Annotated in this window: 40 protein-coding genes and 1 pseudogene; 22 read left to right on the top strand and 19 right to left on the bottom strand. The window is 64.2% G+C overall.

Annotated features, from left to right (window positions below):
* Window positions 1-113: 113 nt before the first annotated feature.
* The 12 genes from Q376_RS0108865 to Q376_RS0108810 form a co-directional block, all read right to left on the bottom strand.
* Complete coding sequence (locus Q376_RS0108865) at window positions 114-2,657, bottom strand: heavy metal translocating P-type ATPase (RefSeq protein WP_043446997.1); 2,544 nt, start codon at window positions 2,655-2,657, stop codon at window positions 114-116.
* A 44-nt stretch (window positions 2,658-2,701) separates the two neighbouring features.
* Window positions 2,702-3,166, bottom strand: a complete 465-nt coding sequence (locus Q376_RS21965) for a MerR family transcriptional regulator (protein WP_043446994.1) — start codon at window positions 3,164-3,166, stop codon at window positions 2,702-2,704.
* A gap of 206 nt (window positions 3,167-3,372) precedes the next feature.
* Window positions 3,373-4,569, bottom strand: coding sequence for a porin (locus Q376_RS0108855; RefSeq protein ID WP_027350020.1), 1,197 nt, complete (start codon window positions 4,567-4,569; stop codon window positions 3,373-3,375).
* A 539-nt stretch (window positions 4,570-5,108) separates the two neighbouring features.
* A complete protein-coding gene (locus Q376_RS25525; RefSeq protein ID WP_281173354.1) occupies window positions 5,109-5,237 on the bottom strand; it encodes a hypothetical protein in 129 nt (42 codons plus the stop codon).
* The gene (locus Q376_RS0108845; protein WP_027350019.1) at window positions 5,221-6,279 is read right to left on the bottom strand and encodes a porin; all 1,059 of its coding nucleotides are present in this window, start codon (window positions 6,277-6,279) and stop codon (window positions 5,221-5,223) included. Before Q376_RS0108845 ends, Q376_RS25525 begins: the two co-directional genes overlap by 17 nt.
* A gap of 472 nt (window positions 6,280-6,751) precedes the next feature.
* Window positions 6,752-8,416 carry an ABC transporter ATP-binding protein gene (locus tag Q376_RS21960; RefSeq protein WP_052365092.1) on the bottom strand — a complete coding sequence of 555 codons (1,665 nt, stop codon included), beginning with the start codon at window positions 8,414-8,416 and terminating at the stop codon, window positions 6,752-6,754.
* Between the two features lie 34 nt (window positions 8,417-8,450).
* Window positions 8,451-9,359, bottom strand: coding sequence for an ABC transporter permease (locus tag Q376_RS0108835; RefSeq protein WP_027350018.1), 909 nt, complete (start codon window positions 9,357-9,359; stop codon window positions 8,451-8,453).
* Window positions 9,360-9,393: 34 nt separating this feature from the next.
* Window positions 9,394-10,320: an oligopeptide ABC transporter permease OppB gene (gene oppB / locus Q376_RS0108830; RefSeq protein WP_027350017.1), complete on the bottom strand. Its 927-nt coding sequence runs from the start codon at window positions 10,318-10,320 to the stop codon at window positions 9,394-9,396.
* A gap of 55 nt (window positions 10,321-10,375) precedes the next feature.
* Window positions 10,376-12,001 (bottom strand): peptide ABC transporter substrate-binding protein, encoded by a 1,626-nt coding sequence (locus Q376_RS0108825; RefSeq protein ID WP_052365091.1) that lies wholly within the window; start codon window positions 11,999-12,001, stop codon window positions 10,376-10,378.
* Between the two features lie 179 nt (window positions 12,002-12,180).
* Entirely contained in the window at window positions 12,181-13,794 is a 1,614-nt protein-coding gene (locus Q376_RS0108820) for a peptide ABC transporter substrate-binding protein (protein ID WP_052365090.1), read from the bottom strand.
* Window positions 13,795-13,880: 86 nt separating this feature from the next.
* Window positions 13,881-15,479 carry a peptide ABC transporter substrate-binding protein gene (locus Q376_RS0108815; protein WP_052365089.1) on the bottom strand — a complete coding sequence of 533 codons (1,599 nt, stop codon included), beginning with the start codon at window positions 15,477-15,479 and terminating at the stop codon, window positions 13,881-13,883.
* Window positions 15,480-15,690: 211 nt separating this feature from the next.
* A complete protein-coding gene (locus tag Q376_RS0108810) occupies window positions 15,691-17,268 on the bottom strand; it encodes a peptide ABC transporter substrate-binding protein (protein ID WP_027350013.1) in 1,578 nt (525 codons plus the stop codon).
* 341 nt (window positions 17,269-17,609) lie between these two features.
* On the opposite strand from Q376_RS0108810, the gene prfB reads away from it, so the two are divergent.
* The 7 genes from prfB to Q376_RS0108775 all read left to right on the top strand — a co-directional run bounded on the left by prfB (window position 17,610) and on the right by Q376_RS0108775 (window position 23,975).
* A protein-coding gene (gene prfB, locus Q376_RS0108805) for a peptide chain release factor 2 (protein ID WP_155834236.1) occupies window positions 17,610-18,708 on the top strand; the annotation gives its coding sequence in 2 pieces (ribosomal slippage) (window positions 17,610-17,684 and window positions 17,686-18,708; 1,098 coding nt in all).
* A 100-nt stretch (window positions 18,709-18,808) separates the two neighbouring features.
* Window positions 18,809-20,350: a lysine--tRNA ligase gene (gene lysS, locus Q376_RS0108800; protein ID WP_027350011.1), complete on the top strand. Its 1,542-nt coding sequence runs from the start codon at window positions 18,809-18,811 to the stop codon at window positions 20,348-20,350.
* A gap of 51 nt (window positions 20,351-20,401) precedes the next feature.
* Complete coding sequence (locus Q376_RS0108795) at window positions 20,402-20,770, top strand: hypothetical protein (protein WP_027350010.1); 369 nt, start codon at window positions 20,402-20,404, stop codon at window positions 20,768-20,770.
* A gap of 47 nt (window positions 20,771-20,817) precedes the next feature.
* Window positions 20,818-22,233: a DHA2 family efflux MFS transporter permease subunit gene (locus Q376_RS0108790; protein ID WP_027350009.1), complete on the top strand. Its 1,416-nt coding sequence runs from the start codon at window positions 20,818-20,820 to the stop codon at window positions 22,231-22,233.
* Window positions 22,234-22,315: 82 nt separating this feature from the next.
* On the top strand, window positions 22,316-22,630 hold the full coding sequence (locus tag Q376_RS0108785; protein ID WP_027350008.1) for a BolA family protein: 315 nt from the start codon (window positions 22,316-22,318) through the stop codon (window positions 22,628-22,630).
* A gap of 46 nt (window positions 22,631-22,676) precedes the next feature.
* Entirely contained in the window at window positions 22,677-23,501 is an 825-nt protein-coding gene (locus Q376_RS0108780; RefSeq protein ID WP_052365088.1) for a hypothetical protein, read from the top strand.
* Between the two features lie 3 nt (window positions 23,502-23,504).
* Complete coding sequence (locus Q376_RS0108775) at window positions 23,505-23,975, top strand: GNAT family N-acetyltransferase (protein ID WP_027350006.1); 471 nt, start codon at window positions 23,505-23,507, stop codon at window positions 23,973-23,975.
* Window positions 23,976-24,017: 42 nt separating this feature from the next.
* Here the strand turns inward: Q376_RS0108775 and Q376_RS21955 are convergent, their stop codons facing one another.
* On the bottom strand, window positions 24,018-24,284 hold the full coding sequence (locus Q376_RS21955; RefSeq protein WP_081803459.1) for a cell division protein ZapB: 267 nt from the start codon (window positions 24,282-24,284) through the stop codon (window positions 24,018-24,020).
* Window positions 24,285-24,405: 121 nt separating this feature from the next.
* Window positions 24,406-25,008, bottom strand: a complete 603-nt coding sequence (rsmD, locus tag Q376_RS0108765; protein ID WP_211266631.1) for a 16S rRNA (guanine(966)-N(2))-methyltransferase RsmD — start codon at window positions 25,006-25,008, stop codon at window positions 24,406-24,408.
* Between the two features lie 158 nt (window positions 25,009-25,166).
* Between rsmD and ftsY the strand changes: the two genes are divergently transcribed.
* The 7 genes and pseudogenes from ftsY to Q376_RS24270 all read left to right on the top strand — a co-directional run.
* On the top strand, window positions 25,167-26,474 hold the full coding sequence (gene ftsY, locus Q376_RS0108760; RefSeq protein ID WP_027350004.1) for a signal recognition particle-docking protein FtsY: 1,308 nt from the start codon (window positions 25,167-25,169) through the stop codon (window positions 26,472-26,474).
* A gap of 9 nt (window positions 26,475-26,483) precedes the next feature.
* Complete coding sequence (ftsE, locus tag Q376_RS0108755) at window positions 26,484-27,152, top strand: cell division ATP-binding protein FtsE (RefSeq protein ID WP_027350003.1); 669 nt, start codon at window positions 26,484-26,486, stop codon at window positions 27,150-27,152.
* Window positions 27,149-28,141, top strand: coding sequence for a permease-like cell division protein FtsX (gene ftsX, locus Q376_RS0108750; protein WP_027350002.1), 993 nt, complete (start codon window positions 27,149-27,151; stop codon window positions 28,139-28,141). Before ftsE ends, ftsX begins: the two co-directional genes overlap by 4 nt.
* A gap of 145 nt (window positions 28,142-28,286) precedes the next feature.
* Window positions 28,287-29,159: an RNA polymerase sigma factor RpoH gene (gene rpoH / locus Q376_RS0108745; protein WP_027350001.1), complete on the top strand. Its 873-nt coding sequence runs from the start codon at window positions 28,287-28,289 to the stop codon at window positions 29,157-29,159.
* A 265-nt stretch (window positions 29,160-29,424) separates the two neighbouring features.
* Window positions 29,425-30,240 (top strand): AraC family transcriptional regulator, encoded by an 816-nt coding sequence (locus Q376_RS0108740; protein WP_027350000.1) that lies wholly within the window; start codon window positions 29,425-29,427, stop codon window positions 30,238-30,240.
* Between the two features lie 89 nt (window positions 30,241-30,329).
* A complete protein-coding gene (locus Q376_RS0108735; RefSeq protein ID WP_052365087.1) occupies window positions 30,330-30,716 on the top strand; it encodes a cupin domain-containing protein in 387 nt (128 codons plus the stop codon).
* A 46-nt stretch (window positions 30,717-30,762) separates the two neighbouring features.
* Window positions 30,763-31,001 (top strand): annotated as a pseudogene (locus Q376_RS24270) (transposase); the annotation flags it as partial.
* A 74-nt stretch (window positions 31,002-31,075) separates the two neighbouring features.
* Here Q376_RS24270 and slmA read toward each other — a convergent pair.
* From slmA to gpmA, 5 genes are read right to left on the bottom strand one after another with little or no spacing between them, the layout of a single operon-like run.
* Window positions 31,076-31,699 carry a nucleoid occlusion factor SlmA gene (slmA, locus tag Q376_RS0108730; RefSeq protein WP_027349998.1) on the bottom strand — a complete coding sequence of 208 codons (624 nt, stop codon included), beginning with the start codon at window positions 31,697-31,699 and terminating at the stop codon, window positions 31,076-31,078.
* Between the two features lie 35 nt (window positions 31,700-31,734).
* Window positions 31,735-32,640 carry an acetylglutamate kinase gene (gene argB, locus Q376_RS0108725; protein WP_027349997.1) on the bottom strand — a complete coding sequence of 302 codons (906 nt, stop codon included), beginning with the start codon at window positions 32,638-32,640 and terminating at the stop codon, window positions 31,735-31,737.
* 29 nt (window positions 32,641-32,669) lie between these two features.
* Window positions 32,670-33,122, bottom strand: a complete 453-nt coding sequence (gene dut, locus Q376_RS0108720; RefSeq protein ID WP_027349996.1) for a dUTP diphosphatase — start codon at window positions 33,120-33,122, stop codon at window positions 32,670-32,672.
* Window positions 33,123-33,152: 30 nt separating this feature from the next.
* On the bottom strand, window positions 33,153-34,394 hold the full coding sequence (coaBC, locus tag Q376_RS0108715) for a bifunctional phosphopantothenoylcysteine decarboxylase/phosphopantothenate--cysteine ligase CoaBC (RefSeq protein WP_043446985.1): 1,242 nt from the start codon (window positions 34,392-34,394) through the stop codon (window positions 33,153-33,155).
* Between the two features lie 42 nt (window positions 34,395-34,436).
* A complete protein-coding gene (gpmA, locus tag Q376_RS0108710; protein ID WP_027349994.1) occupies window positions 34,437-35,132 on the bottom strand; it encodes a 2,3-diphosphoglycerate-dependent phosphoglycerate mutase in 696 nt (231 codons plus the stop codon).
* 194 nt (window positions 35,133-35,326) lie between these two features.
* Between gpmA and radC the strand changes: the two genes are divergently transcribed.
* From radC to pssA, 8 genes are all read left to right on the top strand, one after another.
* Entirely contained in the window at window positions 35,327-36,001 is a 675-nt protein-coding gene (gene radC / locus Q376_RS0108705) for a RadC family protein (protein WP_027349993.1), read from the top strand.
* A gap of 347 nt (window positions 36,002-36,348) precedes the next feature.
* Window positions 36,349-36,585 (top strand): 50S ribosomal protein L28, encoded by a 237-nt coding sequence (rpmB, locus tag Q376_RS0108700; RefSeq protein WP_027349992.1) that lies wholly within the window; start codon window positions 36,349-36,351, stop codon window positions 36,583-36,585.
* A gap of 105 nt (window positions 36,586-36,690) precedes the next feature.
* Complete coding sequence (gene rpmG / locus Q376_RS0108695) at window positions 36,691-36,846, top strand: 50S ribosomal protein L33 (RefSeq protein ID WP_027349991.1); 156 nt, start codon at window positions 36,691-36,693, stop codon at window positions 36,844-36,846.
* A 134-nt stretch (window positions 36,847-36,980) separates the two neighbouring features.
* The gene (gene mutM, locus Q376_RS0108690) at window positions 36,981-37,796 is read left to right on the top strand and encodes a bifunctional DNA-formamidopyrimidine glycosylase/DNA-(apurinic or apyrimidinic site) lyase (protein ID WP_027349990.1); all 816 of its coding nucleotides are present in this window, start codon (window positions 36,981-36,983) and stop codon (window positions 37,794-37,796) included.
* Between the two features lie 33 nt (window positions 37,797-37,829).
* The gene (locus tag Q376_RS0108685) at window positions 37,830-39,020 is read left to right on the top strand and encodes a class I SAM-dependent rRNA methyltransferase (protein ID WP_027349989.1); all 1,191 of its coding nucleotides are present in this window, start codon (window positions 37,830-37,832) and stop codon (window positions 39,018-39,020) included.
* Window positions 39,021-39,202: 182 nt separating this feature from the next.
* Window positions 39,203-40,216, top strand: a complete 1,014-nt coding sequence (gene trpS, locus Q376_RS0108680) for a tryptophan--tRNA ligase (RefSeq protein WP_027349988.1) — start codon at window positions 39,203-39,205, stop codon at window positions 40,214-40,216.
* Window positions 40,217-40,283: 67 nt separating this feature from the next.
* Window positions 40,284-41,498 carry a YeeE/YedE family protein gene (locus Q376_RS0108675; RefSeq protein ID WP_027349987.1) on the top strand — a complete coding sequence of 405 codons (1,215 nt, stop codon included), beginning with the start codon at window positions 40,284-40,286 and terminating at the stop codon, window positions 41,496-41,498.
* Window positions 41,499-41,710: 212 nt separating this feature from the next.
* Window positions 41,711-42,574 (top strand): CDP-diacylglycerol--serine O-phosphatidyltransferase, encoded by an 864-nt coding sequence (pssA, locus tag Q376_RS0108670; protein WP_027349986.1) that lies wholly within the window; start codon window positions 41,711-41,713, stop codon window positions 42,572-42,574.
* The last annotated feature ends 316 nt before the right edge of the window (window positions 42,575-42,890 follow it).

The raw sequence follows: 42,890 nt of genomic DNA, 5'->3' as shown, positions 1-42,890 counted from the left end.
CCAGCGCGCTCTCGGAGGCGGCTGGAAGCCATCGTGGCATCTTCAAATACTTTGTCAGCAGCCTGCGAAACGGGCCGCCGGTGAAAACCGGCGGCCCGTTTCTTGCGCCACGTTCAAGCGGCGGCGCGGCGCAGGCGCAGGGCGTTGGCGAGCACGAACACGCTGGATAGCGCCATTGCCCCGGCGGCGAGCTCCGGTGACAGCAGCGGCCCGCCGAACAGGGTCAGCACGCCCGCGGCGACCGGAATCAGCGCGACGTTGTAGGCGAAGGCCCAGAACAGGTTCTGTCCGATGTTGCGCATCACCGCCCGCGATATCTCGATCGCCCGTAGCACCCCTCGTGGCTGGCCGTTGACCAGTACCACATCGGCTGATTCGATCGCGATGTCGGTACCTGAGCCCATCGCCACGCCGACGTCGGCGCTGGCCAGGGCTGGAGCGTCGTTGATGCCATCGCCGACGAAGGCGATCGAGCCCATGCGCTGGCGAAGCCGCTCTACCGCCGCCACCTTGCCACCGGGCAGCACTTCGGCGATCACCTCATCGATGCCGAGCTGAGCGGCGATCGCTTCACAGGTGCGGCGGTTGTCACCGCTGACCAGCGCGACCTTGATACCGTGGGCATGGAGGCCATCGATCGTCTCCCGGCTGCTCGGCTTGAGCGGATCGCTGACCGCCAGTACGCCGGCGAGCCGACCGTCGACCGCCGCGAACAGCGGCGTTTTCCCCATCTCGGCCAGCTCGGTGGCGCGCGCACTCAGGGCCGCTGGGTCGATGCCCAGTTTGGCCATTAAACTTCCAGTACCGATGGCGATCTCGCGACCGTCGACCTGTGCGGTCACACCGAGTCCGGTGAGCGATTCGAATCTTTCCAGCGTTCCACGGCGCAGGCCACGCGCATCGGCGGCGGTGACGATCGCTTGGGCGATCGGATGCTCCGAGCGCACCTCCACCGTGGCGAGATCGGCGAGCAGCTGCGCTTCGTCGATGCCTTCGATGCACTCCAGTTCGGTCAGGGCAGGCCGGCCTTCGGTCAAGGTGCCGGTCTTGTCGAGTGCCACCACCCGAACGTTCCTGAGGCGTTGCAGCGCCTCGCCCTTGCGCAGCAGCACCCCGAGCTGGGCGGCGCGGCCGGTGCCGACCATGATCGAAGTCGGCGTCGCCAGTCCCATCGCGCAAGGACAAGCGATGATCAGCACCGCCACCGCATTGACCACCGCAAGACCCAGCGACGGTGCTGGTGCCAGCAGCAGCCAGGCGAGGAAGGTGATCAGCGCCACGCCCATTACCGCAGGTACGAACCATAGCGTCACTCTGTCGACCAGTGCCTGCACCGGCAGCCTGGCGCCTTGGGCCTCTTCCACCATGCGCACGATCTGGGCCAGGAGGGTGCCTTCGCCTACCTCTGTAGCGCGGAGGATCAACGCGCCGCGCTGGTTGAGGGTACCGGCGGCAAGCCGGTCGCCTGGGCGCTTGTCGATCGGCATCGGCTCGCCGCTGAGCATCGACTCATCGACGAAGCTCTCGCCCTCGAGCACCACACCATCCACCGGGATCCGCTCGCCGGGATGGACCAGCACCCGCATGCCGGTCTCGATTTGGTCGATGGGCAGCATGGTGACGACTCCGTCGCGTTCGATGCGTCCTTGCCGTGGACGCAGGCCGATCAATTGGCGAATCGCGCTGGAGGTGCGCCCACGTGCGCGTATTTCCAGATAGCGTCCGAGCAGGATCAGCGTGACGATCACCGCGGCCGCTTCGAAGTAGACGTTGGCGGTTCCCGCTGGCAGCCAGCCTGGCTGCAGGGTGCTGATCAGCGAGTAGAGATAGGCCGCGCCGGTGCCGACGGCGACCAGCGAGTGCATGTCCGGCGCTGCGCGCAGCAGTGCGGGTATGCCCTGGCGGAAGAAGCGCCTGCCGGGCCCGGCCAGTACCAGGGTGGCGAGTATTGCCTGGAGCAGCCAGAGATTGCGCTGCCCGACGGTGGAGACCAGCAGGGCGTCGAGGCCCGGTATCAGGTGCCCGCCCATCTCCACAACGACGATCGGCAGGCTGAGCACGGTTGCCACCAGCAGCGCCCGATGCAGCGATCGCTGCTCTTCGCGCTGGCGTGCCTCCTGGTGTTCGCTCGCGTTGGCCGTGAGTGGCTTGGCCGAGTAGCCCGCATCTTGCACTGCGCGTATCAGGCTGGCGTCATCGACCTTGGCATCGAGCTCGACGGTCGCTCGCTCGCTGGCGAGGTTGACGTAGGCGTGTTTCACGCCGCTGACGCGGCCAAGCGCTCTTTCTACGCGGGATACGCAGGAGGCGCAGGTCATCCCTTCGATCTCGAATTCACGTCGCGTCGAAGAATGCCCGTCGCCCTCCGTCATTCCACCATGGTCGCCCGCCGGTTGCGCAGGCGTGGCCGGCTGCTTGGCGAGTTCGTCATCGTGCAGCGGGCGGGCGTGGTAGCCCGCGGCCTCGACCGTGGCGATCAGCTCCTGGCGTCCCAGCACGGTGTCGATTTCCAGGCGCGTCTTGTCCAGTGCGGTGATCGAGGCCGCTGGGTCGGCGGCCTCGATCCCTTGCCTGGTGCGCTGGATGCAGTGTCCGCAGCTGAGTCCGCTGAGGCTCAGCGACCAGTGATGCCGTGCGGGAGCGATGGTTCGTTGCATGAGTGAAGCCTCCTGGAGTAGGCCCCGGATGCCGGTGGATAGCCTCAGTGGGAGGCTTCTTGTGCGTGCTGCTTCGTCACTCGGGCCGGACAGCAGTCGTCCGCCCCGTCGTTCCAGTGCTCGATCAGCTGGCAGATGGTGTGTCCGTCGGGCGAGCCGTCGGGCATGGTCGACCAGGCGGCGAGCGCCTGCTCCATACGTTCGGCGAGGCTTTGCAGTTCACGAATGCGCGCCTGAACTTCAGGCAGTCGCGCGCTGAGCATGTCGCGGACCAGCGGGCAGGGTGAATCACCCTGGTCTGCGTGAGCGACGATGTCGCGGATCTCCTTGAGGCTGAACCCCAGGGTGCGCGCGCGAAGGATGAAGCGCAGTCGACCGAGCGCGCCTTCGTCGAACAGCTGATAGTTGTTATGAGGGTCTCGCGCTGGTTCGAGCAGGCCTTCACGGACATAGTGACGAACCGTTTCGGCGGTCACTTCGGCGCGACGCGCCAATTCGCTGACTTTCATTCTCGCCTCCAGAGGCTGCTGCGACTTCCTGTATCTCGCAGTCTAGAACCTGTGGGTAGCACTTAGGTCAATGGCAAGGGTGGTGAGACGGGAAGGATGAGAATGGTGCGGGAGGAGTAGTGGCGAACAGGAGGAGATGAAAACATTCCGCCCCGGCGAGCCGGGGCGGAAGGAAGCCGAACTAAAGCGTTGCCTTGCTTGGCAACTCAGTAGTTGTAGCGGACCAGGATGCCGGTGACGTCGTTGTCGTAGGCGTCGGCGCCGGTCTCCGACTTGTCATCCATGATCATGTGCTCGAGGGAGACGATCAGCTGTTCGTTGAAGGTGATCGCGGCTATACCGAAGATCTTGCGATCCATGCGAGACTCGCCTTCTTTGTCCTTGGCGTAGCTGTACTGGCCGAAGAGCTGCAGGTCGCCAAGTTCACCAAGCGCGCCGGGGAAGGTGTAACCGGCGAAGGTGTCGTAGTTGCGCGCGGACTGCATCACACCATCGCCTCGGCGATCGGTGGCGATCAGGTTACGCGACTCGCCGCCGAGAGCGGAGAGATACCAGTTGCCCGGCGCCCAGTTGACACCGACCTCCCAGCTGTTGACGTTGGGATCCTCGTCGTACTGCTCCCCATCACTGTTCAGGCCCTGCTGGTTGACCCGAGTGTAGTTGTAGCCGCCGAACAGGGTGACGTCGTAGCCCGGCCGATAGTTGAATGCGACCTGGCCGATGTATTTGCGCTCGGCGCCTACATCGTAGCCCTCGCCCCCACCCGGTACTACGATTTCCTGGCCGCCGACGTTGTAGGTTCGGTCGCGGTTACGGCCATGGATATTACCGTAGCTGGTGCCTGCCATCGCACCCAGGGTCCAGTCACCCACGTCGACCACGTACTTGATCGTCCGATCCGGACGCTGCAGCCCCAGCCAGTCGCCGTCGTAGCCCATCCAAGTCTGCGAGGTGTAGTCGGTATAGAGCCACGGTTGGTCAGTGTAGACGTCGACCAGGTCGTACATCACCGAGTACTGCTTGCCGACGGTGATGGTCCCATAGGTGGGGTTGCTCAAGCCGACATAGAGGTGGCGTTTGAAATGCGCATCGTCGCCATCGGCGAAGAACGGGTCGAAGCCCCATTCGGTGCGCGCCAGCGCAGTCCAGTCATTGGCGAAGTAGTGCTCATAGATCAGGTTGATACGCGAGCCGACGTTGTTGAAGTTGTCTTCGTCGCTGCCGCCGTCGTTCCATTCGTAGGCACCGGCGATACGGCCATTGATCACGAAACGGTTGTTGGGCGTTTCGAAGGCGGTGAAGGCGGCCGCGCGCTCGATGGTTGCCATCGAGGCAAGGCCGACGGCGACGGCGACGGCGATGGCGCTGTGCTTGAAGATTTGTCGATGTGCTGAACGCTGCATTGTCGTAGTGTTCCCGAATGTTTTAGTGGAGCCAACCGCGGCAAGCTGCGAGAACCTTGCGCGGGCAAGCACTGCTTTTTGTCGGTGTCGAGCGAGCTTGCACTCACTTAGAACACAGTCTCCGGGTTGGGAACGGCGCCGATCGACAGGTATGTGCGTGGGGTCGTTGTCGTCGCCAATATCACCAATCCGGTCCCGCGACCCGCATGGTGCCTAGCTCATTGGTGCTACAGCTGCTGCCAATGGCTGGCCCGCATGAGGTTAATTCACCTAAACCACTGTTATTCTGAGAATTGTGTATGTGCCGATTCAGGTGATGTGATCTTTATACCGAAAAATGGCGCGCACCTCATCATCGACTGTTGGTTAGTTCCATTTAATTACTCAATTAAAAATTGTTTTTTGAACTATTTTCTATATCGATGATTGGGTGGCAAGCGTCTTTCCGGCGCAAAAAAGCCCCGCCTGGCGCATCGAGCCGATCCATGTGCTGGAGCGGTCGAGACCAGGAGGGGCCTTCGCTGCGTTGCCTGACGGGATCAGTAGTTGTAGCGGACCAGCAGGGCGGTCGAGTCTTCGTCCGCGGTGGTGTTGCTGCCGCTGGCCGTCTTGTTGTCGTTGAACCGGTGCTCGAGAGCCAGGATCAGCTGGCTATCGAAGGCGACCAAGGCGGTTCCGAGCACGTAGTAGCTTGCGCGTTGGCTGGTGTCCTTGTCCTCGTAGCGGTTGACGGCGCCATAGAGCTGGACGTCGCCGAAGCTCGTGAGCTCGGGGAAGGTTGTACCTCGCCACGCCCTCATAGCTGCGCGCGCTCTGGTAGGCCCCATCGCGCTGGCCGCGCAGGTTGCGCTGCTCGCCGGCGTTCGCCGCAAGGTACCAGTTGCCCGGGGTCCAGCTGGCGCCGAGCAGCCAAGCGTTGACGTTGGGGTCTTCGGTGATCTGGCCCGCGTCGCTGGTGACGTAGTTCTGCTCGATTCGGCTGTAGTTGTAGGCCGCGGCCAGGGTCAGGTCCTCGTTGGCTTTCCAGCTCAATGCGGTCTGGCCGAAGTATCTGCGCTCGCCGCCGCGGCTAACGTACTCAGGGTTGCCGGTAACGAAATCGAAGCCGACCAGATCGGATTTGCTCTCGCCGGTCGAGGTGCCGTACATCAAGCCCCAGGTCAGATCATCCCAGGTGTTGCGATAGGAGATCGACTGGTTAGGACGGCTCAGGCCCTGGAAGCCGTTGCCCATGTTGCCATTGAACGAGCCCTGCGCCTCGGCGCCATAGACCCACAGCTGGTCGGTCATGATGCCGACCATGTCGTAGTAGATCGACCACTGCTGGCCAACCAGTACGGTCCCGTAGACCGGGTGCTTGATGCCGACGTACTGGTGGCGCTTGGTGTGGCTGTCGTCGCCATTCTCGAAGAAGGGATCGAAGCCCCACTCGGTGCGCGCAAGCGCGGTCCAGTCATCGGCGAAGTAGTGTTCGTAGACCAGGTTGATACGCGAGGCCTGGTTCTTGAAGTTGTCTTCCCCGTCGACGCCGCCGCGGTTCCAGGTGTAATTGCCGGCGATACGACCGTTGATGATGAAGCGGTTGTTGGCGTCTTCGTAGGCGGTGAAGGCAGAAGCCTGCTCGATGGCGCTGAAGGAAGCTGCGCCGATGGCGGCGGCGAGCAGGCTGAGTTTGAAAGTATGGTGTGCGTGAGATGTTGCGTTATGCATTATTGGATTCCTGATGATCCTGACGGATATGGCGCTTTTGTAGTTGTGGGTCGAATGGTTGTGGATAGGCCCGTGGCGATGATGCGATCGATTGGTTTGTTCTAGTTGTGATCCTTTCGATGAGCGCAGGAGATGCCCTGCTGCTCGTTCGTCTTGGGATCGCTACCACTGGCGGTCGACGGGCCATGGGCGCATCCGCGCTCTTTTATACTGAAAAAGTTTCATCAAAAATAGTTATTTGAACAGGTATTTTTATTTACAATGCCAATCATTGTATTGGTATTTAAATGTTTGAAAACTAATAATTATCCGGGTTTATAGCCGTTACGCCCGGCTCTGGATCTTATTTCCCGGACGAGATCGCAGAATTCATTCATGAAGAAGTCGCCGGCCCCATCGGAGGCCGGTTCGGATAGCACTAATGGAAAGCGTGTGAAGTGAAGAGCGCCGATACAGGGACCGGCCTGAGTCGTCAGCCTTGATCCCGGGTTTCGGGTGTCAGGCCGTCGGCGCGATTGAGGAAGGCGGCCTTGAGCAGCGCCTGGGTATAGGGCTCGCGCGGTGCGGAGAATATCCGCTCGGCCGGGCCTCGCTCCACCACCTGGCCATCCTTCATCACCAGCACGGTGTCGGCCAGTGCCCGTACTACCGCGAGGTCATGGCTGATGAATACGTAGGTCAGCCCATACTTGCGCTGGATGTCGCGCAGCAGCTCGACCACGCGCACCTGTACCGAGCGGTCGAGCGCCGAAGTCGGCTCGTCGAGCAGCAGGAATTCGGGTTTCAGTACCAGGGCGCGCGCGATGGCGATGCGCTGGCGCTGTCCGCCGGAGAACTCATGCGGGTATCGGCCGCGCATCCGGGGGTCGAGAGCGACCTCCTCCAGCGCCTCGACCACCCGCTGGTCGCGCTGGCGGCGATTGAGCTCGGGATGATGGACCTTGAGCCCTTCGCTGATGATTTCGCCGACGTTGAGGCGAGGCGAGAGCGAGCCGTAGGGGTCCTGGAACACCACCTGCATGCGCGAGCGCAGCGGCCGCATGCCGCTCTTGTCGAGCCGCTCGAGGTCGGTGCCGTCGAAATCGATCGATCCCTTGCTCTCGACCAATCGCAGCAGCGCCCGGCCGAGGGTGGACTTGCCCGAGCCCGATTCGCCGACGATGCCGATGGTCTGGCCACGTCTTACGGTCAGATCGATCCCTCGCACCGCCTCGAAATACTCGTCGGCGCGAAACAGGTGCTTCCTGGTGGCGAAGCGCACCCGTACGTCCTTGGCCTCGAGCAGCACCGGCGCGGACTCCTCGACCGGCGGTTTGCTGCCACGCGGCTCGGCGGCCAGCAGCATACGGGTGTAGTCATGGCGAGGCTTGGTGAACACCTCCTCGACCGAACCCGACTCGACCAGCTCGCCATGGCGCATCACACAGATGCTGTCGGCGAAGCGCTTGACCAGGTTGAGGTCGTGGGTGATGAACAGGATCGCCATGCCGAGGCGAGCCTGCAGCTCCTTGAGCAGCTCGAGGATCTGCGCCTGCACGGTGACGTCCAGCGCGGTGGTCGGTTCGTCGGCGATCAAGAGCTTCGGCTCGCAAGCCAGCGCCATCGCGATCATCACGCGCTGGCGCTGGCCGCCGGAAAGCTCGTGCGGGTAGCTGTCGATCCTTCGCGCGGGATCGGGAATGCCGACCTGTTCGAGCAGCGCCAGCACGCGCTGGCGCACCGCTGCTCCATGTGCCTTGCGGTGCTTCTTCAGCACCTCGCCGATCTGCTTGCCGACCCGATGCAGCGGGTTGAGCGAGGTCATCGGCTCCTGGAAGATCATCGAGATCGCGTTGCCGCGAATCCGGCGCATCCGCTTGAGCGGCATCGAGACCAGCTCCTCGCCCTCGAAGTCCGCCCGGCCGGAGATCTGGGCCAGATCCGGCAGCAGATGCATCAGTGCGCTCGAGGTCACCGACTTGCCCGAGCCGGACTCGCCGACCAGTGCCAGGGTTTCGCCGCGCTTGAGGGTGAAGCCGACGTTCTTGACTGCGTTGACCGTGCCGGTATGCAGCGCGAAGTCGACGCTCAGGCCCTCTACCTTCAGCAGTGGGACGTTGCCCTCTTGGAGGTGAGAGGAGTGCTGGGGTGCGTTCATCTTGGTTCCCTTGGTATCCATCGTCGCGGGACGTTCAGCGGGTCTTGGGGTCGAGCGCATCGCGTAGACCGTCGCCGAGGAAGTTGAGACAGAACAGCGTCACAGCGAGGAACACCGACGGGGTGATCAGCAGCCAAGGGGCGCTCTCCATCATTTCTCGGCCCTCCGAGATCAGCACCCCCCAACTGGTCAGCGGCTCCTGCACGCCGAGGCCGAGGAAGGAGAGGAAGCTTTCGAGCAGGATCACCTTGGGCACGGTCAGGGTGACGTAGACGATCACCGGGCCGATCGCGTTGGGGATCAGGTGGCGGGTGACGATCTTCGAGTCCTTGACCCCGAGCGCTTGGGCCGCCTCGACGAACTCGCGGCGCTTCAGCGCCAGCACCTGGCCGCGCACGATGCGCGCCATGTCGAGCCATTCGACCGCACCGATCGCGGCGTAGATCAGCAGGATGTTGCGGCCGAACACCACCATCAGCAGGATCACCATGAACATGAACGGCAGCGAGAACATGATGTCGACGAAGCGCATCATCAGGCTGTCGATACGCCCGCCGAAATAGCCGGCGATGGCGCCGTAGAGCACGCCGATCACCAGGCTCACGGCGGTGGCGACCAGCGCTACCGAAAGCGAGATCTGGCCGCCGTAGAGGGTGCGCACCAGCAGATCGCGGCCGTTGGCGTCGGTACCGAGGTAGTGGGTCGACTCGAACGACGGCGGGCTCATGAAATTCTCCCAGTCGACGTCGGCCAGGCCCCACGGCAGCAGCAATGGACCGATCAGGCAGACGATCGCGAGCACTACCAGGATGATCAGGCTGCCCATCGCGGCCTTGTTCTGGCGCAGCCGGTGCCAGGCGTCCATCGCCAGGCTGTCGCCGGCGCCGAGGAAGGTTTGCGGAGCGACGCTCTTGGCGACGCCGGGTAGGTTGTCTTGGCTCATCAGTTGGTCACCGAATCTGGGTCGAGGAGCGGGCTCAATCGTCGTAGCGGATCTGTGGATCGAGGACGCTGTAGAGCAAATCGACGATCAGGTTGAGCAGCACGATCAGTACCCCATAGAACACCACTACCCCCATCACCAGGGTGTAGTCGCGGTTGAGCGCGCCCTGGACGAAGTAGCGTCCGATGCCGGGCAGGCCGAAGATCTGCTCGATCACGATCGAGCCGGTGATGATGCCGGCGATCGCCGGCCCCAGGTACGAGATCACCGGCAGCAGCGAAGGCCTGAGCGCATGGTGGAGGATCACCTCCCATTCGGAGAGCCCCTTGGCGCGGGCGGTGCGGATGTACTGGCTGCCGAGCACCTCGATCATCGAGGCCCGGGTGAGCCTCGCGATCGCCGCGATCTGCTGGATCGACAGCGCGATCACCGGCAGCACCATGTTGGCCCAGGCACCACCATTCCAGCCGCCGGCGGGCAGCCAGGCCAGCATCACCCCGAACACCAGCGCCATGATCGGCGCGATCACGAAATTGGGTACCGCGATGCCGCCGAGTGCGATCCCCATCACTACGTAGTCGACCGTCGAGTTGCGTTTCAGCGCGGCGATGATCCCGAGCGGCAGGCCGATCGCCAGCGCCAGCACGATCGCCCAGGCACCCAGCTCGAGGCTGACCGGGAAGCCCTGCATGATCAGATCGGTGACGCTGAAATCCTTGTACTTGAACGAGGGGCCGAAGTCTCCCTGGAGCAGGCCGCCCATGTATCGCAGGTACTGCGACCACAGCGGCTCGTCGAGGTGGTAGGCCGCCATCAGGTTGGCTTCGATCTCCGGTGGCAGCTGGCGCTCTCCGTCGAAGGGGCCGCCCGGCGCCAGGCGCATGAGGAAGAACGAGACGGTGATCACGATCAAAAGCGTCGGGATCGCCTGGCCGAAGCGCTTGAGGATGTAGGTCAGCATGGCGTACGTGCATTCCAAAGCCGGGGGATGGAAGAGTCTTCAGAGCCTGGCGCGTTCACTCGGTGATGCTCATGTAGCGAAGCGGATGGACATCGAGCGGATTGCTTTGCCAGCCTTGGACCCTGTCGGAGACGAGCTTGGTCGAGACGTAGTCATAGAGTGGCACCATCGCGTAGTCGTCGAGCAGTAGCTGCTGGGCCTCGGTCAGCAGCTCAGCGCGGCGTGCAGGGTCGAGCTCCGCGGTACTGCGTGCGACCAGCTGGTCGTAGGCCGGGTTGGCATAGCCGCTGTAGTTGCCGCTGGCGCCGGTGACGAAGGAGCTGAGCAGATCGAACGGATCGTCGACGGTGGCGATCGCGCCGTAGCGGCCGACTTGGAAGTCGCCCTGGCGCAGGGTGGCGAAATGCACCGCCGTCTCGCGGTTGGTCAGCCGAGTCTCGACCCCGATCGCGCGCCACATCGCAGCGATCGCCACCGCCACTTTACGATGGTCCTCGAGCGTGTTGTAGGCGATCTCCAGTTCGAGCGGCTCGCCGGGGCCGTAGCCCGCCTCGGCGAGCAGCGTGTGAGCACGCTCCAGGCGCTGCTCGAGCGGTTCTCGCATGAAGCCCATCGTGCCGCCCGCATCGCCGGACATCGCCCGGGGCAGGTACCAGTAGGAGGGGATCTGGCCCATGCCGAGGATGGTATCGGTGATCACCTCGCGACGAACGGCGAGGTTGAGCGCCTCCCGCACCCGCTTGTCGGCAAGCTTCGAGCCTTCGCGCTGGTTGAGCACGTAGTAGTACTCGCCGAGGATCGGATTGATCCGAAGCTCGTGCGCGAGGTTCTCTCTGGCCCAGCCGATCTGGGATGACGGGACGCCGAGGTAGGAGATGTCGATCTCCGCGGTGCGAAAGCGGTTGAGCGCCGCCTGGGCGTCGTCGAGAGGGTAGAGCACCGCGGTATCGAGCTTCACTTGGTCGGCCGCGTAGTAACCGGGGTTCTTCTCGAGCCGGATTTCGCTCTGTGGCGTCCAGGCGGTGAGCTGGAAGGCGCCGCTCACCACCAGTTCGCCGGGGGTGACCCAGCGCGCTCCCGGCTGGTCGAGGGCCTGATCGATGTAGTGCTCGGGCAGCGGCGCGGATTCAGTCATCGCCATCGCCTGGAGGAAATAGGCGGTGGGCTGGGTCAGCCGTATCTCCAGCGTGCGTTCGTCGAGCGCTTCCACCCCGAGGGTGTCGGGCGTGGCTTCACCGCGGTTGACCGCCTCGGCGCCCTCGATCGGGTAGTAGAGGTTGGCGTTGTAGGCCGCGGTCTGGGGCGCGAGCAGCCGACGCAGCGCGAACACCGCATCCGCGGCGGTGATCTCCCGGCCATCCGACCATTGCGCTTCGCGCAGGTGGAAGCGATAGGTCTTGCCATCGTCCGATACTTCCCAGCGGGCGGCGAGCCCGGGGATGAGTTCACCCTGGGCGTCGTATCCCAGCAATGGTTCGAACAGCTCGCGGGTAATGCGGGTTTCCCAGTCGCCCGAAGCCTTCTGCGGGTCGAGGGTGCCGGGTTCGGCGCCATTGGCGATATGGATGGTCGCCGCTTGGACCGAGGCGAAGGGGAGCAGGCCGAGCAGCAGAGCGCCGGTGATTGGACCCCTGAGTGATCGGGCGCGAGAGGATAGGCCCGAGGACAGTCGATGAAGCATGCGTCGCTCCTGGAACGGCTTTGCCACCGGCGCCGGATCGCGGCCCCGATACGGTGGATGATCAGGCAACTATCGTGCCATGCACGCTATGACGGCAGCCTGGACAGCGCTGCCTGCCGCGCGTGAAGTGCACCGAGCTTCCAAGCGCGAGTCGGCATCGATGCGTCTCATCCCCTGGTTCACTGCGCTTGCAGCGATAGCCAGCGGGCGAGATGTCGGTTGAGTACGTTGTCCTGCCACCCCTTCACCCCTTCGGCGACCAGATTGCGCGAAGCGTCGAAGTAGAGCGGCAGCAGCGCATAGTCGCCGAGCGCCTTGGCCTCCGCGGCCTGGAGTATCGCTGCCCGGCGCTGCTGGTCCTGCTCGGCAGCCGCGCGCTCGAGCAGGGCATCGAACTCGTCGTCGCGATAGCCGCCGTAGTTCTTGGCGTTGCCGCTTTTCAATATGCCGAGGAAGTTGTCGGCGTCATCGTAGTCCCCGATCCAGCTTGCCCGGCCGATGCCGAACTGACCGCCGGCTAGATTGGAGAAATGCACGCTCGCCTCGGTGTTGACCAACTCGGTCTCGACCCCAATGGCACGCCACATCGCCGCCGCCGCGATGGCGATGCTGCGATTGGCGCGGTTCTCGTTGAAGGCCAGGCGCAGCTCGAGCGGCGAGGCTGGCGAGTAGCCGGCATCCGAGAGCAGCGCACGTGCCCTCGCCTGGCGCTGGTCGAGCGGGGCGTCCAGCCCAGGCATCCGCGCGCCTCGATAGTGATCGACGCCCGGGGGGACGAAGCCCTCGGCGGGGACCACCGTGCCCTGCATGATCTTGTCGGCGATCACCTCGCGGTCGATGGCCAGGCTGAGCGCTTCGCGCACCCGCTCATCGCTCGTCGGCTGGCCCTCGCGCTGATTGAATGCGTAGTAGTAGACGCCGAGCTCGGTCGAGAGCCTGACCTCTTCACCCAGCTGCTGCGCGAGCCGCGGATAGTCTCCAACCGGGAAGCTGCGTACGACGTCGAACTCGCCCGCGCGGAAACGCTGTACCCCGGCTGCGGGATCCTCTATCGGATAGTAGTCGATACCCTCTAGGGCTACGCTTTCGGCCGCGTGGAAATAGGGGTTCTTGACCGCGCTCAGGTGGTCGTGGGAAACCCAGCTGCGAGGTGCGAAAGCGCCATTGGTGACGATCTCATCGATATTGCTCCAGTCGTCGCCCAGGCGCTCGATGAGATGGGTCGGCAGCGGAGAGGCGGCGATGTGAGCGAGCAGCGCCGGCAAGTAGGTGATCGGCTGGACCAGCTCGATGCGCAAATGACGCTCGTCTTGCGCGCTTACGCCGATCGACTCCAGCGCCGTCTCGCCCCGGGCCGCGCGCTGCGCGCCTTCGATCGGATAGAACAGGCTGGCGTAGACCGAAGGCGACTTGGGATCGAGCGCGGTGCGAAAGGCGGTGACGAAGTCCACGGCCCTGACCGGCTCGCCATCGGACCATCGGGCGTCTTCGCGCAGTTCGAAAGTATAGACCCGCCCGTCGTCGCTGACCTGCCAGCCGCTGGCGACACCCGGGATGTAATCGCCTGAGGCGTCGAGCGTCACCAGGCCTTCGTAGAGATCCCCCAGCACGTCATTGTCGAACACGGTGCCGTTGACTTTGGCCGGTGCCAGCGAGGCCGGCTCGCCCTGGATCGCCATGCGTAAAGTGGCCGCCTGGAGCGGCGGGGCGAGGGCGGTGAACAGCAGCGCGCTGCAGCCGACGGCGAGGATACGCTTGAGACGGGAGGATGGGATGAAGAGCAGGGATGTCATCGGCAAACTCGATCTGGCCGGCACCGCCGCTCGGCGGTGCCGGATACTGAAGGCAGCCCGGCGGTGTGCCGGGCGATCGCGGTGGTTTACTCGGCGAAGCTCACCCAGCGCGAGGGGTGGTTGTCTTGAACGTTGTCTTCCCAACCCCGGATCGAGGGATCGACCAGGTTGCGCGAGACGTAGTAGAGCAGCGGAATCAGCGCATAGTCGTTCATCGCCAGTTGCTCGGCCTGTTCGAGCACCCTCTCGCGGGCGTCGAGATCCTGGGTGTTGGCGGCCTGCGCCATCAGTTCGTCGTACTCAGGATTGGAGTAGGCGCCGTAGTTGTTGCCCACCCCGGTGCGCAGCAGGGTGAGGAAGTTCTCGGCGTCGTTGTAGTCGGCGATCCACCCCGCGCGAGCGATATCGAAGTCGCCCTGGGCGATGGTCTGGTAGTGGACCGTGGCCTCGGCGTTGACCATGTTGACCTCGACCCCTATCGGGCGCCACATCGCTGCGATCGCCACCGCGATCTGGCGGTGCTCATCGGCGGTGTTGTAGCGCAGGTCCACCCGCAGCGGGTTGGCGGGGGTGTAACCGGCATCTTCCATCAGTGCCTTCGCCCGCGCGAGGCGATCCTGGTAGTCCGCATCGCCGAGGTCCATTTCCTGGGGCTGGTAGTGGCTGACCCCGGGTGGTACGAAGGAGAGCCCCTCGGCGAAGCTGCCGGCCATGATCTGGTTCGACAGTACGTCGCGGCGAACCGCCAGGTTGAGCGCCTCACGCACCCGCGGATCGGCGGTCTTGCGCCCTTCGCGCTGGTTCAGCACGTAGTAGTAGCTGCCGAGATAAGGCGCCATGTGGGTAGCCTCGGGCAGGTTCTCTTTCAACCAGGCGTAACGGCTCGAAGGGTAGTCGGTGATGATGTCGAACTCACCGGCGCGGAAACGGGTGATCGCCGAGTTGCGATCCTCGGTGGTATGGAAGGTGACACCATCGAGCGCGACCTGGTCGGCGTCGTAGTACTCGGGGTTCTTCACCGTGTCGATGCGCGACTGCGACACCCAGCCGACCGGCTTGAACGCTCCATTGGTGGCGATGTTGGCAAGATCGATCCATCTGCGGCCATATTCATCGTAGAGATGCTTGGGCTGCGGATAAGCGGTGTAGTGGGTCATCAACTGCAGGAAATAGGGCGTTGGCGCATTGAGGCTGACCTCGAAGGTGCGGCCCTCGTCGAGCGAGCGTATTCCCAACTGCTCCAGCGGCTGGTCGCCGGTGTTGACCGCCTCGGCGTTGACCACCGGGTAGAGCATGTAGGCGTATTTCGACGCGTTCTGCGGGTCGAGCAGGTGCTGCCAGCCGAACACGAAGTCCTCCGCGGTCACTGGCTGGCCATCCGACCACTTGGCGCCTTCGCGGAGATGGAAGGTATAGGTCTTGCCGTCCTCGGAGACCTCCCAGGAGGTGGCCATGCCCGGCAGGGGCTCGCCATCCGGCCCCTTCTTCAATAGTCCCTCGTAGACGTCCATCAGCACTTGCGATTCCCAGACGCCGCCGGAGACTTGGGAAGTGTCAAAGGAGGCGAGTTCGCCCATCACGCCGATGTTGAGCGTACGCGCGGCCGCGGGGCCGGCGAGCAGCAGCGAGGCGATCATGCCGCCCGAGAGCGCCAGGGCTTTGAGGAGGTGTTTGGATGAGCGCATGTGGTGGTCCGGGTTGTTGTTGAGATGGAGCGTTGCTGATCAGGGCGGCGGCGATCCTCGCCGGAGAATCGTCTGCAGATCGCGTAAAACGTGCAAGCTGTAATGAACCTTTGTTCAAGGGCACCAATCTACGGGCTTGAACCAGCATCAACAAGAGGGCGATACGATGGTCGCAGGGTACCGACCGGCAGCCGCCGGTCGGTAGGGAGCGCTACTGGGCCCCGATGCTGATCCACCGCGCGGGGTGGATGTCGAGGGCGTTGTCCTGCCAGCCTTCGACGTTCGGTTTGACCAGGTTGCGTGCCGTATACAGATAGATCGGGGCATGCACGAACTGGGACGACAGCTGCCGCTCGGCCTGCTCGAGCAGCTCACGCCGCTTGGCCACATCTTGTTCGACGTTGGAGCGGGCGAACAGATCGCGGAAGGTCGGGTCCTGGTAGTCGCCGTAGTTGTTGCCGGCGGAGTAGACCAGCTGCAGGAAGTTCTGTGGGTCGTCGTAGCTCGAGATCCAGGCGGCGCGTCCGACCTGGAAGTCGCCCTGGCGGAGGTTGGCATAGTGCACGTTGGCCTCGGCGCTGTTCATCCGCACCTGGACGCCGAGCGGTTGCCACATCGCCGCGACTGCCACCGCGATGCGCTGCTGCTCTGTGCCGGCGTTGAAACTCAGGGTCAGCTCGAGCGGCTGGTCGGGACCGTAGCCTGCTTCCGCGAGCAGCTCCCGGGCACGCTCCAGGCGCTGCTCGATCGGCTGGTCGAGACCCGGCTGGGGCTGCGGGGTATAGTCGCTGACGCTGGTTGGCACCAGGGCATTGGAGGGCGAGACCGCACCTTCGAGCAGCTGGTCGGCGATCACGTCACGGCGAATGGCGAGGCTCAGCGCTTCGCGCACTCTCTGATCCGCGGTCGGCTGGCCGTCGCGCAGGTTGAAGGTGTAGTAGTAGCTGCCGAGGTTGGGGGTGATGTGAACCGCATCGGGCAGCGTCTGCTGGAGGAAGGTATGGCGTGAAGCGGGGAAGTCCCGCAGCACGTCGAGTTCGTTGGCGCGGAAGCGGGTGATCCCTGCCTCGCGGTCCTCCATCGGGAAGTAGCGCACGCCGTCGAGCGCTACGTTCTCGGCGTCGAAGTATTCCGGGTTCTTGACCGTGGTCAGTTCGGTGCCCGATATCCACTGGGTCGGTTTGAACGCGCCGTTGACCACGATCCGGTCGGGGCGGCTCCAGTCGTCGCCATACTGTTGCACTGCGTGCTCTGGCAAGGGATAGAAGATCGGCAGCACCAGCATCTTGAGGAAGTACGCGGCGGGTTCGCTCAGGGTGAGCTCGAGGGTATGGTCGTCGACCGCTCTCGCGCCGAGGGTGTCCGGCTCGGCCTCGCCTTCGGCGATGCGCTGGCCATTGACCAGCGGGTAGAGCCGCTCGGCGCCGGTGGCGGCGTTGCTCGGGTCGATCGCATAGCGCAGCGCGAAGACGAAGTCGGCGGCGGTGACCGGCTGGCCGTCGGACCATTTCGAGTCGCGCAGGTGGAAGGTATAGGTCTTGCCATCCTCGGAGACCTCCCAGCGCTCGGCGACGCCGGGGATCACCTGGCCGTCGCTCGAGACGTCGATGAGCCCGGCGAACAGATCGCGCAGCACATCTTCTTCCCATACGCCGCCGGTGATCTTCGGCGGACTGAGCGATGCGGGATCGCCGATGATCCCGACCCGGAGGGTTTCTGCCTGGGCGAGGGCCGGCAGCCCCAGCATGGCGGTGAGCAGCGTGGCGTGGAGGACTAAAGAGCGCTTCATCCGGTTGGTGTTCCCTTCTGATTATCGTTCGACGAGATGATCCCGATGCTTCAAGGTCACTTTAGCCCCCGTCTCGGGCCTGTTGCCACTTTAGCCAGCCTTCGAGTGTCCCGGCCAATTCACTTCGGCGCTTTGCTTATAGGGCCGGGGGGCGGCTCGATCGCCCCGGCGGTCGCGCACCGTCGCTATGGCGCGGATGACGCTGCGCCGGGCGATGCCCTACAATGCTCCCCCTCTGATGCGCCCCGGGAATGTTTGGTGAATGCCAACTGCCGTGGGGCGCCGACGTTTTCTCCTGCGCCGCCCGTCTTGGCGTGCGTACAGACACCACGGTAGCCAATATGCGAGAGATCAATCCGATCAACGCCCAGCTCAAGGATCTGGCGCAACGCGCCGACGTCCTGAGGGGGTATCTTTGACTACGCCGAGAAGAAGGATCGGCTAGAAGAGGTCAACCGCGAACTCGAGAACCCGACGGTCTGGAACGATCCGGAGTACGCTCAGAAGCTCGGGCGCGAGCGCGCCCAGCTCGAGCAGGTGGTATCGACCATCGACGCCCTAGACGCCGGGGTTGGCGACAATGCCGAGCTGCTCGAGCTGGCGGTGATGGAAGGCGACGAGGCCACCGTCGAGGAGATCGTGGTCGAGATCGACCGCCTCGAGGAGCGCCTCGCCGCGCTCGAGTTCCGGCGCATGTTCTCGGGCGAGATGGACGCCAACAACGCCTATCTCGACATCCAGGCCGGCTCCGGTGGCACCGAGGCGCAGGACTGGGCCAACATGCTGCTGCGCATGTACCTGCGCTGGGCCGAGCATCACGGCTTCGACACCGAGCTGGTCGAGGTCAGCGCCGGCGAGGTGGCGGGGATCAAGTCGGCGACCGTGCACATCCGCGGCGAATATGCCTTCGGCTGGCTGCGTACCGAGACCGGCGTGCACCGGCTGGTGCGCAAGAGCCCGTTCGACTCGGGCGGGCGTCGGCATACCTCGTTCTCTTCGGTGTTCCTCTCCCCCGAGGTCGACGACAATATCGAGATCGACATCAACCCGGCGGACCTGCGCACCGATACCTATCGCTCGAGCGGCGCCGGTGGGCAGCACGTCAACACCACCGATTCGGCGGTGCGGATCACCCACGTGCCGACCGGCGTGGTGGTCTCCTGCCAGACCGAGCGTTCGCAGCACAATAACCGCGACCGCGCGATGAAGATGCTCAAGGCGAAGCTCTACGAGCGCGAAATGCAGCTCAGGAACGCTGAAAAGCAAAAGCTCGAGGATTCGAAGTCCGACATCGGCTGGGGTAGCCAGATCCGCTCCTACGTGCTCGATGACCAGCGGATCAAGGACCTGCGTACCGGGGTGCAGACCAGCAACTGCGATAAGGTGCTCGATGGCGATCTCGACGAATTCATCGTCGCCAGCCTCAAGCAAGGGCTTTGAGCCGCTATGATCCGCCCGGCGATGCCCTCTAGGCTCGCCGGAACTCGTTTGGATTTCCATTACCATCGACTGCTTTGAAGCTATCGAGACAGGATACGCCATGCCTCACCAGGACCCCTCTGAAAGTACCGCGCTGCCCGGCCAGGAGCCGGAAAACCATCTGATCCAGGAGCGCCGCGCCAAGCTGAGCCAGCTGCGCGAGCGGGCGAGCGAGCGGGGCACCAGCGCCTTCCCCAACGATTTTCGCCGTGACAGCCTGGCGTCGGAGCTCGAGCTCGAGCTCGGTGGGTACGACAAGCCAGCGCTCGAGGCGCTCGATCGCCAGGCGGCGGTCGCCGGGCGGGTGATGCGCAAGCGGGGCCCGTTCATCGTGATCCAGGACGTGAGTGGCCAGATCCAGCTCTACGTCGACAAGCACGGGCTCGATAGCGAGACGCTCGAAGAGGTCAAGGGGTGGGATATCGGTGACATCGTCGGTGCGCGTGGACCGGTGCACAAATCCGGCAAGGGTGATCTCTACGTATTGATGCGCGAGGCGCGCCTGCTGACCAAGGGGCTGCGGCCGCTGCCGGACAAGTTCCACGGTCTCACCGACCAGGAGAGCCGCTATCGTCAGCGCTACGTCGACCTGATCATGAATCCGGAGGTACGTGAGACCTTCCGGGTTCGCGCCGGGGTGATCGCGGCGATCCGGCGCTTCCTCACCGAGCGTGCGTTCATGGAAGTCGAGACGCCGATGCTGCAGCCGATTCCCGGCGGCGCTAGCGCCAGACCGTTCGTCACCCATCACAACGCGCTCGATCTCGATATGTACCTGCGTATCGCCCCCGAGCTCTATCTCAAGCGCTTGGTGGTGGGCGGCTTCGAGCGGGTCTTCGAGATCAACCGTAACTTCAGGAACGAGGGGCTTTCCACCCGGCATAATCCCGAGTTCACCATGCTCGAGTTCTACTGGGGTTACGCCGACTATCGGGACCTGATCGATCTCACCGAAGAGATGCTGCGCCAGGTCGCGCTCGAGGTGCTCGGCAGCACCAGGATCATGCTCGGACACGATGATGCGGCGATCGAGCTCGATCTGGCCGAGCCGTTCGACCGGTTGAGCATGAAGGATGCGGTACTTCGATATGGCGAGGGGATCGAGGCTTGCGAGCTCGAGAGCCTCGAAGGCATCACCGCGCTCGCCCAGCGCCTCGGCGTCGAGCTCAAGCCCAGCTGGGGCCATGGCAAGCGCCTCACCGAGGTGTTCGAGGCGGTCGCCGAGCATCGCTTGATCAAGCCGACCTTCATCACCGAATACCCGGCCGAGGTCAGCCCGCTGGCGCGGCGCAGCGATCGCGATCCCGAGGTCACCGACCGCTTCGAGTTCTTCGTCGGTGGGCGCGAGATCGCCAACGGTTTCTCCGAGCTCAACGACGCCGAGGACCAGGCGGCGCGCTTCCGCGCCCAGGCAGCGGAAAAGGACGCCGGAGATCTCGAAGCCATGTACTATGACGCCGACTACGTGCGCGCGCTCGAGTACGGCATGCCGCCGACCGCGGGCGAGGGCATCGGCATCGACCGCCTAGTGATGCTGCTCACCAATAGCGCTTCGATTCGCGACGTGCTGCTGTTCCCGGCGATGCGTCCCATTGCTGATTGAAGTCCCGGCGGCATATCGCCAACGTCCACCTCCCAGGTGAGGAGTTTCAAGATGAGATTGGTCAATCGTTCGGCGCTGAGCGTCAAGCCGACCCAGGCCTTCGTCGACTGGATCAACCTGCTGGAAGCGACCGAGGGAGAGGATGATCTGAACCTGGCGGACGTCGAGCGCGAGAGCACCGTCTACCTGATCGGTGAGATGGATACCGAGGAAGCGCTCCAGGCCTACGTCCGCGAGCGCTATCTCGACATCCTCGAGAGCGAGCTGCGCGCCTGGGAAGAGGATTCCCGGCTGTGGCCCGAGACGCTCGATTGGGCATTGTTCGAACGCTTCCTGCGCGTCGAGCACAGCTATCTGGCGCTCGATCTCGAGGACGACGAGGTGCTGGACGCCCAGCCCCTCGACGAGGACGAGGCGTGATTCGAGCCGTCGCGCGCGATGTGGTGCTGCATCGCCGCGCAGCATAGATGAAGGACGGCCTGTTCTCCTCCCGCCCGGGAGATGATGGGCTGCCGCCCGCGCATCGCCTGCCGGCTATGGTGTCGGTACTGCTGGCGACGCTGATGGTGGTGCTCGACACCACCATGGTCAGCGTGGCGCTGCCGACGATGGCGGACGCGCTGTCGATCGACTCCGCTTCGGCGGTGTGGATCAGCAACGTCTATCAGCTGGTCGCCGCCGCGGTGATTCTCTCCTGTGCCGCGCTCGGTGACCGGATCGGTCGCTACCGGCTCTATCTCGGCGGTCTCTCGCTGTTCGTGGTTTCCTCGTTGGGCTGTGCGCTGTCGAATTCATTCGAGGCCCTGGTGTTCTGGCGTGCGGTGCAGGGACTGGGGGCCGCGGCGGTGATGAGCATCGGCCCCTCGCTCAATCGGCGTATCTTCCCCTCCCGGCTGCTCGGAGCCGCGATCGGCATGGTCGCGATGAGCGTCGCCACGGCCCTGGCCGCTGGACCGACCCTCGGTGGGGTGCTGCTGACGATCGCCGACTGGCGGTGGCTTTTCTACATCAATCTGCCGGTCGGGCTGGCGGCGCTGGTGATCGCCGCCCGCTTCCTGCCGCGAGAGAGCGGCAATGGTCGCCCCTTCGACCTGCTCGGCGCGATGCTGTCGGCGCTGGCGCTCGGCCCCTGCGTGATCGGCGTCGATCGCCTGCGTGCCGAGGCGGGAGAGAGCAGTGCGCTGCCCTGGCTTGCACTCAGCGCGGTCGCGGCGCTGGCCTTCCTGCAGCGCCAGCGACGTACGTCCCATCCACTGCTGCCGCTGTCGATGTTCCGTGAACCGCGTTTCTCGCTGGCAGCGCTGACCTCGTTTTTCAGCTTCGTCGCCCAGACCATGGCTTTCGTTGCGCTACCCTTCTTGTTCCAGAGCGCGCAAGGGTTCTCGCCGCTGGTGTCCGGGCTTCTGTTCACCCCCTGGCCGCTGGCGATCATGATCGCCGCGCCTCTGGCCGGGCGACTGGCCGATCGGGTGCCTGCGCCCAGGGTGGCGACCTGCGGGCTTTTGCTCTTCTTCGCGGGGGTGCTGTCGCTGGCGTTGCTCGCTGCAAATCCCGCTCCTCAGGTCGTCGACGTGCTCTGGCGCTCTGCGCTCTGCGGACTGGGGTTCGGTGCCTATCAGGCGCCGAACAATCGGGAGATGATGGGCAGCCTGCCGCTGGCGTTGAGCAACCGGGCATCGGGTGTCCTCGCCACGGTGCGTACCTTTGCCCAAAGCGTAGGGGCCGCCTTGGTCGCCCTGGCGCTTTCTGGAATAATCTTCTCAAGCCATGCCGCGACGCTGCCGGTGGGGCTGGCGCTTTGGGTCGCCTCGCTGTTCGCGGCAGTGGCGCTGGTGGTGAGCCTTGTGCGAATGGCCGCTCTGCGCGTGCTCCTGCGAGGCTGATCGCTGAATCCCGCGCGCAATGCCACTAACCGCGCCTCCACCCTCGGCGCATTCGCTGACATTCGCTCGATCCGGAGAATCCATGAACGTTCAACAACGCATCGAAGCCAGGCTCGGTCAGCTTTCGCCGCGGTTCTTGCAGGTCGAGAACGAAAGTCATCTCCACCATGTCCCACCTGATTCCGAGACCCACTTCAAAGTCACCTTGGTCAGCGAGGCGTTCGAGGGCCTTATGCCGGTGAAGCGCCACCAGCGAATCTATGGCCTGCTCGACGAGGAGCTCGCAGGGCCTGTCCATGCGCTGGCACTGCATCTCTACACGCCTCGCGAATGGGAGCGCCGGCACGGCGAGATTCCCGCATCGCCCAATTGCCGCGGCGGTGGGCGCATTGCCTGATAACGCAGCGCCACAAGCCCCCCTGCGCACGCCTAGGAATCCGCCCATGTCATGCCCGAGCGCAGCCGCCCTCCATCACCAGTTGCAGTATCTCGAGGCGATGGGGCTGACGTTTTGGACCGCGCGCTATCGGTTGCCCAACGCACGACCCACCGACGCTTGCGAGTGGCCGGTGGCGCCAGCCGAAGAGCAGGGAGTGGCGCCTGCCACCCGCCTGCAGGCGCTGTTGCGCGAATCCGAGTCGGTAGAGCGATCGCGCGGTGAGGAAGCCATCGTCGCTGACGCTGCCCCGGCCACGCCTTCTTCCCCGCCAGCCAGTGCGCGTGCGTTGCTCGGCGAGGGGCTGGCCGAGACGCCAGCGCCCACAGCCACGGAGGAGCCGGCACCCGCAGCCGTGGCCCAGGCGCCGCTGCGGTTCTCCTTTACCGCCATCGTGGTCGAGCGGCGCTGGCTGGTGATGAGCGTCGGAGGCCGACCCGATCCACGACAGCTCAGCCTGCTCGATGCGCTGTTCTCGGCGATTGGGGCGAACCAGCGGCAGCTGGGCGAGCTGGTCGAGTTCCACTGGCCGATGATCGAAGGGCTGAGCGTCGAGGATCCGCTGCTCGAGGCGCGCGAAGGGCTGCGCGCTTTCCTCCAGGGGCGTATCGGCGCGAACGCATCGCCCGAGTGGCTGCTGCTGTTCGCCGACGATGGAGAAGAAGCCGCGCGGCTGCGCGAGGTGCTCGGCATCGATGATGTTCGAAGCGAGCTGCTCGAACTGCCCGCGCTGGCCGCGCCTGGTCTCGCGACGCTGCTCGGGAGTGCCGAGGCGAAGCGGGGTCTGTGGCCTGCGCTGGCGCGCTTGCGTGACGTGCTCGCGAATGGATGAACGATGATCGAGCGTCTCGAGGCCGGTGCGCTGGCGCAGCTCGATGCGCTCGAGCGAGCCGCCAGCGCCGACTCTACCTGGTCGCGCTCGCTGCTCGCGGCCGCGCTCGAGGACCCCGCGCGCGAGGTGTGGGGCTGGCGTGAGCGTGAGTTTGGAGTGGTTCGTGGCTACTGTGTGCTAGGGATCGGGGTATTCGACCTCGAGCTCGAGATCATCGGCGTATCTCCCGACTGGCGCAGGCGCGGCATCGCGCTGGCGCTGCTCGAGCACTGTGCGTCTCGGGCCGTTGCGCTGGGCAAGGAGCGGATCCTGCTCGAAGTGCGGGTGTCGAACCAAGGCGCGATCGCGCTCTATCGGCGCGCCGGCTACGCAGAGGATGGAGTGCGCCGCGGCTATTACCCCGATGCGGGCGGCGGGCGCGAAGATGCGCTTTTGATGTCGAGGGGAACCGCGGTGGGTCGAGCGCCGCTATAGCGTAGCGGGGGCGCGATGATGCGGCGCGCCCCCGGATGGCGCTCAGTAGTGCTGCTGCTCGCTCGGCTGCGTCGCTTCCTGGTTGGGCTGGAAGCCCTGGGCAGGATCCTGGGGAGCGTTCGCGTTTTGCTGCTCGATCTGGTTGAAGCGCGCGAGAATATCGTTGAGGCGTGATTCGCCCTGCTGGCGCTCGTTGAGAAGCCGCTGATTCTCTTCGCGGAGCTCCTCTACCTCCATGCGCAGCATCTCGATGGTATCGAGTGCATTGCTGACCTTCTGTTCGAGCTGGTCGAAGAGTTCGGTGCTCATCTTGGGCGTGCCTCCTGGCATTCACTACGGATAATTGCTGCGGTTGGTTCGGTCGTGAGTTTGGCTGGATCGCCGCGTCGCGCCAGCATGCCCGAAGGGCGGGCAGGTCAGCAAGCGCCGATCAGCCCGTCGGCGCACGACGATAGAGCCGGGCTTGTGTCTCGCCCGCGCGGGTGTCGCGCAGCGCCTCCCAATTTGCCGGTACCGGCGTCGCCAGGCTCGATTCACATTCGAGATAGATCAGCGCCCGCTGGGTGAGCCAGCCATGCCGTTCGAGCAGCGCCGCGGCTTCGGCCGCCAGTCCCTGGTGGAACGGCGGGTCGAGGAAGACCAGGTCGTAAGGTTCATCCGGCGTCCGCGCAAGCTGGGCGAGCGCATCCGCCTCGCGTACCTCGACCTGCTCGCCGATGCCGAGGCGGCGAGCGTTGTCGCGCAGCAGTCCGGCGACTCGCCGGTCGCGCTCGATCATCAGCACCTTCGCGGCACCGCGGGAGATCGCCTCGAAACCGAGCGCGCCGCTGCCGGCGAATGGATCGAGCACGCGGACTCCGGCGAGTTCGAAGGCGAGCCAGTTGAACAGGGTCTCGCGGACCCGGTCTGGCGTCGGTCGAAGGCCGGGGCTGTGGAGCACTTCGATCACGCTGCGTTTGAGGCGGCCGCCGATCAGGCGTACCCGCCCTGCGGGTCGAGTGCGGTGGTGGGAAGGCGGGCGTTTTGGGCTCATGGCGCGCGATTGTACCCGTGTCAGGGCCGCAAGTGATAGGATGCCGAAACGTTTAGGGCGCGACCATTTTCGCCTGCGCCATGCCCGCCGAGGCGCGGCGTCACTGGGTCACCGAGCGGTGATTCGGCCCATCTCCTTTACAGGCATGATGATTTCCCATGTTCGGTTTTTTCAAACGCAATAAGCAGCAAGACGAGCGCTCCTCGCAGCAGTCGGAGCCTTCCCAATCGCCGCAGACCGCCGAGCCGAAAGAAGGCGAGGGGTTGCCGTCGGCCGAAATCCCCCCGCTCGCCGAGCCTGAGTCGGTAGGGCACGATGACCTCGCCGAGGGCGAACCTTCGCCGCCGCCTGCCGATGTGCCGGATACGAAGCAAGTCGCGACTGCCGGGCAGCCGCCACAGCGCGATGGTGCGCCCGACGGGCAGGTGAGCGAGACGCCAGCGAGCGATGAGCCCCCCTTGATCGCCGGCCGCGAGGTGCTCGCCGCGCCGCCGCAGGAGGCGCTGGACGACGAGCCGGTCGAGTCGGAGGAATCCCGCGGCTGGTTCTCGCGGATCCGCCAGGGGCTGAGCAAGACCCGCAGCAACCTGACCGGCGGCATCGCTACTCTGTTTCTCGGTGAGAAAGAGATCGACGATGAGCTGATCGAGGATCTCGAGACCCAACTGCTGATGGCGGACGTCGGGGTCGAGGCGACGACGGTGATCATCGACCGGCTGACCGAGCGCGTGTCCCGGCGCGAGCTTTCCAGCGCCCAGGCGCTCTATCGCGCGCTGCAGGAAGAGCTCGCCGCCATGTTGCTCCCGGTGGAGCGGCCGATGCCCTTGCCGCCGAAGGGCCAGGGGCCGTTCGTGATCCTGGTGGTCGGGGTCAACGGCGTCGGCAAGACCACTACCATCGGCAAGCTCGCCCGCCGCTTCCAGCGCGAGGGGCGCTCGGTGATGCTCGCGGCTGGGGATACCTTCCGCGCCGCCGCGGTCGAGCAGCTCCAGGTCTGGGGCGAGCGCAACAAGGTGCCGGTGATCGCCCAGCATACCGGTGCGGACAGCGCCTCGGTGATTTTCGATGCGCTGTCGGCGGCGCGTTCGCGCGGTACCGACATCCTCATCGCCGATACCGCAGGACGGCTGCACAACAAGAGCCACCTGATGGAAGAGCTGAAGAAGGTCCGCCGGGTGATGGCCAAGCTGGACGCCGATGCGCCCCACGAGGTGCTGCTGGTGGTCGATGCCGGTACCGGGCAGAACGCGATCAGCCAGGCGCAGACCTTCGGCGACGCGGTGCCGATCACCGGCATTGCGCTTACCAAACTCGATGGCACGGCGAAGGGCGGGGTGATCTTCGCCCTGGCCAAGCAGCTCGAGATCCCGATTCGTTTCATCGGCGTCGGGGAGACCCTCGACGACCTGCGCCCATTCGAGGCCAAGCCGTTCGTCGATGCCCTGTTCGATCAGCGGAGCAGCTAGCCGATGGCGATGATCACCTTCGAGCACGTGGGCAAGCGCTATGGCGGTCGCTTCGAGGCGATCGCCGATCTCAATTTCTCGATCGAGCGCGGCGAGATGGTGTTCCTCACCGGCCACTCCGGGGCGGGCAAGAGTTCGGTGCTCAAGCTGCTTACTTGCCTCGAGCGACCGAGCCGGGGGCGGGTGCTGGTCGCTGGGCGTGACCTGGCCTCGCTCAGCGCTGGGCAGGTGCCGTTCTACCGACGCCAGATCGGCGTGGTATTCCAGGACCACCAGCTGTTGTTCGATCGCAGCGTGTTCGACAACGTCGCTCTGCCGCTGCTGATCCAGGGGGTGCCGCCCTTGGATGCCGCGCGCCGGGTGCGCGCGGCGCTCGACAAGGTAGGGCTGCTGCATCGCGAGCGGGCGCTGCCGATCGAGCTTTCCGGCGGCGAGCAGCAGCGTGTCGGCATCGCCAGGGCGGTGGTCAACAAGCCCGCGCTGCTGCTCGCCGACGAGCCGACCGGTAACCTCGACCCCCAGCTCTCTGCCGACATCATGCGGCTTTTCGAGGATTTCAATCGGATCGGCACCACGGTGCTGCTGGCGAGCCACGACCTGGCGCTGATCGCTCGTCTTCGCCACCGCATCCTGCGGCTGCGCGAAGGCCGCCTGATCGCCGATGAGGAGGCTGCATGAAACCTACGCCGAAGGCGGCTGCGCGCGAGCCGCGTCCGCGCAAGGGCGCGCGCGCCCAGCGGATATCCCTCGACAGCCGCTATCAGGCCTGGCTGCGCCACCACCGCCAGGTCGCGCTGGACAGCGGGCGGCGGCTCGTGCGCCAGCCTTTCTCCTCGCTGTTCACCATGCTCGCGATCGCGATCGCCCTGGTTCTGCCGGCGATGCTCTGGCTCGGACTCGGCAGCGTGCGTGCGCTCGATCATAGTTTCGACGACAGTGCGCGAATGACCCTCTATCTCTCCCCCGGTAGCAGCAGCGAGCAGGTCATCGGGCTGGCCGAGCGGGTACGGGGCGAGCCGGGCGTGTCCGAGGTCGAGGTGATCACCGCCGAACAGGGGCTCCAGGAGTTCCAGCAGGCTCTTGGCGTAGGCGATACGCTGTCGCTGCTCGACGCCAACCCGCTGCCGGCGACGCTCTTGGTCACGCCGCTCGAGCGTGATCCCGCGGAGGCCGAGCGACTGGCCGAGCGCTTGGGGAGGCTCGAAGGCGTCGACGAGGCGCGTCTCGACCTCGCTTGGCTCGAGCGCCTGCGCGAGCTGGGCGCGCTGGGCCAGCGCCTGACCTTGGGCCTGGCGGTGCTGTTCGGTTTCGGTGTGCTGCTGGTGGTCGGCAACACCATCAGGCTCGCGGTGGAGAATCGGCGCAAGGAGATCGAGGTAGTGACGCTGATCGGCGCGACCCGGGCCTTCGTGAGAAGGCCATTCCTCTACAGCGGGGCTTGGTTCGGGCTGGGCGGCGGCGTGCTCGCGGTAGTGCTGCTGACCCTGGGGCGTGGCTGGCTCTCCGCGCCGATTGGTGCGCTGGCGCGTAGCTATGGCAGTGACTACGCTTTGCCCTCGCTCGGGGGTGGCGGTTCGCTGCTGATGGTGGCGTGTAGTATACTATTGAGCTTGATTGGCGCCTGGGTGGCGGTAGGTCGGCATCTCGCCGAGATTCGTCCGCGCTGACCCGGGGAACTCAGGACAGCTTCGATGGTCCAACTCGGTGGCTTCCAGAGCAGCCACGATCGAGTCGTCTTCATCCACGTGTCATAGGGTTACGCTCTTTTATTCGGCCAGTTCATCCGGCCAAGTCGCAAGGAGACAGCCAAACATGGGTAATAGTCTTCAGGCCATCGGTCATCTCTCTCCGGGCCATGATCTCAACGGTTACATCCAGACCGTCAACAACATTCCCGTCCTCTCGGTAGAGGAAGAGCAGGCGCTTGCAACGCGCCTGCGCGAGCACGGCGATCTCGACTCCGCCCGCCGGCTGGTCATGTCCCACCTGCGCTTCGTGGTCCACATCGCGCGCAGCTACTCGGGCTATGGCCTGCCCCAGGCCGACCTGATCCAGGAAGGTAACGTCGGCCTGATGAAGGCGGTCAAGCGCTTCGATCCGACCCAAGGGGTGCGCCTGGTATCCTTCGCGGTCCATTGGATCAAAGCCGAGATCCACGAATTCGTGCTGCGCAACTGGCGCATCGTCAAGGTCGCTACCACCAAGGCGCAGCGCAAGCTGTTCTTCAACCTGCGCAGCGCCAAGAAACGGCTTGCCTGGCTCAACACCGACGAGGTCGAGGCGATCGCCAAGGATCTCGACGTCAAGCCGCAGGTGGTGCGTGAAATGGAGGGGCGTCTCGCCTCCAACGATGCCGGCTTCGATGCGGGCCCGGGCGACGACGACGAGCAGAGCTATCTGGCCCCGGCCAACTACCTCGAAGACGACCGTTTCGACCCGGCGACACAGCTCGAGGTCGCGGACTCCGAAGAGGATGCCTCGCGGCGGCTCGCGATGGCGCTCAGCCGCCTCGATGAGCGCTCCCGCGACATTCTCCAGCAGCGCTGGCTGGGCGATCAGAAAGCCACCTTGCATGAACTCGCCGATATCTACGGCGTTTCGGCCGAGCGGATCCGTCAGCTCGAAAAGAGCGCGATGAAGAAACTTCGTACGATGATGGGCGAGGATTCGCGCGAACTCGCCTGAGCCGCTTTCGAACCTCGCTGTGAAGAAAAGCCCCGGCGCCGCAAGATGAACTGCCCCCGAAGGTTGGACACCCGATCCAACCTTCGGGGGCAGTTCGTTGCGGCGGGGCGCAGCCCGAAAGCCCGGCGGCGAAAACGCCGACACGACCGAACCAGGTGTCATTCGATGCTTCAGTTTTTCTACCTGCAATTCCTCGTAGGGAAGTAGGATTGCGAACCTGTGTGCCGATTCCTTGTCAGGCCGCGTTTCTATGTGGAAAAACAGGATGGCTAAAACAACAACACCTTACGATTGGGTTCAGCACGCCACCCGACCGGGAAAGATCGAGCGCATCGAAGCCTATTTCGGCGGGTACGGTTACGCCCCGCATCGACACGACACCTATGCCATTGGCCTCACCCTGGCGGGCGTGCAGAGCTTCCAGTATCGCCGCGCCCAGCGCCATAGCCTGCCCGGAACCATCCTGGTGTTGCATCCAGATGAACTCCATGATGGCGAGGCGGGCACCGAGGTCGGCTTTCATTACCGGATGGCGTACATCGAGCCTTCCTTGATCCAACAGATTCTCGGCGGCAAGCCGCTCCCCTTCATCGAGGGCGGTCTGTCCAGCGATCCACGGCTCCAGGCCGCACTGGCGCCCTTGCTGCAAGGCATGGATGCGGGCATCGACCCGATGGAAGAAGAAGATGCGCTGCACGACCTGGCGCATGCCTTGGTCGCCGTTGCCGGGCAGCGCCGTATCCGGCGTCATCCCGATTTCATCGCAGTGGAACGTGCTCGGGCCTATATCCATGACGCGCTGGATCAAATCATCACGCTGGATACGCTGGCAGAAACCAGTGGCTTGGATCGCTGGCAGCTATGCCGGGATTTCCGGTCGCTCTACGGCACCAGTCCCTATCGTTATCTGACGATGCGCCGCCTCGATTTCTCCCGGCGGCTGATGCTGTCGGGCCTGACCATCGCCGAATCGGCGCTGAGGTCTGGTTTCTTCGACCAGAGCCATATGGCGCGCCAGTTCACCTCGGCCTATGGCGTTCCTCCGGCGCGATGGCTGAAACGGATCAAGCGGCCCCGGTAGGTTCATGGCAGCGACCTGCACGATCGTGCAAGACCCGCAGGCGGTGCTTTTCTAACATGCTGACTTCTGGCTTTCATCAGGATTTCAGCATGACACCGACACCCGGCACAGGCCGCCAACACGGCATCAACTTTGCGCAGAAGTTCGCGCTTTTCAGCGAGCAATGGACGCCCAAGGTCGTCGCTGAAATGAACGACTACCAATTCAAGATCGTTCGCCTGGAAGGCCACTTCGTTTGGCACACTCACGCAGATACCGACGAAGCCTTCCTTGTGCTTGAGGGCGAGCTGCGCATTGACTTCCGCGATGGCAACGTCTTGCTGCGGCAAGGCGAGCTGTATGTCGTTCCCAAAGGGGTCGAGCACAAGCCCTATGCTGAGCATGAAGTCAAACTGATGCTGATCGAGCCGCGCGGCGTGTTGAACACGGGCGACTGGACGGGAGAGCGGACGGCCCAGAATGATGTGTGGATCTGAGAACGTGCATGCTATGGCTACCGTAGCTTCACCGCCGTTTTGCGGCAGACAGGCGCTGACCCAAAGCATGTCACGCCAGGGCAACTGCCTGGACAATGCCGCGATGGAGAGCTTCCTTGGTACCCTGAAGGCCGAATACTTTCACCTGAGCCGTTCGATAATGTTGAGAAGTTGCAGCGAGGTCTCGATCGTTACATCGATTACTACAATCACGAGCGGATCAAAATGAAACTAAAAGGCCTGAGCCCCGTACAGTACAGGACTCAGGCCATGGCCACCGGCTGAGAGAACCAACCGTCCAACTATTGGGGGGCAGTTCAAAGGCGCCGGGGCTTTTTCTCACGCCCGTCCAGTGGCTGTCACGGGCGGGAGTGAGCGAGGCCGGTGAGAGGGGCCGACAGCAGCTGCCACTGGTCTTCCCATAGCTCGGTGGGCGCACGGCGGAAGCCGCTGCGCACGTATTGGCCGATGCGCCCCTCGATCACGCTCAACAGCAGGTTGGCGTAGGTCGTCACCGTACTCGGCAGGCGCAGCCCCTGCTGGATCTCGGCCTCACGCAGCACCTGCTTGAGCTGGGTCTCGAGCCGCTCGAAGAACTGCGCCATGCGTGGGCGAAGGCGGGCGACGTCGCCACTGAGGATCTCTCCATTGAGCAGTCGGCAGAGGCCGGGATTGCGCGCGGCGAAGGTGAGTACCAGGGTGAGGATCAGGCGTATGCATTCGCTCGCCGGGGCCTGGTCGCGCCTGGTGCCTTCGATGATCGCCTGGATGCGCTCGAACACCGACTGCTCGATGAAGCCGATCAAGGCTTCGAACATCTTGGCCTTGCTGGGGAAGTGGCGATAGAGAGCTGCCTCGGAGACGCCGACCTGACGGGCGAGTGCCGCAGTGGTGATCCGTCCACCGTTCTCCTGCTCGAGCATCTCCGCGAGCGTCTGTAGAATCTGCTCGCGGCGGGAGGGCGCTTGGGTTTCCTGCGTCATGGCGTCGATTCGTTATGGTCGCTTCGTGGATGTGCTCAGCTTCGCGGCGTAGCACTGATCAGGGTTCCCGCGCCTGCATTGGTGAAGATCTCGAGCAGGGTCGCATGAGGCACGCGTCCATCGACGATCACCGCGCTGTCGACGCCACCTTTCACCGCGTCGAGTGCGCAGCGGATCTTCGGCAGCATACCGCCGTAGATCACACCCTCCTCGATCAAGCGGTCGACGTCCTCGACGGTCAACCCGGTCATCACCTTGCCATCGGCGTCGAGCAGCCCAGCGACGTTGGTCAGCAGCATCAGTCGCTCGGCGCCGAGCGCCTCGGCGATGCGGCCGGCGACCACGTCGGCGTTGATGTTGTAGGAGTTTCCTTGGTCATCGACGCCGATCGGTGCGATCACCGGGATGTAGTCCGCCTGGGTGAGCATCTCGATCAGGTCGGTCGAGATCCTGGTGATCTCGCCGACATGGCCAATGTCGATGATCTCCGGCGCGCTCAGCTCGGGAGAGCGACGCTCGATCTTCAGCCGGCGGGCGCGAATCTGGGCATTGTCCTTGCCGGTCAGGCCGATCGCCTTGCCGCCGGCGAGATTGATCTGGTTGACGATGCTCTTGTTGACCTGGCCGCCGAGGACCATTTCGACCACGTCCATGGTGGCGGCGTCGGTGACGCGCAAGCCGTCGACGAAGCGCGACTCGATGCCCAGCCGCTCAAGCAGGATGCCGATCTGCGGCCCGCCGCCGTGCACTACCACCGGATTGAGCCCGACGGTCTTCATCAGCACGATGTCTCGGGCGAATGAGTCGACCAGGGTGTCGTCGGTCATGGCGTTGCCGCCGTACTTGACCACGATGGTCTTGCCGGCATAGCGCTGGATGTAGGGCAGCGCCTCGGAGAGTATCTCCACCACCGAGGCCGGGTCATGTCCTTGTTGGTACATTGCGATGATCTCTTGTGTCCTGGCCTTCGTCAGTGGCGACCGGAATGGCCGAAACCACCCTCTCCGCGGGTGCTGGTCTCGAACGATTCGACCACTTCGAGCTCGGCCTTGAGCACCGGCACCAGTACGTACTGGGCAATGCGCTCGAAGGGTTCGATGGTGACCGTTTCCTGGCCACGGTTCCATACCGAAATCATCAGTTCGCCTTGATAATCGGCATCGATCAGCCCGACCAGGTTGCCGAGCACGATGCCGCGCTTGTGGCCCAGGCCCGAGCGTGGCAGTACCAGGCCCGCGTAGGCCGGGTCCTTGATGTGCAGGGCAAGCCCGGTGCGCACCAGTTCGCACTCCCCGGGCGCCAGCGTCAGCGGGGCATCGAGCAGGGCGCGCAGGTCCATGCCGGCGCTGCCAGCGGTGGCGTAGTGGGGCAGGGGGTGGTCCTTGAGTCGAGGATCGAGAATCCTGACTTCAATGCGTGGCATCGAAGTGCTCTCCTGGTTCTGGGTATGGGTTCAGGCGCTTGTCGCGCTGCGATAGTGAGCGACGATCCGCAGGATCAGTTTCTCGGCCAGCGCGCGCTTGGGCTGGGCCTCGAAGCGCTCGCTGCGTATCTGCTGCTTGGGTTCGCGCCAGTAAAGCGTCGCGGCGTTGTCGTCGCGGTCGAAGCCGAGGCCGCCGCCGACCTGGTTGGCAACGATCATCATCAGGCGTTTGCGCTCGAGTTTGTCGAGCGCGTGGCGCTCGAGCGCCTCGGTCTCCGCGGCGAATCCTACGGTGAAGGGGGCGTTCTCGCGTGCCGCTATGGTGGCGACGACGTCTGGGTTCTTGATCAGGCGCAGGACCAGCTCGTCTTCACTGCCTTTCTTGATCTTCTGCTCCGCGGCAGTGGCCGGTCGGTAGTCCGCCACCGCCGCGGCAGCGATGAAAATGTCCGCCGTCGCGGCTGCACGTTCGGCGGCATCGAGCATCTGCTCTGCGCTGTCGACATCGACTCGCGCCACGCCGGGCGGGGTGGCCAGCCGCACCGGCCCGCTGATCAGCGTGACGGTGGCGCCGAGCGCTTGGGCGGCGGCGGCGAGGGCGTAGCCCATCTTGCCCGAGCTGTGGTTGGTCAGGTAGCGAACCGGGTCGATGGCTTCCCGCGTCGGGCCGGCGGTGATGACGATCTCGAGACCCTGCGCCGGACGCTGGCCCGGCGAGGCCTGGAGCGTATCGATGATCGCTTCCGGCTCCATCATCCGTCCGCTACCGATGTCGCCGCAGGCCTGCTCGCCCGCGTCCGGGCCGAGGATCCCCCAGCCTTGGGTCTTGAGCCTGTCGACGTTCTCCTGCACCGCGGGATGGGCCCACATCTGCTGGTTCATCGCCGGCGCAAGCATGCGCTCGGCGCCGCTCCCCAGGCACAGCGTGGTGAGCAGGTCATCGGCATGTCCCCTCGAGAGCCGGGCGATGAGATTGGCGCTGGCAGGTGCGATCAGGATCAGTTCGGCCCAGCGAGCGAGCTCGATATGCCCCATGCCCGCCTCGGCCTCCGGGTCCAGCAGCGACGTTCCCACCGGTTCCCCGGTAAGCGCCTGGAAGGTCAGCGGCTTGATGAAAGCTTGGGCGCCTTCGGTCATCACCACCCTCACCTCGGCGCCTGCTTTTTTCAGCAGGCGCGCGAGCACCGCGCTCTTGTAGGCGGCGATGCCGCCGCTGACGCCGAGCAGGATGCGAGTGCCGAGCAGGGTGCCGGTGCGGTGAGAGGCGAACATCTTTATCTCCCAGGGCCAGGGTAGAGCACGACGTCGGGCTGCTCAGTCGCGCTCGAGGTAGTACTTTTTCTCCACCGCGAGGTCGTCACTGAGCTCGTAGACCAATGGCACGCCGGTGGGGATGTTGAGGTTCATGATCTCTTCGTCGCTGATCGACTCGAGATACTTCACCAGCGCCCGCAGGCTGTTGCCGTGGGCGGCGACCAGCACGGTGCGGCCTTCGCGAAGCTCTGGGGCGATGCGATCCTGCCAGAAGGGGATCACCCGTTCCAGGGTCACCTTGAGGTTCTCACCGGACGGCAGCGAGCGTGGATCGAGGTCTTTGTAGCGCGGATCGTTGGCCGGATGATAAGGGCTTTCGCGGTCGAGCAGGGGAGGCAGCTCATCATAGCTGCGGCGCCAGATATGCACCTGCTCGGCACCGTATTTCTCCGCCGTCTCTTTCTTGTCGAGTCCTGAGAGGCCGCCATAGTGGCGCTCGTTGAGCCGCCACGACTTATGCTCCTCGATCCACAGCTGATCGAGTTCTTCGAGGGCATAGTGGAGCGTCTTGATCGCCCGCTTGAGCACCGAGGTATAGGCGATGTCGAAACTAAGCCCCGCCGCCTTGAGCCGGCGACCGGCGCGTTTGGCTTCTTCGACGCCCTGTTCCGAGAGGTCGACATCGACCCAACCAGTGAACAGGTTGGCCTTGTTCCACTCGCTTTCGCCGTGACGGACGAGTACCAGCTTGACCATGTCTCAGCTTCCTTCGTTTCGTGATGGAGCGTTCTACCTGGATGAACGCAGGGATCATTTGACGCGCGTCCGCCGGAGTATATCAGCCTGTCGGCTTGTCGCGCCTGCGCGTCATCTATGGGAGCGGCCCAGGGGTCAAACGCCCCGTGGCGATGCCGATGAAGGGGTATCGAGTCGCACCGGGGGAAATGCAGATGAGCATCAAGCAGTGGCCGCTGGCCGAACGGCCCCGGGAAAAACTTCTCCGCCACGGGTGTGCGGCGCTATCGGATGCGGAGCTGTTGGCCATCTTCCTGCGGGTCGGCGTCGCCGGGCGCTCCGCGGTGGATCTCGCCCGCGATCGTCTGATCGAGTTCGATGGCCTGAGGCCGCTGCTGGACGCCGATCGCGCTCGCTTCTGTGCCGGCCATGGCTTGGGCGAGGCGGCCTACGTGACGCTCCAGGCTGCGCTGGAGCTCGCCAGGCGGCACTATGAAGCGCAGCTGATGCGTTCGAGCGCTTTCGATTCGCCAAGCGCTGTGCGTCAGTTCCTGCACGCGCAGATGCGTGATTTCGATCATGAGGTATTCGCGGCGATGTTTCTCGACAACCAGCATAGGATGCTGCGTTTCGAGCGGCTGTTCAGCGGTACGCTCGATGCCGCCGCGGTCTATCCTCGCGAGGTGGTCAAGCGAACCCTGGCGCTGGGTGCCGGTGCGGTCATCTTCGCCCATAACCACCCGTCCGGCGTGTCTGAGCCGAGCGAGGCGGACCGGCGCATCACCCGCCGGCTGTGCGAAGCGCTTGGCTTGGTCGATGTGCGGGTGCTGGACCACTTCGTCATCGGGGATGGGGAGATGACCTCGTTCGCGGAGCGTGGCTGGTTGTGACATCCCAGGGTTGCCGCTTGGCCTGCGTTCTGCTATAAAATGCGGCCTTTGATATCTAAGGTGCCCGTAGTGAGTTCCTCTCGGCGTTCATCGACGCATTGGTTCCCATGGCATCATCAAGGTCAATTTGGTATTCGAATCTTCCCGTGCGTCGCGACGATCACCGCCCCTTAGTGTTTGCGTTAGTGGTCGAGTATCCCCGTAGATACGTCCGTGACGAGGCTTCGCGAAAGCGATCGATCGAGATTGCTCGACCGGGCCGTTGCGGGTTCGCTTCGAACAGACGATTTCTGGTTGGACCCGTCACCCACGAGTTCGATCGGCCAGGCTAACGGTTGGAGGCACGCATGTCCCAGGTATGTCAGGTCACCGGCAAGCGTCCGGTGACGGGTAACAACGTTTCACACTCCCAGCGCAAGACGCGTCGCCGGTTCGTTCCGAACCTGCACACCCATCGCTTCTGGGTCGAAGGCGAGAAACGCTTCGTCAAGCTGCGCGTATCCTCCAAGGGAATGCGCATCATCGACAAGAAAGGCATCGAGCAGGTCCTCAGCGAGCTGCGTGCCCGCGGCGAGCGCGTCTGATCCTGCCATTGGGTCGCATTAGGCGGCCCTATAATGGCATCAGCGCCCGCCGGGCCGAGTCTCGTCCACGTTCATCAAGCTCGTTGAGAGCCGGAGAGCATCATCATGCGTGACAAGATCAAGCTGGTCTCCTCTGCAGGTACCGGTCACTTCTACACCACCAACAAGAACAAGCGTAATACGCCTGACAAGTTGGAATTCAAGAAGTTCGACCCGGTCGTGCGCAAGCACGTGATCTACCGCGAAGCGAAGATCAAGTAAGCCGCTGCGGTCCTTCGGATCGCGAGCCTGAGCTCGGCGCCGCAAGGCGCTCGCTTGGCTTTCGTCGGTGACGCGGAACCCGGCCCAGCGCCGGGTTCTTCGTATCTGGTCGTTCACCGGGAGCAAAGAGCCCCATGCCCGAACTGCCCGAAGTCGAAACTACCAGGCGCGGAATCGCTCCCTTCGTCGAGAACGAGCGTATCGAGGAAGTGACGGTGCGCGAGTCGCGCCTGCGCTCGCCGGTACCCGCGGACCTCGCCGAGCGGATCGTCGGTGAGCGGGTGGGAACGATCCTGCGCCGGGCGAAGTACCTGCTGCTTCCGGTCGCTGGAGGGCACTTGCTTTGGCATTTGGGTATGTCCGGCAGCTTGCGCCTGACGCAAGGCCAGGACGCACCCAAGCGGCACGATCACATCGAGCTGCGGATGAGTTCGGGCTGGCTGCTGCGCTACCATGATCCTCGCCGCTTCGGCGCGCTCGATTTCATCACCGGCGACCCCTTGACCGATCGCCGCCTGATTCGCCTCGGTCCAGAGCCGCTCTCCGACGACTTCGATGGAGATCGCCTCCACCGGCTGTCGAGAGGCAAGCGTGCGGCGGTGAAGACCTTCATCATGGACAACGCGGTGGTGGTCGGCGTCGGCAATATCTATGCCGCCGAGGCGCTGTTCATCGCCGGCATCGACCCGCGCCGCGCGGCGGGCCGTATCTCGCTCGAGCGCTACCGCTTGCTCTGCGCTGCGATCAAGCAGGTGCTCGCCGCGGCGATCGAGCAGGGTGGTACCACACTGCGCGATTTCGTCAGCGGCCAGGGTGAACCGGGCTACTTCGCTCAAAGACTCAACGTCTACGGTCGCGCTGGCGAGCCTTGTCGCCGCTGTGCGGCCCCGCTGCTCCAGGTGACCCTGGGGCAGCGGGCCAGCGTGTTCTGCGCGACCTGCCAGCGCTGAACCATCGCTCTCCTTTTTCAGGAATTCCTTGTCGTGACTCAACGCCTGCGCTTGAAGAAAAATGCCGATCGCCGCCTGAAAGCCGGTCACCTGTGGCTCTACTCCAACGAAATCGATATCGCGGTGACGCCGTTGAAAGGTTTCGAAGCCGGTGCCCAGGCCCTGGTCGAAGAGGCCAACGGACGCGCGATCGGTGTCGCCTACGTCAATCCCAATTCGCTCATCTGTGCGCGAGTGGTATCACGCGACCCCTCTCTGCGGCTCGATCGCTCGCTGCTGGTCCACCGCTTCAAGCAGGCGCTCGGGCTGCGCCAGCGCCTGTTCGACAAGCCTTTCTACCGGCTGATACATGGCGAGGGCGACCTGTTGCCGGGCCTGGTGATCGACCGTTTCGGCGATGTCCTGGTGGTGCAGCTCAATACCCTGGGCATGGATCGGCTGCGAGACGAGATCGTCGATGCACTCGAAAAAGTGCTCAAGCCCCGAGTCATCGTGCTGCGCAACGACTCGAGCGGTCGCCGTCTCGAGCAGCTCGAGCAGGGCGTGGAAGTGGTCAAGGGCGAGTTCGATGGAGAGATCGAGCTCGAGGAGAACGGCGTACGCTTCCGGGCTTCGGCCGTCGAAGGGCAGAAGACCGGCTGGTTCTATGATCACCGCGCCAATCGCGCCTGGCTCAACGGTCTGGTCGAAGGGCAGCGGGTGCTCGATGTGTTCAGCTACGTCGGTGGCTGGGGCGTACAGGCCGCAGCGTACGGCGCCTCACAAGTGGTCTGTGTGGACAGCTCCGCCCGAGCGCTCGAGGCGGTCGCCGGCAATGCCGAGCTGAACGGTGTCGCCGAGCGGGTCTCGACGCTCGAGTCCGACGCCTTCGAAGCGCTGGCTGCGCTCAAGGCTGCCGGCGAGCAGTTCGACATCGTGGTGCTCGACCCTCCCGCCTTCATCCGTAAGCGCAAGGACATTCCCAACGGGGAGCGCGCCTATGGACGGCTCAACCGCGAGGCGATGCGCCTGCTTGGGCGTGATGGCCTGCTGGTCTCGGCCTCCTGCTCGATGCATCTGGCGCCCGAGCGGTTGGTCGACCTGGTGCGGGGCGCTGCTCGCCATCAGGATCGCCATGCGCAGATTCTCTTCGATGGCCGCCAAGGGCCGGACCATCCCGTGCATCCGGCGATCCCCGAGACCGCTTATCTCAAGGCGCTGGGCGTGCGCGTCTTCCGCGACTGAGTCTTTCCGTAGCGCGGCCGGTGAGTCGGCCTGGGAACAGGCTCGGCCTATGCCTGGGTGGCGCCTTCGGGCTCGAGGCGATCCGCCGGTACAGCTGTAGTACACTGGCATGAGTCTCCGCCGGCCTTTCCGGCTGGCGGTTCGAAACTCGTCCAGACTTGGGTAAGCGACAGCGTTCTCCAATGACCAAGACCCGCGTTCTCACCGGCATCACCACCACAGGCACGCCCCATCTCGGCAATTATGTCGGCGCCATCCGCCCGGCGATCGAGGCAAGCCAGGATCCAGGCGTCCAGTCCTATTACTTCCTCGCCGATCTGCACGCGCTGATCAAAGCCCAGGATCCGGCCCGGGTCCAGCGCTCGCGGCTCGAGATCGCCGCGACCTGGCTCGCGCTCGGGTTGGATACGGACAATGCGATCTTCTATCGGCAGTCCGACGTCCCTGAGGTCAATGAGCTGACCTGGCTTTTGACCTGCGTTTGCGCCAAGGGACTGATGAACCGCGCACATGCTTACAAGGCCGCCGTCGCCGACAACGAGAGCTCTGGCAGTCCGGATCCTGATCGCGGCATCACCATGGGGCTGTTCAGCTACCCGGTGCTGATGGCCGCCGACATTTTGCTGTTCAACGCCAATCGCGTGCCGGTCGGTCGTGACCAGATCCAGCATATCGAAATGGCGCGCGACATCGCGGGACGCTTCAACCACATCTACAAGGGCGATTTCTTCACCTTGCCAGAGGCGCAGGTCGATGAGCGGGTGCAGGTGCTCAACGGGCTCGACGGGCGCAAGATGTCGAAAAGCTATGACAACACCATCGCGCTGTTCAGCACCGAAAAGCAGCTTTTGAAGCTGGTGCGCAAGATCAAGACCAACTCGCTCGAGCCTGGGGAGCCCAAGGATCCCGACGGCTGCACCCTGTTCCAGATCTACAGCGCTTTCGTCGACCGCGACGCGAGCGATGCGATGCGCCAGCGCTATGCTGAAGGCATCGGCTGGGGCGAGGCCAAGAACATCGTGTTCGAGACCCTCAACGAACAGCTGCGGGCTCCCCGTGAGACCTATCAGGCACTGCTCGAGGACCCGGCGCACATCGAAGCGGTCCTGCGCAAAGGCGCTGATCGCGCCCGTGCACAGGCGGCACCGTTCGTTGACCGTCTGCGCAACGCCGTGGGACTCGGACGCTTCGTCTGAGATTCCCCCCCACCGTTAGCGCTAGTCTTTATCGACAGCTAGCCAGTTCTCGCAGGAACATTGAGCCATGAGTACATCGATCGCTGATTCCATCACCCGTCCTCCGCTGCGGCCTTTGGTCATGGCGACCGTCGCGCTGTTGATCGTCGGGGCGCTCTGGCTTGGCGAGCAGGTGGGGCCGGCCCAGGGGGCGCTGCTCATCGTCGGTGGTGCGCTCGGGCTGGTGCTCTATCACGCCGCGTTCGGATTCACTTCCGCCTGGCGGGTATTCATCACCGAACGGCGCGGCCGAGGCCTGCGTGCCCAAATGGCAATGCTGTCTCTCGCGGTGGTCCTGTTCTTCCCCGTGCTCGCGTCTGGCACTCTGTTCGGCCAGCCGGTCACCGGGCTGCTGGCGCCGATAGGCGTGTCGGTGGTCTTCGGGGCGTTCATCTTCGGTATCGGCATGCAGCTCGGTGGCGGCTGTGCGTCCGGGACGCTGTTCACCGTGGGGGGAGGCAATGCGAGGATGCTGGTGACGCTTGCCTTCTTCATCATTGGCTCGCTGCTGGCGACGATCCATTTCGACCGGTGGGCGGCACTCCCGCACTTCGCGCCGGTCACCTTGGTCGACACCCTGGGTCCGGTCGGCGGGATCGGTTCGAGCCTGGCGCTCTTCGCGCTGATCGCGCTGCTTACCGTGGTGCTTGAAAGGCGTCGGCATGGTTCGCTCGAGAAGGAGCCCGAGGTTCCTCGCCATGGGGGCTCTCGATGGCTGCGCGGTCCCTGGCCGCTGCTGTTCGGTGCGCTGGCGCTGGCAGTGCTCAACTTCATCACTCTCGCACTTTCCGGGCGCCCCTGGGGCATCACCAGCGCCTTTGCACTATGGGGTGCCAAGGGTGCGCAGTGGTTGGGTATCGATCCGAGTGCGTGGGCCTATTGGCAGATGCCCAACAACGCTCGAGCGCTGTCCCAGAGTGTTTGGTATGACATCACTACGGTGATGGATGTCGGCATCATCATCGGCGCGATGCTGGCGGCTTCGCTGGCCGGGCGGTTCGCGCCGAGCCTGCGGATTCCCGCGCGCTCGCTGGTCGCCGCGGTGGTGGGTGGCCTGCTGCTCGGCTATGGGGCGCGTCTCGCCTATGGTTGCAACATCGGCGCCTACTTCAGCGGCATCGCCTCCGGCAGCCTGCACGGCTGGGTGTGGTTGATCGCTGCTTTCTTCGGTAATGCCGTAGGGGTCCGGCTGCGACCGTTCTTCTTTGGTCCTCGGCCCGGCGCGGGAGCCGCACGCTGCTGATCCGCGCTCGGCGCGTCGCCCTGTCATGCCTGGCCGGATCTCTCAAGGCGGGCCGTGACCATCGGATTCGCGGGCACGCCTGCCCATGCGTGACGTCTCATCAAGGTATGGATATCCTGCATGCTGGTTATTCTGGTTCGTCGCCTGGTGCGATGAACCGCTTCCCGCTTCCTCATCGAGCGAGGCGGGCGTGATTTAAAGGAACAGTTTTCATGTCGCATGACCCCAATGAGCGTACTGATGCATCCAGGCCGGAAGCACAGTCAGAGGATGCGCCGAATCGCTGCAAGCCGAGCGATCCTTTTCGTGATTTCCGCGAGGACACCGAGGTCGTCGAGGAGGTCGTGCAGGATGGCAAGACGGTGCGCCGCAAGGGGATCTATCTGCTGCCCAACCTGTTCACCACCTCCGCACTGTTCGCCGGGTTCTTCGCTGTCGTTTCCGCGCTCAACAACGATTTTTCCACCGCTGCGATCGCGATCTTCGTTTCCATGGTGCTCGATGGGTTCGATGGCAGGGTGGCGCGGATGACCAATACCCAAAGCGCCTTCGGGGCCGAGTACGACAGCCTTTCCGATATGCTCTCCTTCGGTGTCGCGCCGGCGGTGGTGGCCTTCAGCTGGTCGCTGCAGTCGCTCGGCAAGTTCGGCTGGATCTGTGCGTTCATCTTCGTCGCCGGTGCTGCGCTGCGTCTGGCGCGTTTCAACGTCCAGATCGGCAGCGTCGACAAGAAATGGTTCATCGGCCTGCCGAGCCCTTCGGCAGCAGCCATGGTGGCCAGCTGCGTATGGGCGTTCGATAGCTTCGAAATCGACGCCTTCGCCTTCGATCTATTGATGGCGCTGATCGTGGCGGTGATGGGCATCCTGATGGTCAGCAACATTCGTTACTACAGCTTCAAGGAGATCGATTTCCGCAGCCCAGTGCCCTTCGTCGCGCTGCTGGCCATCGTGCTCGCTTTCGTCGTCATCTCCCTGCAGCCTTCCGTGGTACTGCTGCTACTGTTCAGCGGCTATGCCCTTTCAGGCCCGATCATGGCGCTGGTGCGTAACGTTCGTAGGCAAGAAGAGCGCTAACTGCTCCAGTCTCCATTGATTCTCCATGCTCGAGACGCCCCGCATTCCGGGGCGTCTGCTGCTTTCAAGGCGGTGAGATTGCCCCTTCAGCTCGAAAACTTGGCGAAAGCGCTTGCCAAGTGGCGAGTGGGTCTATAAAGTACGCCCTCGCTGACCGGGGTTAACCCGCAGCGGGAAGAGCAAGTCATTGATTGTTTTGGTGTTTCAGGTCGGCTCGGATGCGGTGGTCAGTATGCTCCGAACGACACGCTTCTCGAAGAAGTGATTGACACCAAAGCGTTTCTGAGTAGAATGCTCATCCACTCGACGCAGGGCA

This window comes from Halotalea alkalilenta DSM 17697, from assembly GCF_000621205.1.
Lineage (GTDB): Bacteria > Pseudomonadota > Gammaproteobacteria > Pseudomonadales > Halomonadaceae > Halotalea > Halotalea alkalilenta.
Note: the sequence above shows the minus strand (reverse complement) of the source record. Positions and strands in the feature narration are given on the sequence as shown.

What these genes read in the sequence shown, in the direction of transcription:
- Q376_RS0108865 (WP_043446997.1), bottom strand. Translation starts at nt 2,657, where the DNA reads ATGCAACGAACCATCGCTCCCGCACGGCATCACTGGTCGCTGAGCCTC.
- Q376_RS21965 (WP_043446994.1), bottom strand. Translation starts at nt 3,166, where the DNA reads ATGAAAGTCAGCGAATTGGCGCGTCGCGCCGAAGTGACCGCCGAAACG.
- Q376_RS0108855 (WP_027350020.1), bottom strand. Translation starts at nt 4,569, where the DNA reads ATGCAGCGTTCAGCACATCGACAAATCTTCAAGCACAGCGCCATCGCC.
- Q376_RS0108845 (WP_027350019.1), bottom strand. Translation starts at nt 6,279, where the DNA reads ATGCATAACGCAACATCTCACGCACACCATACTTTCAAACTCAGCCTG.
- Q376_RS21960 (WP_052365092.1), bottom strand. Translation starts at nt 8,416, where the DNA reads ATGAACGCACCCCAGCACTCCTCTCACCTCCAAGAGGGCAACGTCCCA.
- Q376_RS0108835 (WP_027350018.1), bottom strand. Translation starts at nt 9,359, where the DNA reads ATGAGCCAAGACAACCTACCCGGCGTCGCCAAGAGCGTCGCTCCGCAA.
- oppB (WP_027350017.1), bottom strand. Translation starts at nt 10,320, where the DNA reads ATGCTGACCTACATCCTCAAGCGCTTCGGCCAGGCGATCCCGACGCTT.
- Q376_RS0108825 (WP_052365091.1), bottom strand. Translation starts at nt 12,001, where the DNA reads ATGCTTCATCGACTGTCCTCGGGCCTATCCTCTCGCGCCCGATCACTC.
- Q376_RS0108820 (WP_052365090.1), bottom strand. Translation starts at nt 13,794, where the DNA reads ATGACATCCCTGCTCTTCATCCCATCCTCCCGTCTCAAGCGTATCCTC.
- Q376_RS0108815 (WP_052365089.1), bottom strand. Translation starts at nt 15,479, where the DNA reads ATGCGCTCATCCAAACACCTCCTCAAAGCCCTGGCGCTCTCGGGCGGC.
- Q376_RS0108810 (WP_027350013.1), bottom strand. Translation starts at nt 17,268, where the DNA reads ATGAAGCGCTCTTTAGTCCTCCACGCCACGCTGCTCACCGCCATGCTG.
- lysS (WP_027350011.1), top strand. Translation starts at nt 18,809, where the DNA reads ATGCCTCACCAGGACCCCTCTGAAAGTACCGCGCTGCCCGGCCAGGAG.
- Q376_RS0108795 (WP_027350010.1), top strand. Translation starts at nt 20,402, where the DNA reads ATGAGATTGGTCAATCGTTCGGCGCTGAGCGTCAAGCCGACCCAGGCC.
- Q376_RS0108790 (WP_027350009.1), top strand. Translation starts at nt 20,818, where the DNA reads ATGAAGGACGGCCTGTTCTCCTCCCGCCCGGGAGATGATGGGCTGCCG.
- Q376_RS0108785 (WP_027350008.1), top strand. Translation starts at nt 22,316, where the DNA reads ATGAACGTTCAACAACGCATCGAAGCCAGGCTCGGTCAGCTTTCGCCG.
- Q376_RS0108780 (WP_052365088.1), top strand. Translation starts at nt 22,677, where the DNA reads ATGTCATGCCCGAGCGCAGCCGCCCTCCATCACCAGTTGCAGTATCTC.
- Q376_RS0108775 (WP_027350006.1), top strand. Translation starts at nt 23,505, where the DNA reads ATGATCGAGCGTCTCGAGGCCGGTGCGCTGGCGCAGCTCGATGCGCTC.
- Q376_RS21955 (WP_081803459.1), bottom strand. Translation starts at nt 24,284, where the DNA reads ATGAGCACCGAACTCTTCGACCAGCTCGAACAGAAGGTCAGCAATGCA.
- rsmD (WP_211266631.1), bottom strand. Translation starts at nt 25,008, where the DNA reads ATGAGCCCAAAACGCCCGCCTTCCCACCACCGCACTCGACCCGCAGGG.
- ftsY (WP_027350004.1), top strand. Translation starts at nt 25,167, where the DNA reads ATGTTCGGTTTTTTCAAACGCAATAAGCAGCAAGACGAGCGCTCCTCG.
- ftsE (WP_027350003.1), top strand. Translation starts at nt 26,484, where the DNA reads ATGATCACCTTCGAGCACGTGGGCAAGCGCTATGGCGGTCGCTTCGAG.
- ftsX (WP_027350002.1), top strand. Translation starts at nt 27,149, where the DNA reads ATGAAACCTACGCCGAAGGCGGCTGCGCGCGAGCCGCGTCCGCGCAAG.
- rpoH (WP_027350001.1), top strand. Translation starts at nt 28,287, where the DNA reads ATGGGTAATAGTCTTCAGGCCATCGGTCATCTCTCTCCGGGCCATGAT.
- Q376_RS0108740 (WP_027350000.1), top strand. Translation starts at nt 29,425, where the DNA reads ATGGCTAAAACAACAACACCTTACGATTGGGTTCAGCACGCCACCCGA.
- Q376_RS0108735 (WP_052365087.1), top strand. Translation starts at nt 30,330, where the DNA reads ATGACACCGACACCCGGCACAGGCCGCCAACACGGCATCAACTTTGCG.
- slmA (WP_027349998.1), bottom strand. Translation starts at nt 31,699, where the DNA reads ATGACGCAGGAAACCCAAGCGCCCTCCCGCCGCGAGCAGATTCTACAG.
- argB (WP_027349997.1), bottom strand. Translation starts at nt 32,640, where the DNA reads ATGTACCAACAAGGACATGACCCGGCCTCGGTGGTGGAGATACTCTCC.
- dut (WP_027349996.1), bottom strand. Translation starts at nt 33,122, where the DNA reads ATGCCACGCATTGAAGTCAGGATTCTCGATCCTCGACTCAAGGACCAC.
- coaBC (WP_043446985.1), bottom strand. Translation starts at nt 34,394, where the DNA reads ATGTTCGCCTCTCACCGCACCGGCACCCTGCTCGGCACTCGCATCCTG.
- gpmA (WP_027349994.1), bottom strand. Translation starts at nt 35,132, where the DNA reads ATGGTCAAGCTGGTACTCGTCCGTCACGGCGAAAGCGAGTGGAACAAG.
- radC (WP_027349993.1), top strand. Translation starts at nt 35,327, where the DNA reads ATGAGCATCAAGCAGTGGCCGCTGGCCGAACGGCCCCGGGAAAAACTT.
- rpmB (WP_027349992.1), top strand. Translation starts at nt 36,349, where the DNA reads ATGTCCCAGGTATGTCAGGTCACCGGCAAGCGTCCGGTGACGGGTAAC.
- rpmG (WP_027349991.1), top strand. Translation starts at nt 36,691, where the DNA reads ATGCGTGACAAGATCAAGCTGGTCTCCTCTGCAGGTACCGGTCACTTC.
- mutM (WP_027349990.1), top strand. Translation starts at nt 36,981, where the DNA reads ATGCCCGAACTGCCCGAAGTCGAAACTACCAGGCGCGGAATCGCTCCC.
- trpS (WP_027349988.1), top strand. Translation starts at nt 39,203, where the DNA reads ATGACCAAGACCCGCGTTCTCACCGGCATCACCACCACAGGCACGCCC.
- Q376_RS0108675 (WP_027349987.1), top strand. Translation starts at nt 40,284, where the DNA reads ATGAGTACATCGATCGCTGATTCCATCACCCGTCCTCCGCTGCGGCCT.
- pssA (WP_027349986.1), top strand. Translation starts at nt 41,711, where the DNA reads ATGTCGCATGACCCCAATGAGCGTACTGATGCATCCAGGCCGGAAGCA.